The sequence below is a fragment of the Pacificoceanicola onchidii genome (assembly GCF_004804335.1).
In the GTDB taxonomy this organism is placed as follows: Bacteria; Pseudomonadota; Alphaproteobacteria; order Rhodobacterales; family Rhodobacteraceae; genus Pacificoceanicola; species Pacificoceanicola onchidii.
On the sequence record NZ_SRXY01000006.1, the window covers coordinates 1 to 56947 of the forward strand.

53 protein-coding genes (1 of these 53 cut by a window edge) are annotated in these 56947 nt (G+C 62.8%); 18 read left to right on the forward strand and 35 right to left on the reverse strand.

The genetic code is table 11. The annotated features are described in order from the left end of the window. The first annotated feature begins 163 nt into the window (after positions 1 to 163). The 6 genes from E4662_RS15620 (at position 164) to E4662_RS15645 (ending at position 6946) form a co-directional block, all read left to right on the forward strand. A complete protein-coding gene (locus tag E4662_RS15620) occupies positions 164 to 751 on the forward strand; it encodes an adenylate kinase (protein ID WP_136442829.1) in 588 nt (195 codons plus the stop codon). 64 nt (positions 752 to 815) lie between these two features. Beyond that, positions 816 to 1100 (forward strand): DUF4212 domain-containing protein, encoded by a 285-nt coding sequence (locus E4662_RS15625; protein ID WP_136442544.1) that lies wholly within the window; start codon positions 816 to 818, stop codon positions 1098 to 1100. 5 nt (positions 1101 to 1105) lie between these two features. Next, positions 1106 to 2893: a sodium:solute symporter family protein gene (locus tag E4662_RS15630; RefSeq protein ID WP_136442545.1), complete on the forward strand. Its 1788-nt coding sequence runs from the start codon at positions 1106 to 1108 to the stop codon at positions 2891 to 2893. A gap of 273 nt (positions 2894 to 3166) precedes the next feature. Beyond that, positions 3167 to 4990 carry a DUF294 nucleotidyltransferase-like domain-containing protein gene (locus tag E4662_RS15635; protein ID WP_136442546.1) on the forward strand — a complete coding sequence of 608 codons (1824 nt, stop codon included), beginning with the start codon at positions 3167 to 3169 and terminating at the stop codon, positions 4988 to 4990. 66 nt (positions 4991 to 5056) lie between these two features. Beyond that, complete coding sequence (locus E4662_RS15640) at positions 5057 to 5548, forward strand: hypothetical protein (protein WP_136442547.1); 492 nt, start codon at positions 5057 to 5059, stop codon at positions 5546 to 5548. Positions 5549 to 5551: 3 nt separating this feature from the next. Further along, entirely contained in the window at positions 5552 to 6946 is a 1395-nt protein-coding gene (locus tag E4662_RS15645; protein WP_136442548.1) for a 3'-5' exonuclease, read from the forward strand. Between the two features lie 99 nt (positions 6947 to 7045). Here E4662_RS15645 and E4662_RS15650 read toward each other — a convergent pair whose 3' ends face one another. The 14 genes from E4662_RS15650 to E4662_RS15715 form a co-directional block, all read right to left on the reverse strand. Continuing rightward, the gene (locus E4662_RS15650; RefSeq protein ID WP_136442549.1) at positions 7046 to 9121 is read right to left on the reverse strand and encodes an FAD-dependent oxidoreductase; all 2076 of its coding nucleotides are present in this window, start codon (positions 9119 to 9121) and stop codon (positions 7046 to 7048) included. A gap of 27 nt (positions 9122 to 9148) precedes the next feature. Continuing rightward, a complete protein-coding gene (locus E4662_RS15655) occupies positions 9149 to 10066 on the reverse strand; it encodes a helix-turn-helix transcriptional regulator (protein WP_136442550.1) in 918 nt (305 codons plus the stop codon). A gap of 74 nt (positions 10067 to 10140) precedes the next feature. After that, positions 10141 to 10572, reverse strand: coding sequence for an acyl-CoA thioesterase (locus E4662_RS15660; RefSeq protein WP_136442551.1), 432 nt, complete (start codon positions 10570 to 10572; stop codon positions 10141 to 10143). 165 nt (positions 10573 to 10737) lie between these two features. Then, entirely contained in the window at positions 10738 to 10974 is a 237-nt protein-coding gene (locus E4662_RS15665; protein WP_136442552.1) for a hypothetical protein, read from the reverse strand. A 13-nt stretch (positions 10975 to 10987) separates the two neighbouring features. Continuing rightward, complete coding sequence (locus E4662_RS15670) at positions 10988 to 11446, reverse strand: flavodoxin domain-containing protein (protein ID WP_136442553.1); 459 nt, start codon at positions 11444 to 11446, stop codon at positions 10988 to 10990. 25 nt (positions 11447 to 11471) lie between these two features. Beyond that, entirely contained in the window at positions 11472 to 12923 is a 1452-nt protein-coding gene (gene boxB / locus E4662_RS15675; protein ID WP_136442554.1) for a benzoyl-CoA 2,3-epoxidase subunit BoxB, read from the reverse strand. A 124-nt stretch (positions 12924 to 13047) separates the two neighbouring features. Next, positions 13048 to 14709: a 2,3-epoxybenzoyl-CoA dihydrolase gene (gene boxC / locus E4662_RS15680; RefSeq protein WP_136442555.1), complete on the reverse strand. Its 1662-nt coding sequence runs from the start codon at positions 14707 to 14709 to the stop codon at positions 13048 to 13050. Positions 14710 to 14882: 173 nt separating this feature from the next. Continuing rightward, positions 14883 to 15707, reverse strand: coding sequence for an alpha/beta fold hydrolase (locus E4662_RS15685; protein WP_136442556.1), 825 nt, complete (start codon positions 15705 to 15707; stop codon positions 14883 to 14885). Next, entirely contained in the window at positions 15704 to 17251 is a 1548-nt protein-coding gene (locus E4662_RS15690; RefSeq protein WP_136442557.1) for a benzoate-CoA ligase family protein, read from the reverse strand. Before E4662_RS15690 ends, E4662_RS15685 begins: the two co-directional genes overlap by 4 nt. A gap of 255 nt (positions 17252 to 17506) precedes the next feature. Next, positions 17507 to 18268 (reverse strand): SDR family NAD(P)-dependent oxidoreductase, encoded by a 762-nt coding sequence (locus E4662_RS15695; RefSeq protein ID WP_136442558.1) that lies wholly within the window; start codon positions 18266 to 18268, stop codon positions 17507 to 17509. 169 nt (positions 18269 to 18437) lie between these two features. After that, positions 18438 to 19751 carry a TRAP transporter large permease gene (locus tag E4662_RS15700; protein ID WP_136442559.1) on the reverse strand — a complete coding sequence of 438 codons (1314 nt, stop codon included), beginning with the start codon at positions 19749 to 19751 and terminating at the stop codon, positions 18438 to 18440. Continuing rightward, positions 19748 to 20341: a TRAP transporter small permease gene (locus tag E4662_RS15705; RefSeq protein WP_136442560.1), complete on the reverse strand. Its 594-nt coding sequence runs from the start codon at positions 20339 to 20341 to the stop codon at positions 19748 to 19750. The genes E4662_RS15700 and E4662_RS15705 overlap by 4 nt, the downstream gene beginning before the upstream one ends. A gap of 59 nt (positions 20342 to 20400) precedes the next feature. Then, positions 20401 to 21459, reverse strand: a complete 1059-nt coding sequence (locus E4662_RS15710) for a TRAP transporter substrate-binding protein (RefSeq protein ID WP_136442561.1) — start codon at positions 21457 to 21459, stop codon at positions 20401 to 20403. 189 nt (positions 21460 to 21648) lie between these two features. Continuing rightward, a complete protein-coding gene (locus E4662_RS15715) occupies positions 21649 to 22908 on the reverse strand; it encodes an amidohydrolase (protein ID WP_240705216.1) in 1260 nt (419 codons plus the stop codon). Positions 22909 to 23124: 216 nt separating this feature from the next. Here E4662_RS15715 and E4662_RS15720 point away from each other — a divergent pair, with 216 nt between their 5' ends. Genes E4662_RS15720 through E4662_RS15735 form a run of 4 tightly spaced genes read left to right on the forward strand, consistent with a single transcriptional unit; the run spans position 23125 to position 27065 of the window. Further along, positions 23125 to 24549: a circularly permuted type 2 ATP-grasp protein gene (locus tag E4662_RS15720; RefSeq protein WP_136442562.1), complete on the forward strand. Its 1425-nt coding sequence runs from the start codon at positions 23125 to 23127 to the stop codon at positions 24547 to 24549. Between the two features lie 5 nt (positions 24550 to 24554). After that, positions 24555 to 25496, forward strand: a complete 942-nt coding sequence (locus tag E4662_RS15725; RefSeq protein ID WP_136442563.1) for an alpha-E domain-containing protein — start codon at positions 24555 to 24557, stop codon at positions 25494 to 25496. An 11-nt stretch (positions 25497 to 25507) separates the two neighbouring features. Continuing rightward, positions 25508 to 26305, forward strand: a complete 798-nt coding sequence (locus E4662_RS15730; protein WP_136442564.1) for a transglutaminase family protein — start codon at positions 25508 to 25510, stop codon at positions 26303 to 26305. A 19-nt stretch (positions 26306 to 26324) separates the two neighbouring features. Next, positions 26325 to 27065: a proteasome-type protease gene (locus tag E4662_RS15735; RefSeq protein ID WP_206080301.1), complete on the forward strand. Its 741-nt coding sequence runs from the start codon at positions 26325 to 26327 to the stop codon at positions 27063 to 27065. Positions 27066 to 27404: 339 nt separating this feature from the next. Here E4662_RS15735 and E4662_RS15740 read toward each other — a convergent pair whose 3' ends face one another. From E4662_RS15740 to E4662_RS15765, 6 genes are all read right to left on the reverse strand, one after another. After that, entirely contained in the window at positions 27405 to 28394 is a 990-nt protein-coding gene (locus tag E4662_RS15740; protein WP_136442565.1) for an ABC transporter substrate-binding protein, read from the reverse strand. A gap of 35 nt (positions 28395 to 28429) precedes the next feature. Further along, the gene (locus E4662_RS15745; protein WP_136442566.1) at positions 28430 to 29266 is read right to left on the reverse strand and encodes an ABC transporter permease; all 837 of its coding nucleotides are present in this window, start codon (positions 29264 to 29266) and stop codon (positions 28430 to 28432) included. Next, on the reverse strand, positions 29263 to 30126 hold the full coding sequence (locus tag E4662_RS15750; RefSeq protein ID WP_136442567.1) for an ABC transporter permease: 864 nt from the start codon (positions 30124 to 30126) through the stop codon (positions 29263 to 29265). Before E4662_RS15750 ends, E4662_RS15745 begins: the two co-directional genes overlap by 4 nt. 75 nt (positions 30127 to 30201) lie before the next feature. Continuing rightward, positions 30202 to 31005: an ABC transporter ATP-binding protein gene (locus E4662_RS15755; RefSeq protein ID WP_136442568.1), complete on the reverse strand. Its 804-nt coding sequence runs from the start codon at positions 31003 to 31005 to the stop codon at positions 30202 to 30204. A gap of 65 nt (positions 31006 to 31070) precedes the next feature. Further along, positions 31071 to 32525, reverse strand: a complete 1455-nt coding sequence (hydA, locus tag E4662_RS15760; protein WP_136442569.1) for a dihydropyrimidinase — start codon at positions 32523 to 32525, stop codon at positions 31071 to 31073. Positions 32526 to 32795: 270 nt separating this feature from the next. Continuing rightward, positions 32796 to 34043 carry a Zn-dependent hydrolase gene (locus tag E4662_RS15765; RefSeq protein WP_136442570.1) on the reverse strand — a complete coding sequence of 416 codons (1248 nt, stop codon included), beginning with the start codon at positions 34041 to 34043 and terminating at the stop codon, positions 32796 to 32798. Between the two features lie 201 nt (positions 34044 to 34244). Here E4662_RS15765 and E4662_RS15770 point away from each other — a divergent pair, with 201 nt between their 5' ends. Further along, complete coding sequence (locus E4662_RS15770; RefSeq protein WP_136442571.1) at positions 34245 to 34883, forward strand: TetR family transcriptional regulator C-terminal domain-containing protein; 639 nt, start codon at positions 34245 to 34247, stop codon at positions 34881 to 34883. Positions 34884 to 35573: 690 nt separating this feature from the next. Here the strand turns inward: E4662_RS15770 and preA are convergent. The 3 genes from preA to E4662_RS15785 form a co-directional block, all read right to left on the reverse strand. After that, positions 35574 to 36878, reverse strand: a complete 1305-nt coding sequence (preA, locus tag E4662_RS15775; protein ID WP_136442572.1) for an NAD-dependent dihydropyrimidine dehydrogenase subunit PreA — start codon at positions 36876 to 36878, stop codon at positions 35574 to 35576. A 28-nt stretch (positions 36879 to 36906) separates the two neighbouring features. Continuing rightward, on the reverse strand, positions 36907 to 38241 hold the full coding sequence (locus tag E4662_RS15780; RefSeq protein WP_136442573.1) for an NAD(P)-dependent oxidoreductase: 1335 nt from the start codon (positions 38239 to 38241) through the stop codon (positions 36907 to 36909). A gap of 165 nt (positions 38242 to 38406) precedes the next feature. After that, positions 38407 to 39168, reverse strand: a complete 762-nt coding sequence (locus E4662_RS15785; protein WP_136442574.1) for a DeoR/GlpR family DNA-binding transcription regulator — start codon at positions 39166 to 39168, stop codon at positions 38407 to 38409. Between the two features lie 211 nt (positions 39169 to 39379). Between E4662_RS15785 and glpD the strand changes: the two genes are divergently transcribed. From glpD to E4662_RS15800, 3 genes are all read left to right on the forward strand, one after another. Next, the gene (gene glpD, locus E4662_RS15790; protein ID WP_420819271.1) at positions 39380 to 40984 is read left to right on the forward strand and encodes a glycerol-3-phosphate dehydrogenase; all 1605 of its coding nucleotides are present in this window, start codon (positions 39380 to 39382) and stop codon (positions 40982 to 40984) included. A gap of 67 nt (positions 40985 to 41051) precedes the next feature. Continuing rightward, the gene (glpK, locus tag E4662_RS15795) at positions 41052 to 42542 is read left to right on the forward strand and encodes a glycerol kinase GlpK (protein WP_136442576.1); all 1491 of its coding nucleotides are present in this window, start codon (positions 41052 to 41054) and stop codon (positions 42540 to 42542) included. A 361-nt stretch (positions 42543 to 42903) separates the two neighbouring features. Continuing rightward, positions 42904 to 43392, forward strand: coding sequence for a ClbS/DfsB family four-helix bundle protein (locus tag E4662_RS15800; RefSeq protein ID WP_136442577.1), 489 nt, complete (start codon positions 42904 to 42906; stop codon positions 43390 to 43392). Positions 43393 to 43395: 3 nt separating this feature from the next. Here the strand turns inward: E4662_RS15800 and E4662_RS15805 are convergent, their stop codons facing one another. The 7 genes from E4662_RS15805 to E4662_RS15835 all read right to left on the reverse strand — a co-directional run bounded on the left by E4662_RS15805 (position 43396) and on the right by E4662_RS15835 (position 50069). Beyond that, a complete protein-coding gene (locus E4662_RS15805) occupies positions 43396 to 44016 on the reverse strand; it encodes a VPLPA-CTERM sorting domain-containing protein (RefSeq protein ID WP_136442578.1) in 621 nt (206 codons plus the stop codon). A 200-nt stretch (positions 44017 to 44216) separates the two neighbouring features. After that, entirely contained in the window at positions 44217 to 45440 is a 1224-nt protein-coding gene (gene nqrF / locus E4662_RS15810; RefSeq protein WP_136442579.1) for an NADH:ubiquinone reductase (Na(+)-transporting) subunit F, read from the reverse strand. Positions 45441 to 45456: 16 nt separating this feature from the next. Beyond that, positions 45457 to 46065: an NADH:ubiquinone reductase (Na(+)-transporting) subunit E gene (gene nqrE / locus E4662_RS15815; RefSeq protein WP_136442580.1), complete on the reverse strand. Its 609-nt coding sequence runs from the start codon at positions 46063 to 46065 to the stop codon at positions 45457 to 45459. Next, positions 46065 to 46718, reverse strand: coding sequence for an NADH:ubiquinone reductase (Na(+)-transporting) subunit D (locus E4662_RS15820; RefSeq protein WP_136442581.1), 654 nt, complete (start codon positions 46716 to 46718; stop codon positions 46065 to 46067). Before E4662_RS15820 ends, nqrE begins: the two co-directional genes overlap by 1 nt. Then, positions 46718 to 47530, reverse strand: a complete 813-nt coding sequence (locus tag E4662_RS15825; RefSeq protein WP_136442582.1) for a Na(+)-translocating NADH-quinone reductase subunit C — start codon at positions 47528 to 47530, stop codon at positions 46718 to 46720. The genes E4662_RS15820 and E4662_RS15825 overlap by 1 nt, the downstream gene beginning before the upstream one ends. After that, entirely contained in the window at positions 47523 to 48722 is a 1200-nt protein-coding gene (locus E4662_RS15830) for an NADH:ubiquinone reductase (Na(+)-transporting) subunit B (RefSeq protein ID WP_136442583.1), read from the reverse strand. Before E4662_RS15830 ends, E4662_RS15825 begins: the two co-directional genes overlap by 8 nt. A 3-nt stretch (positions 48723 to 48725) precedes the next feature. Next, complete coding sequence (locus tag E4662_RS15835; protein WP_136442832.1) at positions 48726 to 50069, reverse strand: Na(+)-translocating NADH-quinone reductase subunit A; 1344 nt, start codon at positions 50067 to 50069, stop codon at positions 48726 to 48728. Positions 50070 to 50267: 198 nt separating this feature from the next. On the opposite strand from E4662_RS15835, the gene E4662_RS15840 reads away from it, so the two are divergent. Then, positions 50268 to 51302 (forward strand): FAD:protein FMN transferase, encoded by a 1035-nt coding sequence (locus E4662_RS15840; RefSeq protein ID WP_136442584.1) that lies wholly within the window; start codon positions 50268 to 50270, stop codon positions 51300 to 51302. Positions 51303 to 51319: 17 nt separating this feature from the next. Then, positions 51320 to 51559, forward strand: a complete 240-nt coding sequence (nqrM, locus tag E4662_RS15845; protein WP_136442585.1) for a (Na+)-NQR maturation NqrM — start codon at positions 51320 to 51322, stop codon at positions 51557 to 51559. Positions 51560 to 51914: 355 nt separating this feature from the next. Here the strand turns inward: nqrM and E4662_RS24115 are convergent, their stop codons facing one another. After that, positions 51915 to 52091, reverse strand: a complete 177-nt coding sequence (locus E4662_RS24115; RefSeq protein ID WP_168798000.1) for a hypothetical protein — start codon at positions 52089 to 52091, stop codon at positions 51915 to 51917. A gap of 85 nt (positions 52092 to 52176) precedes the next feature. Here E4662_RS24115 and E4662_RS15850 point away from each other — a divergent pair, with 85 nt between their 5' ends. Together E4662_RS15850 and E4662_RS15855 are read left to right on the forward strand one after the other, a co-directional pair. Further along, positions 52177 to 52698 carry a CBS domain-containing protein gene (locus tag E4662_RS15850; protein ID WP_136442586.1) on the forward strand — a complete coding sequence of 174 codons (522 nt, stop codon included), beginning with the start codon at positions 52177 to 52179 and terminating at the stop codon, positions 52696 to 52698. A gap of 174 nt (positions 52699 to 52872) precedes the next feature. After that, positions 52873 to 53691, forward strand: a complete 819-nt coding sequence (locus E4662_RS15855) for an ion transporter (protein WP_136442587.1) — start codon at positions 52873 to 52875, stop codon at positions 53689 to 53691. A 121-nt stretch (positions 53692 to 53812) separates the two neighbouring features. Here E4662_RS15855 and E4662_RS15860 read toward each other — a convergent pair whose 3' ends face one another. From E4662_RS15860 to E4662_RS15875, 4 genes are all read right to left on the reverse strand, one after another. Beyond that, positions 53813 to 54265 carry an SRPBCC family protein gene (locus tag E4662_RS15860; RefSeq protein WP_136442588.1) on the reverse strand — a complete coding sequence of 151 codons (453 nt, stop codon included), beginning with the start codon at positions 54263 to 54265 and terminating at the stop codon, positions 53813 to 53815. Positions 54266 to 54372: 107 nt separating this feature from the next. Continuing rightward, entirely contained in the window at positions 54373 to 55158 is a 786-nt protein-coding gene (locus tag E4662_RS15865) for an XdhC family protein (RefSeq protein WP_136442589.1), read from the reverse strand. Further along, a complete protein-coding gene (locus E4662_RS15870) occupies positions 55155 to 56339 on the reverse strand; it encodes a vWA domain-containing protein (protein WP_136442590.1) in 1185 nt (394 codons plus the stop codon). The genes E4662_RS15865 and E4662_RS15870 overlap by 4 nt, the downstream gene beginning before the upstream one ends. Next, positions 56336 to 56947, reverse strand: partial view of an AAA family ATPase gene (locus tag E4662_RS15875; RefSeq protein ID WP_136442591.1) — the 3' portion only. 267 nt of this gene lie beyond the right edge of the window; the window shows 612 of its 879 coding nt (coding positions 268-879); its start codon lies off the right edge, out of view; the stop codon is at positions 56336 to 56338. The genes E4662_RS15870 and E4662_RS15875 overlap by 4 nt, the downstream gene beginning before the upstream one ends.

Consider the following 56947-nt stretch of genomic DNA (forward strand, 5'->3'; position numbering starts at 1 on the left):
AGATCATGCGCCGCATCCTGCGCAAAATCGCTGAAAACGACTACGGCTCCCTGGGCGACACATCCACCCTCGCCGACCCCTCCGTCGTCGACGAACTCATCGAAAATCGCATGAATAAGGGGTGAGCAGGATGACTGAGCAAACCGAAACACTCACCCGCCCGATCAACATCATCCTGCTTGGGCCCCCGGGCGCAGGCAAGGGCACGCAGGCCGAACGCCTGGTGGAAAACCATGGCCTTGTGCAGCTTTCGACCGGCGACATGCTGCGTCAGGCCAAGGCCAGTGGCACCGAGATGGGCAAGCGCGTGGCCGAGGTGATGGAACGGGGCGAGCTGGTCACCGACGAGATCGTCGTGGGCCTGATCGAAGAGAAACTCACGACAAGCGACGCCAAGGGTTTCATCTTTGACGGCTTCCCGCGCACCCTCGCGCAGGCCGACGCGCTTGGCGCGCTTCTCGAGAAGACCGGCCAGCGTCTCGATGCAGTCATCGAGCTGAAAGTTGACGACAAGATCCTTGTCGATCGCATCGTGGGCCGTGCCGAACAGGCACGGGCTGCGGGCCAGCCGGTGCGCGCCGATGACAATGCCGAAACCCTGAACCAGCGGCTAGAAGCCTACCACGCGCAGACCGCGCCGCTGATTGACTACTACGCCCAGAAAGGCGCGCTCAACAGCGTGGATGCCATGGGCGACATCGACACCATTGCGGGCGAATTGTCCGCGATCGTGAAAACGGCCACCGCGTAATCTGCGCGGTGGCTTTCGCGTCCCTGGCAGCAGGGGCAAACGGAGGAAGAGGAGGACCCGCAAAATGGCGGATCAAACATCTCAAAACGATAGTGCGCAGGCCGAAGCCGACAAAGGCTACTGGGCTGCCAACGTTCGTATTATTCTCATCAGCCTTGTGATCTGGGCGCTGGTGAGCTTTGGCTTTGGCATTCTTCTGCGCCCTGCCCTTTCGGGCATCAGCGTTGGCGGCACCGATCTGGGCTTCTGGTTTGCCCAGCAGGGATCGATCCTGGTCTTCTTGGGCCTGATCTTTTTCTACGCCATGAAGATGAACAAGCTCGACCGTGAATACGGCGTAGAGGAATAATCCCAATGGATCAGTTTACCATCAACCTGCTGTTTGTGGGCGCCTCCTTTGCGCTTTACATCGGCATCGCGATCTGGGCCCGTGCGGGTTCCACATCCGAATTCTACGCCGCTGGTCGCGGCGTGCACCCGGTCACCAACGGTATGGCGACTGCGGCGGACTGGATGTCCGCGGCTTCGTTCATCTCGATGGCGGGCCTCATCGCCTTCACCGGCTATGACAACTCTTCCTTCCTGATGGGCTGGACTGGTGGCTACGTGCTGCTCGCCCTGCTGCTCGCGCCTTACCTGCGCAAGTTCGGCAAGTTCACCGTGTCGGAATTCATCGGTGACCGCTTCTACAGCCCGACCGCACGCGTCGTGGCCGTGATCTGCCTCATCGTTGCCTCCACCACCTACGTGATCGGTCAGATGACCGGTGTGGGCGTGGCCTTCGGCCGCTTCCTCGAAGTGGACAACACCACTGGCCTGTTCATCGGTGCCGCGGTTGTGTTCGCCTACGCGGTGTTCGGCGGCATGAAGGGTGTGACCTACACCCAGGTGGCGCAGTACTGCGTTCTCATCATGGCCTACACCATCCCGGCGATCTTCATCTCGCTGCAGCTGACTGGCAACCCGATCCCGGCCCTTGGCCTCTTCGGCGACCACGCAGCGTCCGGTGAGCCGCTTCTTGCGAAGCTGGACCAGATCGTGGCCGAGCTTGGCTTCAACGAGTACACCGCACACCACGCCGACACGCTGAACATGGTGCTCTTCACCCTGTCGCTGATGATCGGTACCGCGGGTCTGCCGCACGTGATCATGCGCTTCTTCACCGTTCCCAAGGTGTCCGACGCGCGCTGGTCCGCTGGCTGGACGCTGGTGTTCATCGCCCTGCTGTACCTCACGGCTCCGGCTGTTGGTGCCATGGCACGCCTGAACATCACCGAACAGTTCTGGCCGAACGGGTCCACCGGTGAGCCGGTTTCCGTTGAAACCATCGAGAGCGATGCCGCCTACACCTGGATGGGTACATGGCAGCAGACCGGCCTTCTGGGCTGGGAAGACAAGAACGGCGACGGCAAAATCGCGTACTTCAACGAGAAGAACGCCGAGACCGTTGCTGCGATGGAAGCGGCTGGCTGGGGCTCCGAAAACGAGCTGACCAACTTCAACCGTGACATCCTCGTTCTCGCGAACCCGGAAATCGCCAACCTGCCGGGTTGGGTGATCGGCCTGGTTGCTGCTGGTGGTCTTGCCGCCGCGCTGTCGACCGCTGCCGGCCTTCTGCTCGCAATCTCCACCGCCGTGTCGCACGACCTCATCAAAGGGTCGATCAACCCGGCGATCTCGGAGAAGAACGAACTGCTGTCCGCTCGTATCGCAATGGCCGTGGCCATCGTGGTTGCGACCTACCTCGGCCTCAACCCTCCGGGCTTCGCCGCGCAAACCGTGGCTCTGGCCTTCGGTCTGGCCGCTGCGTCGATCTTCCCGGCACTGATGATGGGCATCTTCACCAAGGTGAACAACAAAGGCGCCGTGGCCGGTATGCTTGCAGGTCTGATCGTGACCCTGATCTACATCTTCCTGCACAAGGGCTGGCTGTTCATCCCGGGCACCAACAGCTTCACCGATGCTGATCCGCTGCTTGGCACCATCAAGTCCACCTCCTTCGGGGCCATCGGCGCCATGGTGAACTTCGCGGTTGCCTACTTCGTGTCCAAGTCCACCGACCCGATCCCGACAGAGATCGAAGAGCTTGTCGAAAGCGTGCGTATCCCGCGCGGTGCCGGCGCAGCCGTGGACGGTCACTAAGTGATCCGCAGGGCCGGAACTCCCCCGGCCCTGCCTCTGTGCTTTTGTCCCGCTCCGGTGTATCCGGGGCGGGATTTTCTTTGACCCGACAGGGAAGCGACACCGATCCCATGACCAAGACCCGGCATTGCACAGAAATTGGTCTTTCCCGCGTGGCCTGCTGCCCATTCTGGGCGAAAGGAAAGGATATTGATCCGCATCTGATCAATGTCAAAGCCCGGCCCATAGGGCTTGGTACCAAGCCTTATCTCTTTTCGTCCTGAAGGAATCCTGATGTCCCTCGACACCCCTGCCCTGTTGCGTTTTCTGACCAGCGTCCACCCCTATGACACGCTGCCCCGGCCGGCTCTCGAAGCGCTTTTGCCCGCCTTCCGGTCCCGGCACATGGCCGCCGGAGAGGATATCTACAGGCTAGGCGATGCGCTCGAAGGGCTGTACCTGATCCACACCGGCGCGGTCGCTGTCAGCGATCAGAACAACGTTCAGATTTCCCAGCTGGGCCCGCGCAATTCCTTTGGCGAGCGCGGCCTGGGCCGCGACGGCTATGCCGTGACCTCCGCCAGGACAACCGAAGACACGCTGCTGCTCATTCTGCCGAAGTCCGATTTCCTGCGGCTCGTCGAAACCGAAGAGGCCGCGAAGAAGTTCTTTGACCGCTCGCGCACGCCGAAACCGAAGCGCCCCGATCTTGCCACCAGCCCGGTCGAGACGCTGATGGCCAAGACCCCGCTGACCTGCAGCACCTCCGAAACCGTGCAGACCGCAGCGCAGGCCATGGCCACAGCCCGCGTTTCGTCCGTTTGCATCACCGAAGACGGTGCGCTCAAAGGCATTGCCACGGTGCGCGACCTTTCCGGCAAGGTGGTCGGCGGCGGCCTGCCCTTCGACACACCGATCACCGATGTCATGACCCCGGATCCCCTGAGCCTGCCGCCGTCGGCCATCGGCTCGGACGTGCTGCACATGATGATGGAACGCCGCATCGGCCACGTGCCGATCTGTAATGGCAAAACGCTTGTTGGGATTGTCACGCAAACCGATCTTACGCGCTTTCAGGCCACCAGCTCCGCCGAACTGGTCTCCGAGATCGCCCATGCCCGGGACGCGCAGGAAATGGCCAAGACCACCGCGCGCATCCCGCAGCTTCTGGTGCAGCTAGTCGGCACCGGCAACCGCCACGAGGTTGTCACCCGTCTGATCACCGACATCGCCGACACCGCAACCCGCCGCCTTTTGGCGCTGGCCGAAGAGAAATTCGGCCCCCCGCCCGTGCCCTACCTCTGGCTCGCCTGCGGATCGCAGGGCCGTCAGGAGCAGACCGGCGTATCCGATCAGGACAACTGCCTGATGCTCGACGACAGCTACTCCGAAGAACACGAAACCTACTTCAAGGATTTCGCCGATTTCGTCTGTGACGGGCTGAACACCTGCGGCTATGTCTACTGCCCCGGCGACATGATGGCTTCCGCCTCGCGCTGGCGGCAGCCGGTGAGCGTGTGGAAGACCTATTTCAAAGGCTGGATCGCCAAGCCCACGTCCGAAGCCCAGATGCTCGCCAGCGTGATGTTCGATCTGCGCCCCATCGGCGGCACGGTTTCGCTTTTTGAGGATCTGCAGGAACAAACGCTGGATCTTGCGGCGAAGAACTCGATCTTCGTCGCCCACATGGTCTCGAACTCGCTCAAGCACCAGCCGCCGCTGGGCCTTTTGCGCGGCTTTGCCACAATCAAGTCCGGCGAGCACAAGAACACGCTCGATCTCAAGCACAACGGCGTTGTGCCGGTGGTTGATCTCGGCCGGGTCTATGCGCTCCAGGGCGGGCTGACCGCTGTCAACACCCGCGCCCGGCTCGAGGCCGCGCAGGCGGCGGGCGTGCTGAGCAGCTCCGGCGGGCGCGATCTTCTGGATGCCTATGATCTCATTGCCGAAACCCGGCTCGAGCATCAGGCCACCCAGATCAAGGCGGGGCACGCCCCGAACAACTACCTTGCCCCGGCAAATCTGTCGGATTTTGAGCGAAGTCATTTGAGGGATGCCTTCGTCGTGGTCAAATCGCTGCAATCGGCAGCCGGACATGGCAAGGGCATGCTGGGGTAACCGGCTTAGGCGCGCTCCGGCACCGGTTTTCGGAGCGCGCGCATGAGGACGATGGGGGGAGACAACATGTTCCTTGAACTGATCACCGTGTTTGTGGCGGGTTTCGCCGGCGCGGGCATGACTATGCTGCTGAACAAAACCAGCGGTGGGCGCTTGCCGAAATGGGTTATCCCCGTGGGCGCCGGGGCCGCGATGATCCTTGCGACAATCTCGCTGGAGTATTCGTGGTATGACCGCACCCGCGCGGCCCTGCCCGACGGCACAAAGGTGCTCAGCACCGATGCGGGCGGCGCGGCGTGGCGGCCATGGACCTACATGGTCCCGATGGTCGATCGCTTCTGGTCGGTCGATCCCGGCTCCATGCTGACCAATCAGGACAACCCCGAACGCCACATCGCCCGAGTGGTGCGCCATGGCCGCTGGGCCAAACCCGAAGCCCGCGTGGTTGCCGTCGATTGCGCCCAGCAGGTCTGGGCCGAAGGTCAGGGCGACGCGCCCAGCTGGCAGGAGGACAGCGACGTCTTCCCTATTGTCGCAACCGTCTGCGCGGAGGGCTGATCCATGGAAAATCTCAGCCTGCGCCTTCGCATCTTCCTGTTCTTCTGCCTTCAGGGGCTCGGCGGGGCGGCTCTCGTTCTGGCCGCCCTCTACTTCGGTCACGCTCGCGCCGAAGCCACAGGAACCACCGGCGCCTTCGTCTTCGCCGGGATCCTCTCGGCCTTCCTGCTGCTCGGGCTGACCGTCGGGATCTGGCTGCTGTTTGACGAAAACGTCGCCAAACCTATCGAAAAACTCGCCGCCAGCCTGCGTGCCAAAGCCCATGCTGATGTCTCGACGGATTTTGACGCGCGCTACCTCGGTGATCTCGCCCCCGCCGCCAGCGCCGTGAGCAACGCGCTGTCCCAGACCACGCTGAGCACCGCCGAACGCATTGCCGCCGAAACCGAACGGCTCGCAGCAGAGAAAATGCAGCTGACCGCCCTGCTGACGGAAATCCCTGTGGCAACAATCCTTGTCAGCGCCAAAGGGCAGATCGTGCTCTACGACGGCCAGGCCGCCGACGTGCTCAGCCAGATTCACACCCCGCGCCTGAACGCCCCCCTATCGGAATATTTCGACGAGGTGAGCCTCTCTGCCGCAGTCAAGAAAATGCACAAGACCGGCAAGGAGGTCAGCGCCACGCTGACCGATACCCACGCGGCCCAAAGCTATGACGCCAAGATAAAACCCACCGAAGGCGGCGGCTATATCCTGATCATCGATGCGGCCCATCTCGACGTCTCCCCGGAGGCCGCGCGGCCCATCGTCTATGACTTTGACCTGCTTGATGGCCAGGAAACAGATTTCGACACGACCCCGCTCAGCAAGCTCACCTTCACGGTCTTCGACAGCGAAACCACCGGGCTTTTGCCGCATAAGGACGAGATCGTGCAGCTTGGCGCCGTGCGCGTTTTGAACGGGCGTATCACACCGGGCGAAACCATCGATCAGCTGGTCGATCCCGGCTGCCCGATCCCGCCCGCCTCGACGGCTGTGCACCACGTCACCGATGCCATGGTCGCCGGAAAGCCGGACATCGGCGAGGCAGGCCGCGCCTTTCACCGCTTTGCCACCCGCAGCGTGATCGTCGCCCACAACGCTCCCTTCGACATGGCTTTCCTGCACCGGCACAAGGACCGCATGGGCGTCGAATGGGATCACCCGATCCTCGACACCGTGCTCTTGTCGGCGGTGATCTGGGGCACCACGGAACAGCACACGCTCGACGCGCTCTGCGACAGGCTCGGCGTGACCATCCCCGAACACCTGCGCCACACCGCTCTCGGCGATGCTCAGGCAACCGCGGAAGTCCTGGTCAAAATGCTGCCGATGCTTGAAGCCAGAGGCATGAAAACCTTCGGCGACGTCATCGGCGAAACCCGCCGCCACAGCCGCCTGCTCGAAGACCTGAACTGACTGCGCCTTCCCGGTTTCTTTGGGCCCCAAATACCTCGGGGAGTCGCCGAAGGCGGCGGGGCAGCGCCCCTAGAGCCTCCGGCCCAAAAAACTGAGGCTCTAACCTCCTGCCGCAGGCGAGGCTTGCGACAAAGGCGTGCCGCTCCGGAGACACGCCATCAGGAGTGGCGACGGCGTCCAGACAAGCGCATCTTCTGCCGCGAGGGCCTGCAACCGCTCCACAATATGCGCCACGCCCAGTGTATCGGCATAATGCATCAGCCCGCCGCGCCAGCGCGGGAAGCCGTAGCCAAAGACCGTCACCAGATCGATATCCCGCGCCGAGGCCGCGATGCCTTCGTGCAGGATATCGCAGGCCTCATTGATCATCGCCAGCAGCAACCGCTCGCGCACCTCCTCTTCCGAATATTCCACCCGCGTGAGCCCGGCCAGATGCGCCTCTTCCAGCGCCAGATCGGCCACGATCGGATCCTCGACCTTGCCGTTACCGCCCGGATAGCGATACCAGCCTGCCCCGGTCTTGCGCCCCAGCTTGCCCAGTTCCACCATCCGGTCCGCAATCGGCACATAGCGCCGGTTCGGATCGCGCGTGGCGTCCTGCCTGCGCCGGTTGGCATGGGCAATATCCAGACCCGAGAGGTCCTGCGCCTCGTAAGGCCCCATGGCATAGCCGAACGTCACCATGGCCTCGTCCACCTCCCAGGGCGTCGAGCCATCCATGAACACCGTATCCGCCGCTTCGCGGTAGCGCGCCAAGATACGGTTTCCGATAAACCCGTCGCAAACCCCTGCCAGCACGGGAATTTTCCGCAAACGCTTGCCAAGCGCAAAGCCTGTGGCCAGCGCCCGGTCCGAGCTGTCCGCGCCGCGCACGATCTCCAGCAGCTTCATGATATGGGCCGGGGCAAAGAAGTGCAGCCCCACGACGCGGCTCGGGGCCGCCACCGTCCGGGCAATCTCGTCGAGATCAAGGTATGACGTGTTTGAGGCCAGCACCGCCGCCGCCGGCAAGGCCGCCTCGAGCTTGGTAAAGACCGCCCGTTTGACGTCCATGCTTTCAAACGCCGCCTCGATGGCCAGCGTACAGCCTCCCGCCGCCGCATAATTACTTGAGGCGGTAAAACGGGCGCGCCGCGCCTCCGCGCCTGCTGCGTCAATCAAACCGCGTTTCAGCGACTGGCCGATGATCTTTTCGACGTTGTCCTGTGCCCGCGCGACGCCGTCCGCGTCCATCTCCAGCAGCACCACCGACAGCCCGGCATTGAGCAGCGCATAGGCGATCCCCGCCCCCATGGTGCCGCCGCCGACCACCGCGACCTGCTCCAGCGGCGCAGGCTCTGCCGTCAGCCAATCCGGCGCTTTTGCCGCCCGTTCGGCAAAGAACATATGCCGCAAGGCGCGCGCCTGATCCTCCTGGCGCAGGGTCAAAAACGTCTGGCGCTCGTCTTTCAGACCTTCGACAAAGGTCCGCTCCGCCGCCTGTTCAATCAGATCAATCGCCCGCTGCGGCGCAACCTGGTTTTTCAGCTTCTTGTGCGCCAGAGCCCGCGCCGCCGCCGCCGCCGCCGGGTCCGCCACCGGACGCGGCAGGTCCCGCACCGGCAAGGCCAGCTCCACCGTGCCCTCATCCAGATGCAGCGCGGTCTGAACCGGATCGCCCGAAATTCCATCAATCAACCCAAGCGCTTCCGCCTGTTCGGCGCTGATGGCCTTGCCCGTGGGGATCAGCTCCAATGCAGCCTTCATCCCGATCAGGCGCGGCAGGCGCTGCGTCCCGCCGGAGCCCGGAACAATCCCGAGCCCCACCTCCGGCAATCCGATCTGAATGCCCGGCGCGGCAATGCGATAGCGGCAGGCCAAGGCCAGCTCCGCCCCGCCGCCCAGAGCCACGCCATTCAGCGCCGCAATCCACGGCACCTCGCAGGCCTCGATCTGATTGATCACATCATTGAGGTGCGGTGCCACGGCAGGCCCGTCGAACTCCCGCGCATCCCCCCCGGCCGCGAAGGCCCGCCCCTTGCCGGTCAGGATCACCCGCGACAGCCCGGTCTCTGCCTGCACCCAATCCAGCGCGGCCTGCAGCCCTTCGCGCACCGCAAGGCCAATGGCATTCACCGGCGGGTTGTCCAGTTCGACGATGGCAGCCGCGCCGTCGCGGCGATAGGTTACGCTCATTGAGATGTCCTTAGAATTCAGTTCCGTTCAGTCCAGAAAGCCCCGGTCCCGGATCAGCCCCTGCAACCCTGCAAGCGTGTCCTCGACCGATTGGCCCGATGTGTCCAGCTGCGCGTGGGCGCGCTCGTACAGCGCTTCGCGGCTGTGTAGGATCGAGCGCAACTGCGCCATGGCTTCGGGATTTCCCTGCATCGGACGGGTGTCCCCCTGGGCTCGCACCCGCGCCATATGATCTTCCGGGCTGGCCTTGAGCCAGATCGTGTGAAACCGGCTGAGCAAGGCGTGATAGGTCGCCGGTTCCGCCACGATGCCCCCGGCCACAGCCAGGATCATCCGCTCATGGGTCTGGGCGATGCGGTCCAGCGCATCCGCCTCCAGCCTACGGTATCCCTCCTGCCCATAAAGCGCCATGATCTCCTCAACCGGCATGCCCCCGGCGCTTTCGATCTCGCGGTTCAGCTCGACAAATGGCAGGTCCAGCGCCGCCCCCGCCATGCGCCCCAGCGTTGATTTGCCCGCGCCGCGCAGCCCGACAAGGCAGATGCGTTCGGCCCGCTGCCCCTGGTCCGCGCCGGCGGCAAGCGCATCCAGAACCGCCTGCTGAGTCTCCCGGTCCGCAGCGCGAAATTGCTCGGCCACGGACAGCACGTCCGAGCTTTGCGGATCATCCTGCCCGACCAGCCATTCCACGCGGTATTCCAGCGCCACCGCCACCCGCTTGAGCAGACCGATGGAGATGTTGCCCTCGCCGCTCTCCAGCTGCGCGAGATAACGCGGCGACACTCCGGACATCTCCGAAAGGACACGGCGGGCGAGGCCTTTTTGCTCTCGCGCCCGGCGCACCCGCGCGCCCACCTGCAGCATCAGGTCTGCAACCGCCGCGTCGATCAGGCTCTGCCCGTCGGCGGCGGCTGCCTTGCCGCTGAATGAGGTGATTTCCGCCATGGCTCGCATCGGTTGTGTACTATAGTGCAAGTGTAGCCCTTCAGGCCCCGGAGGCGCAACCGCGGAACGGGCGCTCAGCCCTGCGGCAGATGCGGCGTCACGATGTCCCGGATGTCCTGCGGCGGCGCAGTCTTGGTAAAGGCATCCGCCACGGTAAAGACACAGACGAACCGCCCTTCGAAACAAAGGGTGCCATCCTGCTCCGCCTCCACCCGGAAGGTGATCGACGTCGCGCCCAGAGCCTCGGGCCAGGTGTGGCAGATCAGGCGATGGCGCGGCGTGATCGGCCTGCGGAAATCGAGGCTCATGTGCACAAATGGCGTGCCAAGATTGCGGTCAATCTCGAACTGGTACCAGCCCTCGCCCACATGTGTCTCCCACCAGGCATTGATCGCATCGAGCGCAAACCACGGGATGCGCCCGGTGTAGACGATCTTGGCCGGATCACAGTCACCCCAGGTGACGCGGATCTCATGGGCAAAACACCCCTCCGGTCTGTCAGCCATGCGCGAATCCTTCCGGTTCCGCCTGTCGCAACCTCGTTCGGTCGCTGCTTTGAAGTGGCAAGGCACCGCGCCAGAACCGGCAAACCCTGTGCCTTGCAAGGACATACGAAGGGCGCGCCTGTAGGCCGGGGCTCTGCCCCGGCACCGCTGCGGGCAGGCGGCCCATCACAGACGCGCAGGGCGGCGCAGGGACAACACGATGTCCGGCACCACCATCAGCTCAAACAGATCCCGATCCCCGTCGCATTGCGCCAGCGCCGACCGCATCTGCGCCGACAGATCCTGCGCGGCGGCACCGCGCGCCTGCCGAGCCGCCCGGCGCGCCGCATTGAAACGCGCCTGCGCGGAAATCACCGTGCCTGCCTCCTGCAAAGGGCCGGGTTTTCTTGCCGAGGCGTTCATGCCTGCATGCTCCTCAGGCCGCCTTGGCCTGAAGCAGGGCGAGGATACCGTGCAGCCACGGCACACCGATGTCCTCCGGCATATCCGCCCCCGATGCGTCGAAAATCCCGCGCTCGCCCACCTGCTCCGCCTTGCAGGCCAGCAGTTGCTCCATGAGGGTTTTCGAGCCCTGCGCGAAGGTCTCCGCAAACACCATGTCGCCCAGCCCGAAGATCGCGAACCGGATGCCGGACAGGTCGGGCTTGGTCTCCGCCAAAGCGTCGGAGAAGGACACCGCTGTCGACGGCAGATCGCCGTTGCCGTAGGTCGAGGTCACCACGATGTGGAACTCCTCCGGATCGAGATCCGCCGGATCAACCGTTCCCATGTCCGAGATGCGCGATGTGACATCGGCCCCAAGTTCGTCCTGCATATCATCGCAGAGGATCTCGGAATTGCCGGTCTCCGTGCCGTACAGAAAGTGAATTTTCATGCGTTCGCTCCTGTTCGCGTGGCCGTCAGGCCATGTGCAACTTCACGTATTCAAAGTCACCCGGCTTGTTGTCGATGCCCACCTTTGGCGGCGCAATCCAGCTGGCGAATTTCCCCGGTTCATACACGGGCTTCATCAACGATTGGATAAAGTCCCCATCCGCGTGGGTCGGCAGCCAGTCATTGACCTTGGCATCATAAGCCGCCCCAGAGATCATCTCGCCGTCGGGATCAAAGGTCTTGCCCGCAAACACGCCAATCTTGCGGTGGAACGCCTCATGCGGCAGCTTCAGCGCAAAATCGATGTTCGCTTTCTCGATGATCTTGTTCCAGCGCCGGATCCCGCCCGAGGCATCGCGGGTGTAATCGTCGCGCAGGCGCATGTTGATCGCGGTCAGCGCCGGGACTTCCTTTTGTACCGCCTTGCCATCCTCGAAATCCCAGACCGTGTAGGTGTCGTCCTTGAGCTGGTGATCATCGTCGATGCGCGCCTCAAGATAGCGCCCCTTGATCCCGGCGTTGAAAGCATTGGCCGCGTTGGTCGAAACCTCCTGTCCGAACAGGTCGAGCGAGAGCGTGTAATGCAGGTTCAACTTTTTCTGGATCGTCGGAAGATCAATCACCCCCAGATCGCGGATCTTGTTCACGTCATAGGGATCGGTGATCCCTGCCTTGTTCATCGCCTCGACCGTTGCCTGAATGGTGCGCGACACGCCGGTCTCCCCCACAAACATGTGGTGCGCCTCTTCGGTCAGCATGAAGCGGCAGGTGCGGCTGAGCGGGTCAAAGCCCGACTGCGCGAGGCTTTCAAGCTGCATCTTGCCGTCGCGGTCGGTGAAATAGGTGAACATGAAGAAGGACAGCCAATCCGGCGTCTCCTCGTTGAAGGCCCCCAGCATACGCGGCGCTTCTTCGGAACCGGACGAGCGGATCAGCATCTCATCCGCCTCTTCGCGGCCATCCTTGCCGAAGTATTTCTGCAAGAGGTAGACCATCGCCCAGAGGTGCCGCCCCTCCTCCACGTTGACCTGAAACAGGTTGCGCATGTCATAGAGGCTCGGCGCGGTCAGCCCGAGAAAGCGTTGCTGCTCAACGGAGCCCGGCTCCGTATCACCCTGAATGACGATCAGGCGCTTGAGCATGTTGCGATACTCGCCCGGCACCTCCTGCCACGCCAGATCACCCTTGTGCTCGCCCATGGGAATGCGGCGATCCTCCACCGCGGGCGCCAGCAAAACGCCCCAGCGGTATTCCGGCATCTTCACATAGTCGAACTTGGCCCAGCCCTTGGGGTCCACGCTGACAGCGGTGCGCAGGTAGACCATGCTCTCCTGAAAGTTCTGCGGGATCAGCTTGTTCCACCAGTTGATGTATCCGGGGTGCCATTTCTCCAGCGCCTTGAGCACCTTGCGATCCTCGGAAAGCCCAACGTTGTTGGGAATTTGCGTGTCGTAGCTGACGTTGATCAGGTCAAGCATTCCTCTGTCCTCCTCAAAGGGATCGGGGCACAGCCCCGCCCTACTGCATCCATCACCGGGACCAACCGCTGACCTGCAGCGACCGGGGCCCGTAGGGCGGGGCTCTGCCCCGCCGCCGTGCGGGTCAGACCCGCTCCATGTCAAAGGCCCCGCGCACGCCGGTGCCGTAGCGCTGCAAAGCGCCCTCCGCGCCGACCGCATTGGGGCGGTTGAAAATCCAGTTCTGCCAGGCCGTCAGTCGGCCAAAGATACGCGTCTCCATGGTCTCCGGCCCGGCAAAGCGCAGGTTGGCCTCCATGCCGGTCATCGCATCGGGGCTGAACGAAGCCCGCTCTTCCATGAAGATGCGGATCTCGTCTTCCCAATCGATGTCATCAAGGATCTCGGTCACGAGGCCCAGCGCATCCGCCTCTTCCGCCTCCAGCGCCGCGCCCATGGCGTCTTTTGCCGCCACAACCGCCTCCGGCGTGCCGTAGAACCGGGTCTCCAGCCGGGTCAGATCGTTGCCCATGGGCACGGTGCCAAAGTTGGCTTGGGTCAGGGTGATGGCGGCGATGGGGCGGTTGTCGCCTTCGAACTCGTCTTCCATCATGTAGCTGCGGTCCACCGCAAAGAGCAGCTCGGCCAGCAGACCGGTGTAACAAGAGCCATGCTCCACCAGCGCCACGAGGCTGCGCGAAGTCACATCGACGCGCTTCAACACGCGCTTCCACAGCATCAACACCTCATTGGCCAGCCAATGATCGGCATTCTCCAGCAGGAGCGCCTCATGCGCCGCATAGGCCTCCGGATCGCCCTGGGTCTGGATCTCCCAAAGCCCCAGTTCCATTTCGTTCAGGCGCAAATGCAGGATTGCGTCATCGAACTCGCGCGCAAGCCGCAGCATATAGGCCTCAGCCCCCTGCGCCGTAAACGCGTCCATATCCGCGGGCGCGTCTTCTTTGGGCCCGTGCAGCGTGATCACCGCCTTGCGCCCGGCGCGGTCCACCGCCACCTCGACGCTGGAATAGGTTACGCTGCCGTCCTCGCCAAAACGCCGATCCAACGGTGTCAAAGCGATGCCCTGCGCCACATCCTGCTTGGACGAGTCCGCCGCCATCTGCGCCACGCGCTCGGCCACCACCGTGTCGAACTTCGCGTTTGAGATCACCTCGTCCACAAGGTTCCACTGCTGCGCCCGCTTTCCGCGCACGCCTTCTTCGGTCGAGCAGAACACATCCGCCCGGTCCCGCCGCACCTTGCGCTTGTCCGTGACCCGCGTCAGCCCGCCTGTCCCCGGCAAAACCGCCAGTAGCGGCACCTCCGGCAAAGACACCGCCGAGGCGCTGTCATCGGTCAGAAAGATGTGGTTGCAGGCCAGCGCCAACTCATAGCCGCCGCCCGCGCAGGCCCCTTTGACCGCCGCCACGTATTTCTGGCCGCTGTCGGCCTCTGCCGCTTCAAAGGTGTTGCGCGTCTCGTTGGTGAACTTGCAGAAGTTCACCTTGTGGGAATGCGCCGCGGCGCCCAGCATACGGATATTGGCCCCGGCACAGAAAATCCGATCCTTGGCGGATTTCATCACCACGACCTTCACCTCCGGGTGCTCAAAGCGCATGCGCTGCACGATGTCGGACAGTTCGATATCAACGCCAAGATCATAAGAATTCATCTTGAGCAGATAGCCATCGAACAGCCCGCCGTTCTCATCCACATCCATGACCAGCTCTGCCACGGGCCCTTCGTAGCTGACACGCCAGTGTTTGTAGGCGGCTGCGTCCACCTGAAAATCGATGCGCTTGGTCATCTGCGTCTCCTCGTGATCAGGATAATCGCATTATAATGCAAACTACCCCGCCTTGCGGTCAAATTTAGCATTATAGTTCCTGCAATCAAGCTCTCTTTGGAAAGCTCTTTCCCTGTATTTTCATTTAGTTAACGATTTACGCATTATAATGCATACAGAAAGAGACAGCAGCGTCATACCACCTCAACCTCCGCCGCCTCAATGCGTGAAAGCCGTGTGGTAAAGGTCTGGACCGCTTCCAGAACGTCATCCTCCGCATCCTGATGTGGCGCATGGCGGCAGTCCTCCAACACCACCACATCCACCGGCGCATAAGAGCGCGTCTCGATCTCTTCCACCTGCGCCAGCGTGCCATATTGGTCCTGCCGCCCCTGCATCACCAGCGCCGGAATACGCAGGTAATCAATCGCATCCGAGGTCAGCGCATCGTCGAAATCCGGGTGCAGCCAGCTGTCGTTCCAGCCCCGGAAAGCGCTGTCCACATCCGCATGATACACCGCCAGCCGCGCCCGCAGATCACCGCTGTCATAGGCCTCCCTGGCCTTGGCAATCTCAGTCAGCCCAACCGCTTCGGTGAAGAAATGCGGGGCCATCAGGATCAGCCCGCGCACGCGGAAATCCTCGACGCCTCCGGCATATTCCGTGGCAATCGTTGCCCCATCCGAATGGCCCATCAACACGCCCTTCTCAAAGCCGATGGCATCAAGCAGCGCGGGCAGGACCTCCAAGGCCTCGCGTTTCATGTAGTCAAGCGGGCGCGGCAAGGGGGCCGCCTCGGACCGCCCATACCCCTGCCGCGAATAGACGAATACGCCCCAGCCCGTCGCCTTGGCGAGCTTGGCCGGAAAATCGCGCCAGAGCGCCACACAGCCAAGCCCCTCATGCAAAAGCACAATCGTCGGCGCCTTGCCCGGTGGCGGCCCGTAAGTGGCATAGTCCAGCGATAGACCCGCCGCCTCTACCCGCCCGGCCCGAAACGCCCAGTTGAACGCGGTCATGCCTCTGCTCCCTCGCGCAGCCTGAACCGCTGGATCTTGCCCGTCGCGGTCTTGGGCAGATCGTCGACCGCCTCGATCCAGCGCGGATACTTCCACAGGCCGACCCGCTCCTTGACGAAATCCTTCAGCTCCGGCAGCACCGCGTCCCGGTCCGCCCCTTCCTTGAGCACCACGAAGGCTTTCGGCTTTTCCAGATCATCACCGTCGCGCTGCGGCACCACCGCCGCTTCCAGCACGCCGGGATGCTCGATCAGCGCCTGCTCCACCTCGAACGGCGAAAGCCAGATGCCCGAGACCTTGAACATATCGTCCGTGCGTCCGCAGTAGACATAGCGCCCCTCTTCGGTGATCTCGTATTTGTCCCCGGTGCGCGTCCATTCCCCCTCAAACGTCGCCCGCGATTTGGACCGCTTGTTCCAGTATCCTTCAGCAGCAGAAGCCCCGCGCACCAGCAACTCGCCCACCTCACCGGTCTTGATCTCCTCGCCCGCCTCGTTGACGCAGCGCAGATCATAGCCCGGCACCGGAAGCCCCGAAGTGCCGTAAACCACATCCCCCGGCGCATTGCTCAGGAAGATGTGCAGCATCTCCGTGCTGCCCACCCCATCCAGAATGTCCACACCCCAAAGCGCCGTCCAGCGCGTGCCGATCTCCGTCGGCAAAGCCTCCCCGGCACTCACGCACAACCGCATGTTGGCATCCGGCACCGATGTGTTTTCCAGATGGGCCACCGTGGCCGCATAAAGCGTCGGCACACCGAAGAAGATCGTCGGGCGCTCCTCCGCGATGACCCGGACCGCCACGTCCGGTGTGGGACGGCCATTAAACAGGATCGTTGTCGCGCCGACGGACATGGGAAAGGTCATGGCGTTGCCCAGCCCATAGGCAAAGAAGATCTTCGCCACCGAAAACACCGTGTCCTCTTCGCGAATGCCCAGAACCTGCGCGCCGTATGTGTCCGAGGTCGCCTTCAACGCGCCGTGCACATGACGCACACCCTTGGGCTCGCCGGTGGAGCCGGAAGAATAGAGCCAGAAGGCGCATTCATCTTCAGAGACATGCGCCGCCGGAACCGGCTCCGCCCCGGCCATGAAGGTGTCATAGGATAGCGTGCCCTCAGGCGCCTCTCCGCCAATCACGATGATCTTGCGCAGGTACGGCGCTTGCCGCGCGGCGGGCAAAACCACATCCAGCAACTCATGCGACACCACGAGACAGGCGGCGCGGCTGTCGTTCAGGATAAAATCGTAAACCGGTGTGGCCAGCAGCGTGTTCAGCGCTATCGGCACCACATGCGCCTTCATCGCGCCCCAGAACAGCTCCGGGTATTCGATCTGATCCAGAACGATGCAGGCCACCCGCTCTTCGGGACGGATTTCAGCCCGCACAAAAGCCCCGGCCACCTGATCGCTGCGCGCTTTCAGCTCTTGATACGTGAGGGTTCTGCGCGCGCCCGCGGCCTCTCGAAAGGCCGTATTGTCCCCGCGCCCTTCCGCCAGGTGGCGATCTACAAAATAGAGCGCCGCGTTCTGGTTATCCGTCATTGATCCTCCCCGGCGGCCCGCTCCCAGCCCGCCCCTCCTGTTCGCGTGCCCTTTGATAGGGTGGCAGACCTCCTCCAATCTGCCGCCCGGGGCGAGTCCTTTAGTGCTTTATAATGCACATGCAACAACACCCATCAAGAACTTCCCGCCCTGGTATGCATTTTTCTGCACACCCCAAAACATGAAAAAACCGGGACGCCCCGCCCCGGTCTCTTGTCTTTGGTCACATCCCGCGCACGACCCGCGCGGGTGCCCTCACCGCTGCGGAAGGCGCACCGCCGCATCCAGCCGGATGGTGGTGCCGTTCAAATACGGGTTGCCGAGGATGTCGCAGACCAGCTGGCCATACTCCGCCGGATCACCCAGACGGTGCGGGAACGGGATATTGGCCACGATCCCCGCCGTGGTCTCTTCCGGCAGACCTTCCATCATCGGCGTGTTGAACAGCCCCGGCGCAATTGCCATCACCCGCACGCCGGTTTTCGCCATCTCGCGCGCAACCGGCAGACACATGGCCGCAATCGCCCCTTTCGACGCCGCATAGGCTGACTGGCCAATCTGACCGTCCTGCCACGCGATGGAGGCGGTGTTGATCACCACACCGCGCTCGCCACTCTCCAAAGGCTCCTGCGCAACCATCTCCCGCGCGGCATGGGACATGACGAAATAGGTGCCCATCAGGTTCACCCGGATCGTCTTCTCAAACAGCTCCGTCGACAGCTTGCCCTCGCGTCCCACAACCCGCGCCGCCCCGGCGATGCCGGCGCAGGACACCGCGATACGCGGCGCACCAAGCGCGTCTTTCACCGCCGCAACCGCCGCCGCAACAGAGGCCTCGTCCCCCACATCGGTCTTGACCGCAAAGCCGCCGATCTCCTTGGCCATCGCAGCCCCGCGCGCCTCGTCAAAGTCCAGAATGCCAACGCTGGCCCCTTCTGCCGCCAACCGCCGCGCCGTTGCCGCGCCAAGCCCGCTTGCGCCGCCCGTGACAATCGCCACCTGACCGGAAATCTTCATCTCAATCCTCCTCTATGCCCCGGAGCCCCGTTTCTTTGTGCTCCAAATATCCCGGGGAGTCGCAGCCTTGGGCTGCGACGGGGCAGCGCCCCACCTCCCGCACTCTCAAGGGGCGCCCCGACGCGCGGGGCACCCACAGCCTGTAGGGCGGGGCTCTGCCCCGCCACCCTCACGGTATCAGGAACAGGGTGATCGCCGGGAACGCCACAAGGATCGCAACCCGTACCAGGTCAGACACCACGTAGTAGATCACCGCCTTGTAGGTCTCGAACATCGGGGTTTCTGGATCCATCGCGTTGATCACGAACAGGTTCATCCCCACAGGCGGCGTGATCAGCCCGACCTCCACGACGATCAGCACCAGAATGCCGAACCAGATCGCCACATGTTCCGGGCTCATGCCGAAATCCAGCGCCGAGATCACCGGAAAGAAGATCGGGATCGTCAGCAGGATCATCGACAGGCTGTCCATGAAGCAGCCGAACACGAGATAGAGCGCGAGGATCACCACCAGCACCAGCATCGGCGAAAGCCCCGCTTCCACCACCATGCGGCTCAGCTCCTGCGGCACCTGCGTGAGCGCCAGAAACCCGTTGTAGAACGCCGCGCCCAGCACGATGAAAAAGATCATCGCCGTTGAGCGCGCCGTGTCGGAAAAGGCATCAATCAGCGTTTTGCCCGTCAGGCCACCGTTGAACAGCGCAATGATGCCCGTGCCCAGCGCACCCACCGCCGCGCCTTCGGTCGGGGTGAAGATGCCGCCATAGATGCCGCCCACCACCGCGACAAACACCAGAAGCACCGGCCAGACATTCAACAGCGCGCGGAAGCGCTCGCCCATCGGCACCGCCTCGCGCACACCCGCCGAGCCGGGGTTCACCCGCACGTAGATCGACACGGCAATCATGTAACCGACAGCCGCGAGGATGCCGGGGATGAAAGCCGCGAGGAACAGCTTGGCGATGTTCTGCTCGGTCAGGATCGCATAGATCACCAACACCACCGAGGGCGGGATCAGGATGCCCAGCGTGCCGCCCGCCGCCAGTGTCGCGGTGGAAAACCCACCCTTGTAGCCATAGGACTTGAGTTCCGGCAAAGCCACGCGCGACATGGTTGCCGCCGTCGCCAGCGAAGAGCCGCAGATCGCGCCGAAGCCCGCACAGGCGCCAATCGCCGCCATGGCGACGCCGCCCTTGCGGTGACCAAGAAAGCTCTCGGCGGCCTTGAACAGCGCCTGGGACATGCCGCCCAGCGTCGCGAAATAGCCCATCAGCAGGAACATCGGGACAATCGACAGCGAGTAGCTGGAGAAGGTTGTGTAGGCTTCGGACTTGAGACGCGCCATGGCCATGATCGCATTGCCATTGACCAGCCACAGCCCGGCAAAACCGGTGGTGAACATGGCCAGCCCGATGGGCACGCGCAGAAAGATCAGGACCAGCAGCGCCGGGAAAGACAGGATGCCGATTTCGAGGTTGCTCAATGGTTCGCTCCCACGGCGTTTGCCACCACGAGGCGGCCGGTCAGAAGTTCATAGGCCCGGATCAGGGCCATGTAGACACCCGCAGCCGCCGCCGCGACGGCGCCGGTCAGACTGGCGGCATAGGCCCACCAGACCGGGAATTGCAGCAGAAGCGTGGTCTCGCCGGAGCGCATCTTGCGCGCCATGCCCGCCTCGAGCTGCATCGCGATGATGACAAGCGCCACCGCAAACAGCGCCTCGCCCAGGAAGATCAGCGTGCGGTTGGCCCAGCGCGGCAGCGCATTGGCCAGCATGTCGACGGTCGCATGTCCGGCGGTGACCTGACAGAATGGCAGGAAGGCAAAGATGCAGAAGGCCATGCCCGCCTCCACCAGCTCGAAGTCTCCGCGGATCGCACCGATCCCGAGATCGAGCAGCCCTTCGGCAAACCCGGGGGCAATCCCCATGATAAGATCAGAGTGCAGGGCAGAGTTGGTCGCCCGTCCGATGATAGAAAGACAAACGATCAAAATCAGTACGGTCAGTACCGTACCGCCCAGCACCGCCACCAATTTGGCCAGCGCCAGCACACTGCGATGAACGCGTTGCATGGGGGATATCCTCTTGGTGTGATCCGGGGCCATTTGGTCCGGCCCCGGATCCTACTGTCTTACTTGGCCGCGTAAGTGTCCATATCCGAGGAATACTCGGACATCAGGGCGCGGGCCTCGTCGATCAGAGCCTGACCGTCTTTGCCACGGCCTTTCATGTCCTCGATCCAGGTCGCATAGATCGGGTTGACCAGCGCATCCCATTCCTTGGTCTGCTCTTCGGTCACGGTCACGATGTTGTTGCCGCGATCCACCGCCAGCTTGCGTGCCGGACCATCGGAATCCGCCTGTGTGCCACCGGCAAAGATCGAGAAGGCAAGACCGGAGTTGTCGTCGATCACCTTCTTCAGATCATCGGGCAGGCTCTCGTAGCGGTCGATGTTCATCGCCAGAACAAAGGTCAGCGTGTAGAGCGCATTGCCGTCAAACTCGGTGTGGTTGCCCACCAGCTCCGGCACTTTCAGCGCTGCGGTCACTTCCCACGGAATGGTGGTGCCATCCAGAACGCCCTTGGAGAGCGCCTCGGGCACGGCCGGCACCGGCATGCCGATCGGCTCTGCGCCAACGCGGGTCAGCAGATCGTTCACGAGGCGCGAGCCGCCACGAATTTTCATGCCTTCCAGATCCCCCGGCACGGCAACCGGCTTGTTGGTGTGGAACATGCCCGGCCCGTGCACCCAGGTGCCAAGGATCTGCACATCGGCAAACTCGCCGGACTTCATGTGGGTCTCGAACATCTTCCAATAGGCATAAGACGCGGCGCGGGCATCGGAGACCATGAACGGCAGTTCAAACACCTCGGTGGTGGGGAAGCGGCCCGGCGTGTAGCCGACCACCGTCCAGACCACATCGGCAATGCCGTCCATCGCCTGATCCATCAGCTCCGGCGGACGACCGCCAAGCTGCATCGAAGGGAAACGGTCCACCTTGATGCGCCCACCGCTGTCCTTTTCGACATTGTCGGCCCAGACGTCCAGAATGAGCTTCGGCACATTTGCCTGCGCCGGCAGGAACTGGTGAAGCTTGAGTGTCACGTCCTGTGCGAAAGCCGCCGTCGACATGAACGAAGCCGCCAGCGCCGCACCTGCGAAGCCAAGAATGTTTCTACGCGTGGTCATGTAATTCCTCCCTACTGACCTGATGCCCCGCGAACGGGGCTTTTGGTTGCCTTTTTTACTACTGTTGCATCCGGTGCCGCGCCCTTCAATCGCGTTGACGCACCTGATGCACTTTATCCCGCTCAAGCATTTGAACGGGGATGAACCGAAGGAACCTCTCCTGCGGCGCCTCTCCGACAAGCCTTTGGCTCACGGACGGGCGGCCGATTGCTCCTTTGTGATTTCCTCTCCTTGCCCCGCACCCTGCACCGCAATCCTTGCCAGAATTTTGCAAAGAATATCGGCACCGCGCCCGATCAGCGCATCGGGGAAGTCATAGTTGGGGGCATGCAGCGGCGGCTGCGCCTCACCTGCCCCAAGCAGGAAAAACCCGAGCGGCGCGACGTCGCCAAAGCACCCCACGTCTTCGGAGGCGCGCCAGGGCAAGGCCCCCTCGATCTGCTCAAGACCCAGCGCCTGCGCTGCCTCGGTGACGATTCGCGCCGCCTCCGGGTCATTCTCTGTCGCGCCAAAGACATCCTCATAGGTCACCGTCACAACCAGCCCGGCATCCGCAGCCTCGGACCGGACCTGCGCTTCGGCCTCGGACTGCAGCCGCGCCATGCGGGCGTCGGTCAGGCTGCGCAGGGTGACAAGCAATTCCGCCGCGCCCGGCGTAATGCCAAAGGCGCGCGCGCCCATGCTGGCGTGGGTGACCGTGACAAGCGCGTAGTCAGGATCACCCGGCGCGCCTTCGGCCAGATCCGGCAGGGCGAGCATCAGCCGCGCCAGCGCCGCGCGCGGGCTTCGGGCCTTCTCCGGTTCCGCCGCGTGGGACGTTTTGCCGTGAAAGGCGATGCGCATTCCGCGCGACGCGCAGGTCACAGGCCCGCTTTTGACCGCCACCGCCCCGAGCGGCAAGCCCGGCATGTTGTGAATGGCAAAGACATGGGTCGGGGCCAGCGCCGCAAAAGCCGGATCGGCCAGCACCGCCCGCGCGCCCTGCCCGGTTTCCTCGGCGGGTTGGAACATCAGAATGACAGCGCCGCGTTCTGGCCGGGCGCGCGCAAGGCGCGCAGCCACCGCCGCGAGAATCGCCATATGACCATCGTGCCCACACAGATGCGCCTTGCCCGGCACCGTCGAGACATGCGGCACTTGCGAGGTTTCCTCGATTGGCAGCGCGTCCAGCTCGCAGCGCAGCATCACGCGCGGCCCCGGCGCGCCGCTGTCGAACACACCGGCCACGCCATAGCCGCCAAGGCGCTCAAGCACCTTGTCCGCACCTGCCGCCTGCAACATGCGCGCGACCTCGGCTGCCGTCTCCCGCTCCTCGCCAGAGACTTCGGGCCTTTGATGAAGACCCCGGCGCCAGGCCGTCAGTTCCGCCAATTGTGTGTTGCCGACCATACTCCCCCCGTCCGCAGCGCCGACCACGATGCCCCAGCTTTGTTGCAGTTGCAATGACATTTCCACACCACCCCGCCCCCGAAGCCAGATTCCGATGCTTTGCTATGCTTTTGCGGGATCCAGCCGCAAACATACATTTTCCGCTTGTTTTTTACGCAATTCGCCTGAGTATTGATCACTCCGGCCGCGCTCCATAATTGTTTCCGGCCCCGCAAGCCTGACGCATGGTAGGCCGCAGATAGATGTCGCGAAACTGGACGCAAATGAGGGGAAGGCATGAGCGAAAATCAGTATTTCGACGAAATGTGGGGACATAACGAGGCCCTTCGGGAGCCCTATCGCGGCTTTCACACGTGGTTCGACGAGGAAAACCCGGCCCGATTACGCGCCAAGCAGCGCGAGGCCGAAGAGATTTTTCGCCTCACCGGCATCACCTTCAACGTCTATGGCCGCGCCGAGGCCGAAGAGCGGCTGATCCCGTTTGACATCATCCCCCGGATCATCTCCGGCCCGGAATGGGCCAAGCTCTGCCGGGGCATCGAGCAGCGCGTGCGCGCGATCAACGCCTTTCTCTACGACATCTATCACAAGCAGGAGATTGTGAAGGCGGGCCGCATCCCTGCCGACATGATCAACCAAAACGAGGCCTTCCTGCCCCAGATGATCGGGGTCGAACCGCCCGGCGGGGTCTATACCCATATCGTCGGCATCGACCTGGTGCGCACCGGCCCCGGCGAGTTCTTCGTGCTCGAAGACAACGCCCGCACCCCCTCCGGCGTGAGCTACATGCTGGAGAACCGCGAAACCATGTTGCAGATGTTCCCGGAACTCTTTTCCAAGAACCGCGTGCAGCCGGTGCAGGACTACCCGACCCACCTGCACACATCGCTTGCCAAATGCGCGCCCGCCGGGATCGGGCGCAAACCGGTGGTCGCCGTGCTGACCCCCGGCATCTACAACTCCGCCTACTTCGAGCACGCCTTCCTCGCCGATCAGATGGGCGTGGAGCTGGTCGAAGGCAACGATCTGCAGATCGTCGATGGCCGCGTCGCCATGCGCACCACGCGCGGCTACAAACCGATTGACGTGATCTACCGCCGCATCGACGACGACTTCATTGATCCGCTGAACTTCAACCCCGAAAGCGCCCTTGGCGTGCCGGGGATCATGGATGTCTACCGTGCGGGCAATGTGACCATCGCCAATGCGCCCGGCACCGGGATTGCCGACGACAAGGCGATCTACAGCTACATGCCGGACATCGTCGAGTTCTACACCGGCGAGCGGCCCCTGCTGAAAAACGTGCCGACCTGGCGCTGTTCGGAGCCGCAGGATCTGGCCTATGTGCTGGACAACCTCGCCGATCTGGTCGTCAAGGAAGTGCACGGTTCCGGCGGCTACGGCATGCTGATCGGCCCCACCGCCTCCAAGAAGGAAATCGCCACCTTCCGCAAGAAGCTGCAGGCGCGGCCCGGCAATTACATCGCCCAGCCCACGCTGAGCCTGTCGACCGTGCCGATTTTTGCCAAGTCCGGCCTCACGCCCCGCCACGTGGACCTGCGCCCCTTCGTGCTGGTCAGTCCCGAGGGGATCAAGATCACCCCCGGCGGGCTGACGCGCGTGGCGCTGAAGAAAGGCTCGCTCGTGGTGAACTCGTCGCAGGGCGGCGGGACCAAGGACACATGGGTTCTGGAGGACTGACGAACATGCTTGGCAAGACTGCAAACGGCCTGTTCTGGATGTACCGCTATCTCGAACGCGCCGAAAACACCGCCCGGATGATTGACGCAGGCCAGCGCCTCGGCCTCACCCGGCTCGACGACCGCGATGAAGAATGGGCCTCCGTGCTGCAATCGGCGGGCTCGCTCGCCGGTTACCGCGAGGCCCATGACACGCTGACCAAGGACGCCGCCATCGACTGGATGCTGCGCTCCAAGGACAACCCCTCCTCGGTGCTCTCTTCCATCGCCGCCGCCCGGCACAACGCCCGGCTGGTGCGCACCGCGATCACCGGCGAAGTCTGGGAGGCGATCAACGCCGCCTACATGTCCGCCAAGGAGGTGCTCGCCCGCAAGGTCTCCGAACGCGACCTGCCCGCAACCCTGCGCAAGCTGCGCCACCACACCTCGCTGGTGCGTGGCATGACCCACGGCACGATGCTGCGCAACGACGCCTATGATTTCGCCCGGCTTGGCACGTTTCTCGAACGGGCCGACAACACGGCGCGGATTCTCGACGTGAAGTATTACGTTCTGCTGCCTTCCGCGCGCTCCGTCGGCTCGACGCTCGACAATGTGCAGTGGGAGAACATCCTGCGCTCGGTCTCCGCCTTGGGCGGCTTTCGCATGGAATACGGCAATGCCAGCGGGCCGATGGAGATTGCCGAGTTCCTCGTGCTCGACAAACGTATGCCCCGAAGCCTCGCCTTCTGTGCTGCCAAGCTGCGCGACAACCTGCGCTATCTCAACGGCGGCGGGCTGACGCTCATGCCGACTTTGCAGAAGGTCGACCACCTGCAGCGCACCTATCTCAGCCACGACATCCATGCGGTCATGGATTACGGGCTGCATGAATTCATCCAGAAGATCCTCTCGATCCTGTCCGATATCGCACAGCAGATCGAAGTCGACTTCCGTTTCTACAAGTGAGGCCGCCAACCATGCGCCTTAAGATCGAACACAGCACGCATTACCGGTTTGAAAGCCCCGTGGACTACGGGCTTCAGCAAATCCGCAAAACCCCGAAAACCACCACGCAGCAGCACATCGTGCGTTGGGAGACGGTCGTGGAACACGGGACCAAGGAGGTCTCCTTTCACGATCACCACAACAACCTGACCGAGACGATCAGCTACGGCAGTGGTGCGACGGAGCTCAAGGTCACCTGCGCCGGAGAGGTGGAACTGACCGACACGCAAGGCATCGTTGGCCTGCATCGCGGCCCTGCCCCGCTCTGGCTCTACCAGCGCGAAACGCCGCAAACCCGCGCCCGCGCGGGCGTCAAGGCGCTGACCCGCAGCATCGATGGCGAGGCCAGCCTTGACGGCATGCACCGTCTGATGGCGGGCATCAGCGAGGCGATTTCCTATGAAATCGGCGCCTCTGCGCCCGACTGGACCGCAGAAGACGCCATCGAGGCGGGCAAAGGCGTCTGTCAGGATCACACCCATGTCTTCATCGCCTGCGCCCGCCATCTGGGCATGCCCGCGCGCTATGTCTCGGGCTACCTGATGCTGGATGACCGCACCGTGCAGGAGGCCATGCACGCCTGGGCGGAGGCTCATATCGACGGGCTTGGCTGGGTCGGCTTCGACGTCTCGAACGGCATTTCGCCGGATGCGCGCTATGTGCGCGTGGCGACGGGGCTGGACTATGCAGAGGCTTCTCCGGTATCGGGAAGACAGAGCGGCGGCACCGGCGAGAGCCTGGAAATCCAGATCGACGTCGCGCAGCAATAGAACGAACAAGGGCAAACGCATGACGTACTGCGTTGGGATGGTCCTCGAAAAGGGGCTGGTTTTCATGTCGGACACCCGCACCAACGCGGGGCTCGACAACATTTCCACCTTCCGCAAGATGACGGTCTGGGAAGAACCCGGCGAGCGCGTCATCACCCTGATGGCCGCCGGGAACCTGGCCACCACGCAAGCGGTGGTCAGCCTTCTCGACGAGCGCAGCAAATCCCCCGAAGAGCGCACGCCCTCGCTGCTTGGCGCGCCATCCATGTTCCAGGCCGCGCGCATGGTGGCGGACACGTTGCGTGAAGTGATTGACCGGCAGGCGGACGCGGGCCAGCGCGCCGACAGCGCCTTCAACGCCACGCTGATCCTTGGCGGTCAGATCGCCGGCAGCGAGCCGCGCCTCTTCCTGATCTACCCCGAAGGCAACTTCATCGAAGCCGGGGAAGACACGCCGTTTTTCCAGATCGGCGAGATGAAATACGGCCGCCCCATCCTGGTGCGCGCCTATGACCGGCACATGAGCTTTGAGGCCGCAATGAAGCTGCTTCTGGTCAGCTTCGACTCGACCTTGAAGGCGAACCTGACCGTCGGCGCGCCCATGGATTTCCACCTCTATGAGGTGGACAGCCTGCGCAAGGGCCCCTCCGGACGCATCGAACAGGATGATCCCTACTTCCAGCACATCTCCCAAGGTTGGGGTGACATGCTCAAGGACGCGCTCGACAGCCTGCCGGAGTTCGAGGTGCCGAAGGGGTAGATCTGGCCTGAAGCAGTCATTGAGTTCACCCCGTCCCGGACATGATCCGGGACCTCAATGTTAGAGCACAAGCCGCGCCTATCGACGGGCCGTGGTGCGGCGAACCGACTGTTGATCCCCTCGATTTATCCCAGCCACTGGTGCGCTAGGCCGGTGTAACGCCCAGCAACAACCCAATCGCCGTGCCGTGTGGACGGCCCGTCGATAGGCGCGGCGGCCTGCGGCCTTGATTCCGCGCCTGTGGTGAGATGAAGAGCCGCTTCAGGCCAAAGCGCGCCCACCGACAAAACAAAACGGGCGCCCCAAAAGAGCGCCCGCCTGCATTCATCCACCAATAACTCAGTTCAGAGCGGCATCGGTGATTTCCATCGTGTAGGCCCCTTCCGGTGCCGCCGTGATCACCGGATCAGAGCCGCCTTCCAGCAGCGTCTGCACCGTGCGCTCATAATCGGCCACGTCCAGCGCACCATTCGAGCCCGCCGTCAGCTTGGCGATCTCGCCCATCATGCGCTTCTGATGCTCTTCGGTCTGCGCACCGGTCGCGTCGTTGTCGAGCACAATCTCCGCCGCCTCATCCGGGTTCTCCTCGGCGTACTTCCAGCCTTTCATCGAGGCGCGCACAAAGCGGACCATCTTGTCCTTGAAGGCCGGGTCGGCAAGGTTGTCTTCGAGCACATACATGCCGTCTTCCAGCGTCGCCACGCCCATATCCTCATACTTGAAGGTCACCAGATCATCGGCGGTCAGACCCGCGTCAATCACCTGCCAGTACTCGTTGTAGGTCATGGTCGAAATACACGCCGCCTGCCCCTGCAGGATCGGATCCACGTTGAAGCCCTGCTTGAGCACCGTCACGCCGCCTTCGGAGCCATCCGTCGGTATGCCCAGTTTGCTCATCCAGCTCAGGAACGGATACTCGTTGCCAAAGAACCAGACCCCCAGCGTCTTGCCCTTGAAGTCTTCCGGCGCGGTGATGCCGGTGTCCTTGCGGCAGGTCAGCATCATGCCCGAGGACTTGAACGGCTGCGCAATGTTCACCAGCGGCAGGCCCTTCTCGCGCGAGGCCAGCGCCGAGGGCATCCAGTCCAGCACGACATCCGCGCCGCCGCCCGCGATCACCTGCGCCGGAGCAATGTCCGGGCCGCCCGGCTTGATCGTCACGTCAAGGCCCTCTTCCTCGTAGAACCCTTTGTCGGCGGCCACGTAGTAGCCCGCAAATTGCGCCTGCGTGACCCACTTGAGCTGCAGCGTCACCTCGTCAGCGGCCTGCGCCATGCCCGCGCCAAAGGCGAGAACACCGGCCAGCGCGGTATTGAGAATGGTTTTCATTGTTTTGCTCCCTGTTAGGTTGGCTATTATGAACTTTAATGTCTTTGGCTCGGATGCCAGAAGGTCATCCTCTTCTCGAAAAGGGCGACCGTCCCGTAAAAGGCAGAGCCGAGCAGTGCCGCCACTGTAATCTCCGCCCAGACCATATCCAGCGCAAGTTTGCCCACTTCCGTCGAGATGCGAAAGCCCATGCCCTTGATCGGAGAGCCGAAAAATTCGGCAACGATCGCGCCGATAAGCGCCAGGGTTGTGGCGATCTTGAGCCCGTTGAAGATGAACGGCATGGCAGCCGGCAGCCGCAAATTGACCAAAGTCTGCCAGTAGCTGGCCGCATAGGTCCGCATCAGATCGCGCTGCATGGCTTCCGTCGCCTGCAAGCCCTGCACTGTGTTCACCAGCATCGGGAAGAAGACCATGGCCACAACCACCGCCGCCTTCGACTGCCAGTCAAAGCCGAACCACATCACCATGATCGGCGCGAGCCCGACGATGGGCAGCGCCGCGATGAAGTTGCCCACCGGCAAAAGCCCCCGTTGCAGGAAAGGCGAGCGGTCAATCAGCAGCGCGATGACAAAAGCAGAGCCGCAGCCGATGATGTAACCGGACAAGGCCCCTTTGAAGAAGGTCTGCACAAGGTCTTCCCAGAGGATATGCGTCTTCGAGACCAGCGCCGCGCCAATCGCGCTTGGCGGCGGCAGCAGCACCGGCGAGATGCCAAAGCCGCGCACAAACCCTTCCCAGACAAACAGCAGGGTCAGGCCAAAGATCACTGGCACGAGATAGCCCACCCCCGGCGCTTTGTTGCGCACGAGAAAGACGTTCAGCGCAAAGGCCGCGGCCCAGACAATCAGGGCAAGGGCAATCCACATCATGCCGCCATCCCCATCCGTTTGAGCGTGGCTTTTTCAAGCGCCCCAAGGCTCATCACCATCAGCGCCGCCAGCGTCGCCGCCGACAAGAGCGCCGACCAGATCTGGATCGTCTGCCCGTAATAACTCCCGGCCAGCAATCGCGCGCCGAGCCCGCCGTTCTGGCTCAAAGACAGCTCCGCCACGACCGCCCCCACCAGCGAGGCCGCCGCCCCCACCTTCAGCGAGGTGAAGAGATAGGGCACGGAGTTCGGCAGCCGCAGCTTCCAGAAGGTCTGGGACGCGGAGGCGCTGTAGGTCTTCATCTGATCCATCAGCATCCCGTCCGGGCTGCGCAGCCCTTTGACCATGCCAACAACCACCGGGAAGAAGGACAAATACATGGAAATCACACCTTTGGCGACGATGTCATCCACCTGAAGCGCGGCCAGAACCACCACGATCATCGGCGCAATGGCGAGGATCGGCACGGTCTGGCTCGCGATGATCCAGGGCATGACGGACATGTCCACCACCCGGAAATACACAATCGCCACCGCCAGCCCGATGCCCAAAGCGATGCCAAAGGCAAAGCCCAGAAGCGTGGCCTGCAAGGTGATCCAGCCGTGATAGATCAAGGAACGCTTGGAGGTGATCTTCTTCTCCGCCGTGGTCTCCCAGATCTCCACCGCCACCTGATGCGGCGCGGGCAGGCGCGGTTTCTTCTGCGCCATCGTGTCGGAGACCATTTCGGAGAAGCTGAGCGTCTGCTCCGCCCGCTCGGCCTTGGAGTAGGCCCAGGGCGCGTTCAGAACGACCGCCAGCGCGTACCACAGCGCCACAATCACGGCCACCACCGTGAGGATCGGCAGGATGTTACGCATGACCTGCGCCTCCCGCACCAAAAGCCGTCCACGGCTTTTGCAATTTCCATCGATGGAAATTGCCGCGCAAACCCCTCATGCGTGCCCCTCCCGCAGCCCTTCGCGCACGCGGTGGGCGATCTCGATGAACTCCGGCGTGTCGCGGATCTCCAAGGGGCGTTCGCGTGGAAGCGTGCTTTCGATCACATCCGTAATCCGCCCCGGACGCGGCGACATCACAACGATCTTCGTCGACAGGTAGACCGCTTCGGGGATCGAATGCGTGACAAAACCAATGGTCTTGCCGGTCGTCCCCCAAAGCTCCAGAAGCTGCTCATTCAGGTGATCGCGGACAATCTCATCGAGCGCCCCAAAGGGCTCATCCATCAAGAGAATATCCGCATCAAAGGACAGCGCCCGCGCGATCGACGCCCGCTGCTGCATGCCCCCCGAAAGCTGCCACGGGAACTTCTTCTCGAACTGATCGAGATGCACCAGCTCCAGCACGCGGCGAACCCGGTCCGCCTGCTCGGCTTTCGAATAGCCCATGATCTCCAAAGGCACGCGGATGTTGCCGCCAATCGTCCGCCACGGCAGCAACCCCGCCGCCTGAAAGACATAGCCATAAGCCCTTGCCTTGCGGGCCTCTTCGGGGCTGACGCCATTGACCGTCACTTGCCCGCCCGTGGGCTGCTCAAGGTCCGCCACAACCCGCAGAAAAGTCGTCTTGCCACAGCCCGACGGGCCGATGAAGCTGACGAAATCACCTTTGTTGATGGTCAGGTTCACGTCCTTGAGCGCGTGCACCGGCCCGTCATTGGTCTGGAACGTCAGGTTCAGATCGCTGGCCGTGATCACCGCGTCGGCGGTCTCGGGCTGGCTTGGGATAGGGTCAGTCATGGAAGATGTGTTCAGTCTTTTCAGGGTCTGTGTTGCTGGCTCAGGGCATGGGGGGCAAGCGCCCCTTACACCCCCGTCGCCGGAATACCGGTCCGCTCCACAGGACGCGGGGCGGTCAACTCTTTCCATGTGGAAAGCGCCTTGTTCGTGGCCGTGTTCGGCTGGCGCTTCACAAATTCGCCATGGCCTTCCTGCGAGCGCAATTCGCCATCATGCACCGCCACATGCCCTCGGGTGAGCGTAAAGCGCGGCAGGCCTTTGACCTCTTTGCCCTCGAACACGTTGTAGTCAATCGCCGAGACCTGCGCGCCCGCCGAAATCACTTTGGTCTTTTCCGGGTCCCAAACCACGATATCCGCATCTGCTCCCGGCAGGATCGCACCCTTTTTCGGGTAGCAATTCAGGATCTTGGCGATGTTTGTTGATGTAACCGCCACGAACTCTTCCGGCGTCAGACGCCCGGTGCCAACCCCATAGGTCCAGAGCATCGGCATCCGGTCCTCAAGGCCGCCCGTGCCGTTCGGGATCTTGGTGAAATCGCCCACCCCATAGCGCTTCTGCTCGGTGGTGAAGGCGCAGTGGTCCGTCGCCACAACGCTCAGGGAACCTGCTTGCAAGCCCGCCCAGAGGCTGTCCTGATGCTGTTTGTTGCGGAACGGCGGGGACATGACGCGGCGCGCCGCGTGATCCCAGTCGGGATTGAAATACTCGCTTTCATCCAGCGTCAAATGCTGGATCAGCGGCTCACCCCAGACCCGTTTGCCAAGCTGGCGTGCCCGGCGAATGGCCTCGTGGCTTTCCTCGCAGGAGGTGTGCACCACGTACAACGGCACCCCGGCCATATCCGCAATCATGATCGCCCGGTTGGTTGCCTCACCCTCCACCTGCGGCGGACGGGAATAGGCGTGGGCCTCGGGGCCTGTGTTGCCCTCCGCCAGCAGCTTGGCGCTGAGTTCGGCCACCACATCGCCGTTCTCGGCATGGACCATGGCGATGCCGCCCAGTTCCGCCAGACGCTGGAACGAGGCATACATCTCGTCATCATTCACCATCAGCGCGCCTTTGTAGGCCATGAAATGCTTGAAGGTGTTGATGCCGCGCTCGTTCACCACGGTCTGCATCTCGTCAAAGACCTGCTCACCCCACCATGTCACCGCCATGTGGAAGGAGTAATCGCAATGGGCGCGGGTGGATTTGTTGTCCCACATCTTGAGCGCATCCAGCAGCCCCTGCCCGGGGCTCGGCAGAGCAAAATCGACAACCATCGTCGTCCCGCCCGAGAGCGCCGCGCGGGTGCCGCTGTCAAAATCATCGGTGGAGTACGTGCCCATGAAGGGCATCTCAAGATGCGTATGCGGATCAATCCCGCCCGGCATGACATAACAACCAGTGGCGTCGAGCGTCTCATCACCCTTGAGGTCCGCGCCAATCTCGATGATCTGTCCACCTTCGATCAGCACGTCCGCCTTGTAGGTGCGGTCATGGGTGACGATGGTTCCGTTTTTGATGACTGTGGTCATTTTAGTCGTCCCTTGTTTCTTGGCAAACCCACAAACTCAAATCGGATTGCGGTTCCCTGCACTTGTATCCGCATTCAAAAGCACCAGATTGCTTTCTTCCAAAAGCATCAAGGACTTTGATGGCAACAGCTCTGCACTTCTCATAAGTAGAGTAATTGCCCAGTTCCGCATGCACCGTTAGATCGTTTTCCGAGGGGTAAACAAATCCGGTCCAATCTTTGGAGCAAGCAGGCGAGCTAGCAAATGTGAGTATGGCGGCTATGACCAACCTCACTCCACAACCCCCGCCGTCTCCACAACCGCGTGGAAGAGCACGTCCGTCCCGGCCGCTGCCCAGTCCTTGGAAATCTCCTCGGCCTCGTTGTGCGACAGACCGTCCACGCAAGGGCACATGATCATCGCCGTAGGGGCCACATCGTTGATCCAGCAGGCATCATGCCCTGCGCCGGAGACGATATCCATATGGGAATAGCACAGCCGCTCCGCCGCCGAGCGCACCGCTGCCACGCAGCCTTCGTCAAAGGCCGGCGGGTTGAACTGGCCGACGATTTCCGTCTCCAACGTCACCCCCAAAGCCTCGCACAATCCCGGCGCGCGGTCATGGAATTCTTCCAGCATCGCGTCGATCACCTCCTGCAGGTGCGAGCGGAAATCGATGGTGAAGACCGCCTTGCCCGGGATGATGTTGCGCGAGTTGGGGTAGATGTCGATATGACCAATCGCCCCGACTGCATTGGGCTGATGCTTCATGGCGATCTCATGCACCAGTTCGGTGATCTGGGCGAGCCCGCGTCCCGCATTGATCCGCATGTGCATCGGCGTCGAGCCGGTGTGGCTCTCCTTGCCCGTCACCGTGCATTCGATCCAGCGCAGCCCTTGTCCGTGGGTGACCACGCCAATGTCCTTGCCCTCGGCTTCCAAAATCGGCCCCTGCTCGATGTGCAACTCGAACATGGCGTGCATCTTACGGTCCCCGACCTTTTCATCGCCCTTCCAGCCGATCCGCTCCAGCTCATCGCCAAAGCGCAGCCCCTTGGCATCGACCCGGTCATAGGCCCAGTCCTGCGTGTGCTTGCCCGCAAAAACGCCGGAGGCGAGCATTGCCGGAGCAAACCGCGTGCCCTCTTCGTTGGTCCAGTTCACCACCACAATCGGGTGTTTGGTCTTGATGCCGTGCTCATGCAGGCTGCGCAGCACTTCCAGACCACCAAGCACGCCCAACACGCCATCGTATTTGCCACCCGTGGGCTGCGTGTCCAGATGCGAGCCCACATAGACCGGCAGCGCGTCCGGGTCCGTGCCTTCGTAGCGGGCGAACATATTGCCCATCTCGTCGAGCCCCATGGTGCAGCCCACCGCCTCGCACCACGACTGGAACAAGGCCCGGCCTTCGCCGTCTTCGTCCGTCAGGGTCTGGCGGTTGTTGCCCCCTGCGACGCCGGGGCCTATCTTGGCCATCTCCATGAGACTGTCCCAAAGACGATCTCCGTTGATGCGAATGTTGCTGAGTGGCGCCATGTTTTTCCCCGTTCTTTCCTTTGGCTGGCCGCGGATACCCGTCCCGGCTTGCTTCAGGAGAATCCTGACCATATGGTCAAATATCAAGGCGGGGTCCCCACCCGGTCAAGGATTTAATTGAACCCTTGCACCATCACGGGCAAACCGCCCATAAAACAGGCGTTTGAACGAACGCCACACAGCGCGAAAGGTCGAAATACGGTGAACAGCCCAAGCAGACCCCGGCTCGACTCGGGCGGAAAGACCCGAATCCAACGCGAAAAGCGCGCCGAGATTTTCGAAGCCGCGCTGGATGTTTTTGCCGAAGCGGGGCTGCGCGGGGCCACGCTCGACCGCATCGCCTCGCAGGCCGGGCTGTCGAAGCCGAACGTGGTTTACTATTTCGACAGCAAGGAAGCGATCTACCGCGACCTGCTCGAAGCGCTGCTGGACATCTGGATTGACCCGCTGCGGCAGATCTCGGCCGATGGCGATCCGGTTTCGGAGATCCTCGCCTATGTGCACCGCAAGCTCGCCATGTCGCGCGAGATGCCGCGCGAAAGCCGCCTGTTTGCCACCGAGATGATCCAGAACGCACCGCGCATCTCGGACGTGCTGAGCGGCGATCTCAAAGCTCTGGTCGATGAGAAAGCCGCCGTGATCGAAGGCTGGGCCGCCGAAGGGCGCATCGCCCCGGTGGACGCGCGGCACCTGATGTTCTCGATCTGGGCCACCACACAGCACTACGCCGACTTCGACGTGCAGGTGCGCGGGGTCCTGGGCCCGGACCGCGAAGCCAGGCGCTTCGACGAGGCGGATGAGTTCCTGACGGCGATGTACACGCGGCTTTTGACGGTCTGAGGGGGTTGGGGACGGTGCGTTGAGCGTCTGACAGGCCGCCCGCCGGAATGAAGCCCCCCTTTGCAAGCTCTTTGCTCCCTGAAACCCGAGAACGACAGTCGAAATAGTAGGTTCGCGGACGAAGCGGTCGCTGACCGTTAGAAGTCCCGAAGTCGAGAATTTGGCCTGAAGCGGCCGTTCATCTCACCCCAGGCGCGGAATCAAGGCCGCAGGCCGCCGCGCCTATCGACGGGCCGTCCCCGCGGCACGGCGATTGGGTTTTCGGATCGAGCCTCATTGGCCTAGCACACCAGTGGCTGGGATAAATCGAGGAGATCAACAGTTGGATCGCCGCACCACGGCCCGTCGACAGGCGCGGCTTGTGCTCTAACCTTGAAGCCCCGGATCAAGTCCGGGACGAGGTGAACTCTATGACTGCTCAAGGCTCTTTGAGCCGGATCCTCCCGAACCCAAACTTTATACTCTTTGGCCTCATTGCGGACTTCCACCGGTCTGCCTAAAGACGGTCGCAGCCGCTCACTGCCCCCCTCCCAACCTTAAAACATCAACAGCCGCTCAATCCAGCCACCCCGCCCCTCTCCCAAAATCAAAAAACGGCGCGCGAGGGAGATCGCGCGCCGCTCAATGCTCCACAGGCCGCATCCCGCGCCGTGGAACGATCCGCCGTGAGGAGACTGGCGGGCTTTTGTCTTATTCCGCCGCCGATGCCATCGGGTTGTTCGGATGGGTTGTCCAGTTGGCGTAGTCTTCCTCGACGACCTTCCCGGTGCGCTCATCCACCATGCCCGGCGCCAGCGTCTCCATGGTGATGCAATCCTCCACCGGGCAGACGTTCACACACAGGTTGCAGGCCACGCATTCGTCATCCTGCACCTCGAACACCCGCTCCGGCGACATGGTGATCGCCTGGTGCGAGGTGTCTTCGCAGGCCGCATAACAGCGCCCGCATTTGATGCAGGCATCCTGATCAATCCGCGCCTTGGTGATGTGGTTGAGGTTGAGATACTGCCAGTCGGTCACGTTCGGCACGGCCATGCCGACAAAATCGGAGGTCGAGGTATAGCCTTTCTCATCCATCCACTGGCTGAGGCCCGAAATCATCTCCTGCACGATCTTGAAGCCATAGGTCATCGCCGCCGTGCAGACCTGCACATTGCCGCAGCCAAGCGCCATGAACTCGGCCGCGTCGCGCCATGTGGTCACCCCGCCAATGCCGCTGATCGGCAGACCGTGCGTCGCCTGCGCGCGGGCAATCTCGCTGACCATGCTCAAGGCAATCGGCTTGACCGCCGGTCCGCAATAGCCGCCGTGGCTGCCCTTTCCGTCAATTGTCGGCTGCGGGCACATCTGGTCAAGGTCGACCGCTGTAATCGAGTTGATCGTGTTGATCAGGCTGACCGCGTCCGCCCCGCCATTTCGCGCCGCCGCCGCAGGCTTGCGGATGTCGGTGATGTTCGGCGTCAGCTTCACGATGACCGGCTTGTCGTAATATTGCTTGCACCAGCGCGTCACCATCTCGATGTACTCGGGCACCTGCCCCACCGCGCTGCCCATGCCGCGCTCGCTCATGCCATGCGGGCAACCGAAGTTCAGCTCAATCCCATCCGCGCCGGTCTCCGCCACACGCGGCAGGATCGCCTTCCACGCGGCCTCTTCGCAGGGCACCATGATCGAGGCAATCAGCGCGCGGTCCGGGTAGTCCGCCTTCACCCGTGCCATCTCTTCGAGGTTCACCTCCAAAGGCCGGTCGGTGATCAGCTCAATGTTGTTAAGACCCAGAAGCCGCCGGTCCGCCCCCCAGATCGCGCCATAACGCGGCCCGTTGACGTTCACCACCGGCGGGCCTTCCATGCCGAGGGTCTTCCAGACCACCCCGCCCCAGCCCGCCTCAAAGGCGCGACGCACGTTGTATTCCTTGTCCGTCGGCGGCGCAGAGGCCAGCCAGAACGGGTTCGGGCTCTTGATACCGAGAAAGTCGCTCGTCAGATCAGCCATATCTATATACCTCTCGTAGGGCGGGGTTTTACCCCGCCGCCCCTGTCAGACGGGCGTGAATATCCATCGCCGCATCGCGGCCTTCTGCAACGGCGGTCACCGTCAGATCGTCGCCGCCGCTCGCGCAATCGCCCCCGGCCCAGACGCCCGCTTTCGAGGTGGCGCCGGTCGCGCTGACCGTAATCTTGCCGCCTTCAACCGACAGATCGTCCGGCACCCCGTCGATCTTCTGACCAATCGCCTGAAACAGCTGATCCGCCGCCAGCGTGAAGCCTTCGTCCAGTGTGACCAGCTTGCCGTCCTGGGTCTCGGTATAGGCAAAACGCACGCCGCTCAGGCTGCCGTTGCCTTCCACGCCCACGGGGGTCGCGTTGTGAATGATCCGCACGCCTTTTTGCGCCGCGAGATCCTGCTCGAACTCGGAGGCCGCCATGGCCTCCTTGCCGCGCCGGTAGACAATCGTCACCTCTTCCGCTCCCAGAAGCTTCGCCTGCACGCCAGCGTCGACCGCCGTCATGCCGCCGCCGACAACCACCACGCGCCGCCCGACGGGCAGTGCGGCCAGATCCTCGGCCTGCCGAAGTTCCGCAATGAAATCGACCGCCGCGGACACGCCGTCTTTCTCGTCCAGCCCCAGCGCGTTCACACCCGCCAGACCCATGCCTAGGAACACTGCATCAAAATCCTCGCCCAGCCCTTGCAGGCTGATCTCGGACCCAAGCCGCTGGCCATGACGGATCTCGATCCCGCCGATCTTCAGGAGCCAGTCCACCTCTGCCTGCGCGAAATCGTCGGTGCTCTTGTAGGCCGCGATGCCAAACTCGTTGAGACCGCCGGACTTCGCCCGCGCCTCGAAGATCACCACGTCATGGCCCAGCATGGCCAGACGGTGTGCACAGGACAGACCCGCAGGCCCCGCCCCGACCACGGCAACCGATTTGCCGGTCGTCTCGGCGCGCTCAAACGGATGCACACCCGCAGCCATCAGACTGTCCGTGGCAAAGCGCTGCAAGCGGCCAATCTCCACCGGCTTGCCCTCGGCAACCTCGCGCACGCAGACCTCTTCGCAGAGCGTCTCTGTGGGGCAAACCCGCGCGCACATGCCGCCCAGGATGTTCTGTTCGAGAATGGTTTTCGCCGCCGCCTCTTCGGTGCCCGTGGCGATCTGCCGGATGAACAACGGTATGTCGATGCTCGTCGGGCACGCCGTCATGCAGGGCGCGTCATGGCAAAAATAACAGCGATCCGCCGCCACCAGCGCCTCATGCGCATCATAGGCGGGGTGCAGGTCCGCAAAGTTGGCGCCAATCACCTCACCCGGCAAGCGCCCGGCGGTGATGCCGTCAGTTAGCTTGGAAGTCATCCTGGCTCTCCGATCTGTGCTCTTGAGGAAAGGCTGGCACGAATCGAATTTTTTATCAAATGGTAAAATTTCTGAAGGTGGCAGAAAAAGACTATCCCCCTGCCCGCGCGCTCAATTTTTGTGCGCGGCGATCGGGCGTTTGAAATGCAAAGCGGGCAAAGCCGGTCAGTGACAGACCTGAACCTCGGTCGCCCAGCCCCGGCAGGCCTCTGCCAGAACCTCCGCCGGGGCGGCGTCCGTATAGAAGGTGTCCACATCCCGAAGCGAGGCGATCTTGGCCGGGGCGTGGCGGGTGAACTTGCTGTGATCGGCCACCAGCGCCGTGCGCCGCGACTGCTGCACAATCGCCTGGCTCACGCTGATTTCCTGGATGTCATAGTCAAGCATGTCGCCATCCGCATCCAGCGCCGAGCACCCGATCACCGCCAGATCGAACTTGAACCGGCGGATCGTCTCCACCGCGAGCGCGCCGACCAGCCCGCCATCGGAGCGCCGCAACTGCCCGCCGGTGACGATCACCTCGCAATCATGATTGGCCGCGAGAATGCTCGCGACGTTCATGTTGTTCGTCACCACCATCAGGTCCTTGTGATGCACCAGCGCGCGCGCCACCGCCTCCGTGCTGGTGCCGATGCCCAGAAAAAGCGCCGAATTCTCCGGGATCTGCGCGGCACAGGCGCGGGCAATCGCCGTCTTTCCTTCGGGGTTGATCGACCGGCGCGCCTCGTAGCCGATGTTTGTCGTGCCCGAGGCCAGCACCGCGCCGCCATGCACCCGCTCAAGCTGTCCCGCTTCGGCCAGATCGGTCAGATCGCGCCGGATGGTCTGCAACGTCACGCCAAAATGCTGCGCCAGCCCTTCGACGCTGACCTTCCCCTCCTGCCGCGCGATGTCGAGGATTTCGGGATGCCTGAAGGATTGGGACATGGGGAACCGTCTCTTGTTATCCGCGCGAAACCGCACATTTCCGCGCATTTCCGGGGTCTTGCCTAAGGGAAACAGGGGCAGGAAGGCAAGAATCTTCGGGAATTCTGGCGAATATGTCGCCCTCGCCCCCAATTTTCGAACATAAACGAACATTTCGAACTTGCGATTTTATGCCTTTTGCCACTAATGTCCGCCGCATCCAGCAAGGGGGATTCCCGTGACCCATTCCAGCACGTCCGCTATCAGCGATCTGTTCATCATCGGCGGCGGCATCAACGGCTGCGGCATCGCGCGTGATGCGGCGGGGCGCGGTATGACCGTCACGTTGGCGGAGATGAACGATCTCGCCTCTGCCACCTCCTCGGCCTCGACCAAGCTGTTTCACGGTGGTCTGCGCTATCTGGAATACTTCGAGTTCCGCCTCGTGCGCGAGGCGCTGATCGAGCGCGAAACCCTCCTGCGCGCCATGCCCCATATCAGTTGGCCCATGCGCTTTGTCTTGCCTTATCATAAGGATATGCGTTTCGAGAGCGACACGCCCACCTCGAAACTGCTCAGCTTTGTCATGCCCTGGATGAAGGGCCGCCGCCCCGCGTGGCTGATCCGGCTCGGCCTGTTCCTCTACGACCATCTGGGCGGGCGCAAAATCCTGCCCGGCACATCAACCCTGTCACTCAAGGGCACCGCCGAAGGTGCGCCGCTCGATCAGCGTTTTGAAAAGGCCTATGAATACTCCGATTGCTGGGTCGAAGATTCGCGCCTTGTGGTGCTCAACGCCCGCGACGCCGAAGCGCGCGGCGCGCAGATCCTGACCCGGACAAAGGTGCTCTCGGCCCGCCAGACAGACGGCCTGTGGGAGATCGAAACGCGCAATAGCGAAAATGGCGAAACCCGCCTGCACCGCGCCCGCATGCTGGTCAACGCGGGCGGGCCGTGGGTTGGCGACATCATCCAGAACACCGCGCGGCTCAACTCCCGCGAAGGCGTGCGCCTTGTGCGCGGCTCGCACATTGTGACCCGCCGCCTCTTCGATCATGACAAATGCTACTTCTTTCAGGGCACCGACGGGCGCATCATCTTTGCCATCCCCTACGAGACCGATTTCACCCTGATCGGCACCACTGATGCCGAACACGCAAACCCTGACGACAAACCACAGATCACCGACACCGAACGCGACTACCTGATCGCCTTTGTCAATCAATACCTGACGCAAGGCATCAGCGCCGACGACATCGTCTGGACCTACTCCGGCGTGCGCCCGCTCTATGACGACGGCGCAAGCAGCGCTACGGCGGCCACGCGCGATTACACGCTCAAGGTCGACACCTCCGCCGGTGCGCCGGTGCTGAACATCTTTGGCGGCAAGATCACCACCTACCGCCGTCTCGCGGAAAGCGCCTTGGAGCAGATCGCGTCGCATATCCCTTCGGACAAAGGCCCATGGACCGCTGGCATCCCCCTGCCCGGCGGCGATTTTCCGGTGGACGGGGTGCAAAACCTTGTGGACGATCTCAAGGCCCGCCACCCGTTTCTGAAAAACCGCCAGGCGCTCCGCCTGATCCGCGCCTATGGCACCGACGCCCGCGACATCCTGCACGGCGCAAGGGCCGCCGACGATCTGGGCATTGATTTCGGCGCGGGGCTCACGGAGAGCGAAGTGCGCTGGCTCATGTCCCATGAATACGCGCGCACGGCCCATGACGTGGTCTGGCGGCGCTCCAAACTGGGCCTGCGCCTAACCGCCGAGCAGATCACGGCGCTCGACGACTGGATGGCCCAAAGCCGCGCGACCCCGGCCACGGCCGCCGAATAAGAGCGCTTTTCATCCCGGCGCAGATCGCTGACACTCGACCAAACGGACCCATGAGGGAGGAGACCGCATGACCCATATTCTCGCCATCGACCAGGGCACCACGTCCAGCCGCGCGATCCTCTTTGACACGGATCTGAAGATCCTCGCCACCGCGCAGGAGGAGTTCGAACAGCATTACCCCGCCTCGGGCTGGGTCGAGCATGACTGTTCCGATCTGTGGACCACCACCGCCGCCACCTGCCGCGCGGTCATGGAAAAGGCCGGGATCAAGGCCGAGGCCATCGCGGGCATCGGCATCACCAACCAGCGCGAAACCACGCTGATCTGGGACCGTATCAGCGGCGAGCCGATCCACAACGCCATCGTCTGGCAGGACCGCCGCACCTCTGCGCTCTGTCAGGAGCTCAAGGCGGCGGGCCATGAACAGACCGTCACGGACCGCACCGGCCTGCTGCTCGATCCCTATTTCTCCGGCACCAAGGTCGCCTGGCTGCTCGATAACGTCGAGGGCGCACGCGCCCGGGCCGAACGCGGCGAGCTGCTCTTCGGCACCGTCGACACATGGTTGATCTGGAAGCTCACGGGCGGAGCAGAGCACGTCACGGACGCCACCAACGCCGCCCGTACCATGCTCTATGACATCCGCAAGGGCCGCTGGTCCAAGACCATGTGCGACATGCTGGGCATCCCGATGACCATGCTGCCCGAGGTCAAGGACTGCGCCGCCGACTTCGGCATGGCCCGCGCCGATCTCTTTGGCGCGGAAATCCCGATCCTTGGCGTGGCCGGAGATCAGCAGGCCGCCACCATCGGTCAGGCCTGTTTCGAGCCGGGGATGCTCAAGTCCACCTATGGCACTGGCTGCTTTGCGCTTCTGAACACCGGCGAGACGCCGGTCACCTCGAACAACCGCCTCTTGACCACCATCGCCTACCAGCTGGGTGGCAAACCGACCTACGCGCTCGAAGGCTCGATCTTTATCGCGGGGGCCGTGGTGCAATGGCTGCGGGACGGGCTGAAGATCATCCGCAACGCGTCCGAAACCCAGCCTCTGGCCGAGGCCGCCGATGATACGCAGGACGTAATCTGCGTGCCCGCCTTCACCGGGCTTGGCGCGCCCTACTGGAACGCGGAATGCCGCGGGGCGATGTTTGGACTGACGCGCGGCTCCGGACCGGAAGAATTCGCGCGCGCCGCGCTGCAATCGGTCGGCTACCAGACCCGCGATCTGCTCGAGGCGATGACCGCCGACTGGCCGGGGGCCACGCAGAGCACGCTGCGCGTGGACGGCGGCATGAGCGCATCAAGCTATGCGATGCAGTTCCTTTCGGACGTGATCGGCGCGCCGGTGGAGCGCCCCGAAGTGCTGGAGACCACCGCCATGGGCGCGGCCTGGCTCGCCGGGCACCAGGCCGGGATCCTGCCGCCCATGGGTGATTTTGCCAAGGGCTGGAGCGCCGAGGCGCGCTTTGACCCGGCCATGGACGCCAGCCAGCGCGAGACGAAATACGCTGCCTGGAAACGGGCGGTTGCGGCAACAATTGATTTTACGGGCTAGGGCTGTTTGCGCTTAGGGTCAGGACCCATTGATTTGCGATACGCAGCAAGGAAAAATGCGCGTTATCAGACGTTTGGATTTCGCAGGCAAGGCTGGTTGCCTTGGCAAGGAAGCCACGGTCCGAAGGACGAGAGCGTGCATTTCTCCTTGCCCTTTGGGTTTGACGGATTTTGCCCCAGCCTGCGTTATAGAGCCTTGAAATAGATAACTATTCCTGCAGCTCTATGCCTTGCCTGAAACAAAATCTGTCAAACTGCGCGTCGTAAATCAATGGGTCCTGACCCTAGGGCTCTGACCCTGATCAAGGCAAACAACCACAAGTTGGGCGTATACTTGGGCCATCCACAACGGAGGGTCCACAATGCCTGCAAAAACCAAAGACGAACTTCTGACAGTGACGGTCAAGGAGTACGCCAAGCTTGCACGCGTGCTCGCGCCGATCCCTGCGGAGAAGGCGCTGGAAAAGGACGTGGATGACACCTCGATCAAGGACATCATCGGCCACCGCGCCCATTGGATTGACCTGTTTCTTGGCTGGTATCGGGATGGCATGGCCGGGCTGGAGGTCGCCCTGCCCGCCCCCGGTTACAAGTGGAACGAGTTAAAACGCTACAACGCCGATCTGCGTGCCAGACAGATGGATCTGGGCTGGGATGCGGCGCGCGAGATGCTGGCGGAGCGCCACGCGGCGCTTCTGGCCTTTATCGAAGGGCTCAGCGACGCCGACCTTTACGGCGCGCCCATGAAAGGCGGCAACAACCACTGGACGCCGGGCCGCTGGGCCGAGGCGGCAGGGCCGAGCCACTACCGCTCTGCGGCGAAGTACCTGCGCGCGCGGCTTCGGGGATAAGGTCTAGACGCGCCGCCGGGCTGCCGCCAGTCCGGCGAGCCCGCTCAGCAGCAGCAGAAGTGAGGCAGGCAACGGCACCGCCGCCGGGGCCGCCTCCACCGTTCCAATCGCAAAGCTGCTGCCGAAACTGCCGCCCGTGGGCTGATAAAACAACCAACCTGTCGACGCCGCAGGGGCGATGGAGAACAGAGTGCTCAGGTCTTCAAAGTCCGCGGCAAAAGGGCCGCCGTCTACGAAGATCGAAAAACTGGCACTCGAGTACCCGCCGCCGAAAAACGGATCGCTGGGGTCAAAAAACAGCGAGAACGACAGGCCCGAAGAATTCACCACCACCCGGCTGTCGAGCAGACCCGGTGTTGGTGTCAGGAAACCGATCTCGGTGCCCCCGATCGAAAAGCTCAAGCTTGCCAGATCCGCCGGTTCAAATTCGAACGTCCCGCCCGGAAGCGCACCAAAGGCATCCGTCAGACCATCCGAGAAACTGCCCGAAAACTCCCATATCTCCGGCGTGGTGTTGAACGGGCTCGATGGCAGAAGACCGCTGGCATTGACGTTGATCGTGCCCGCCTGCGCCAGGGACGCCGCGCAGGACAAGACCAATCCGGACAAAAACGCTTTCAGCATAGAAGACCTTCCAACTCTCAAATCTCTGCCCGCAATACTGAACACTTTTAACCATTTGGGCAAGCTCCGTGCCCGAGGCCGCCCCGAACAACGAAAAAAGGGGGCCGCTGTGGCCCCCTTGGTATTGTCATCGGCCGGGGCTTCGCCCGTTCGATCCTCAAACGCTCCCCCGGAGCGTTTGCCGCTACGCGGACCAGATCTCACCCACCAAAGTCATCCAGCATGATGTCTTCGCGGTCGACGCCCAGCTCAAGCAGCATGTTGATGACCGAGCTGTTCATGATCGGCGGGCCACACATGTAGAACTCGCAGTCTTCTGGTGCCGGGTGGTTCTTCAGGTACTCTTCGTAAAGAACGTTGTGAATGAACCCGGTGTAGCCGCTCCAGTCGTCCTCCGGCATGGCGTCGGACAGGGCCACGTGCCATTCGAAGTTGTCGAACTCTTCGGCCAGCTGGTCGAAGTCCTCGACAAAGAACATCTCTTTCTTCGAACGCGCACCGTACCAGAAGGTGATCTTGCGATCGCGGTTTTCCAGACGCTTGAGCTGGTCGAAGATGTGGCTGCGCATCGGGGCCATGCCTGCACCGCCGCCGATGAAGACCATTTCCTTTTGCGTGTCGCGGGCAAAGAACTCGCCGAACGGGCCGGAAATGGTGACCTTGTCACCGGGCTTGAGGTTAAAGATGAACGACGACATCTGACCCGGCGGGATGCCCTGCGAGCCCGGAGGCGGCGAGGCGACACGCACGTTGAGCATGATCAGACCCTTTTCATCAGGGTAGTTCGCCATGGAATAGGCGCGCTCGATCGGCTCGTCGACGGTCGATTGATACTGCCACAGGTCAAAGCGATCCCAGTCCTCGTGATATTCGTCCTGAATATCGAACTCCTTGTAGGACAGCTTGTGCGCCGGCGCTTCGATCTGGATGTAGCCACCGGCGCGGAAGTTCACGTCTTCGCCTTCGGGCAGTTCCAGAACAAGGTTCTTGATGAAGGTCGCGACGTTTTCGTTGGAGCGCACGGTGCACTCCCACTTCTTCACGCCGAAGACCTCTTCGGGCACTTCGATCTTCATGTCCTGCTTCACGGCCACCTGACAGGACAGGCGGTCGCCGCAGGCGGCCTCGCGCTTGGTGATGTGCGATTCCTCGGTCGGCAGGATCGACCCGCCGCCTTCATGAATGCGCACGCGGCACTGCGCGCAGGTGCCGCCGCCGCCACAGGCGGAAGGCACGAAGAGTTTCTGCTCAGCCAATGTCTGCAGCAGCTTGCCACCGGCGGGGACGGAAATCGTCTTCTCGCCGTTGATCTCGATGTTGACGTTCCCGGTGCTGACCAGCTTGGAACGGGCGGCCATGATGATGGCCACCAGCGCCAGAACGATCAGGGTAAAGAGGAAAATTCCAAGTCCAAACGTTGCCATGGTTCCTGCCCTCCCCTTACAGCTTCACGCCGCTGAAAGACATGAAGGCCAGCGCCATCAGTCCCGCGGTGATGAAGGTGATGCCAAGGCCCTGCAGCCCGTCCGGAATGTCCGAATACTTCAGCTTCTCGCGCACACCCGCCATGGCGGTGATCGCCAGCGCCCAGCCAAAGCCGGAAGAGACGCCGTAGGTCGCGGCCTCTGCGAAGTCGTAGGAGCGTTCCACCATGAACAGCGAACCACCCAGAATGGCGCAGTTAACCGTGATCAGCGGCAGGAAGACCCCGAGCGCGTTGTAGAGCGGCGGGAAGTACTTATCGAGCACCATCTCGAGGATCTGCACCAGCGCTGCGATGACGCCGATGTAGGAGATCAGACCAAGGAAGGTCAGGTCCACGTCGCCGAACCCTGCCCAGGCCAGCGCGCCCGGCGCCAGCAGGTAGTTCAGGATCAGGTTGTTGGCGGGCACGGTGATGGCCTGCACCACCATGACCGAGATACCAAGGCCCATGGCCGTGGAGATCTTCTTGGACACGGCAAGGAAGGTACACATGCCCAGGAAGAAGGAGAGGGCCAGGTTCTCAACAAAGATCGCCTTGACCGCGAGGGAAATCAGACCTTCCATCAGTGTGCCTCTACCGATTGGATCTTGTATTCACGCTCTTCCACCTGTGCCGGTTTCCAGGTGCGCACGCCCCAGATGATCAGACCGATGACAAAGAACGCAGACGGGGGAAGCAGCATCATGCCGTTGGGCACGTACCAGCCGCCGTTGTTGACCGTCTCGAAAATGGTGATGCCGAAAAGCGAGCCCGCGCCCAGCAGTTCGCGGAAAAACGCCACGACCATCAGCAGCAGGCCATAACCAAGCCCGTTGCCAACCCCGTCGATAAAGCTGTCGATCGGCGGGTTCTTCATGGCGAAAGCTTCGGCGCGGCCCATCACGATACAGTTGGTGATGATCAGGCCGACAAAGACCGAAAGCGTCTTCGAGATCTCGTAGGCATAGGCCTTGAGGATCTGGTCCACGAGGATCACGAGGCTCGCGATCACGACCATCTGCACGATGATCCGGATCGAGCTGGGGATCTGGTTGCGCAGCATCGAGATGAACATGGACGAAAAGCCCGTCACCGCCGTCACCGCGATGGTCATGACCAGCGCCACCTGCATCGAGGAGGTCACCGCCAGAGCCGAGCAGATGCCCAGAACCTGCAGCGTGATCGGGTTGTTGTCGACCAACGGGTCGATCAGTTGCTTGCGATAGGTCTGTGCCATTACTGCACCTCCCCTGCTGTCAGGCGTTCGAGGAAAGAGCCGTAACCGGTCTCCCCCATCCAGAAACGCACGAGGTTATGAACACCCACCGAAGTCAGCGTCGCCCCGGCAAGCGCGTCCACGTGGTGATCCGCGCCATCGGGACCGGCGGCCTTGGCCACCTGGATCGCCAGATCACCGCCGTCGTTGAACAGCTGCTTGCCGCTCCACAGAGCTTTCCAGCGGGGGTTGTCAACCTCCGCCCCAAGGCCCGGTGTCTCGCCGTGCTGATAGAACTGCAGGCCGAAGATGTCGTTGCCGTTCTCTTCGAGCGCGATGAAGCCATAAAGCGTGGACCACAGGCCGTAGCCTTCGATCGGCAGGATCACCTTGTCGATGGCACCGGCGTCGTCGCGCAGCAGGTAGACCATGCGGAAGGCTTCCATGCTGCCGCCGAGACCCGCCGGGTCTTCGTCCAGATCACGGATGATCGCCGGATCGTCTGCCGCGGCCAGCGCGTCAAAGGTCTCCACGTCGAACTGATCGGTGAACTCGCCGGTCGAGAGGTCCAGCACGTTCGGCTCGAACTGGGCGAACACCTCGTTCACTTCTACGCCGTCCTCATAGACACCCGCCACCTGCAGGATGTTCACCCGCTTGTCGCGCAGCTGGTTTTCCGCCTGCGTCGGACGCAGCGCCACGGAGGCGGCGGAGACAACCATGGAGGCGACAAGGCACAGCGTGCCCGCGACGATCACGGTCTTGGCCACGCCATCGGGCGGTGCCGCGAGGAAGCGCGCCAGCGGGCCCTTGGGCTCGTGAGTATCAGACATAACGCTTGGCCCTCCGTTTGATGTTGGCCTGCACGACGAAGTAGTCGATCAGCGGTGCAAAGACGTTGCCGAAGAGGATCGCCAGCATCATGCCTTCCGGGAAGGCCGGGTTCACGACACGGATCATCACAACCATGAAACCGATCAGCGCGCCGTAGATGTAGCGGCCCATGTTGGTGTGCGAGGCGGAGACCGGCTCGGTGACCATGAAGGCCAGACCAAAGGCATAGCCACCCAGCACAAGGTGCCAGTACCACGGCATGGCGAACATCGGGTTGGTGTCAGAGCCGATCAGGTTCAGCAGGGTCGAGAAGGCAATCATGCCGCCCAGACAGCCGACGATCAGACGCCAGTTGGCGATGCGCACCACCAGGAGGAAGGCCAGACCGATCATCGCCGCCAGCGTCGAGGTCTCGCCGAACGAGCCCTGAATGGTGCCGATGAAGGCGTCCATCCAGTCGATGCCGCGCTCGGGCAGCGCCTGGTAGCCGTCGGATGCACCGATGGACAGGGCAGTTGCGCCGGAGAAGCCGTCAACCGGGGTCCAGATGCTGTCCCCGGACATTTGCGCCGGATAAGCGAAGTAGAGGAAGGCACGGCCGACAAGCGCCGGGTTGAGGAAGTTTTTCCCTGTGCCGCCAAAGACTTCCTTGCCGATCACCACGCCGAAGATGATGCCCAGAGCCACCTGCCAGAGCGGCGTGGAAGCGGGCACGATCAAAGTGTAAAGCATGGAGGTCACGAGGAAGCCTTCGTTCACCTCGTGCTTGCGCACGGTGGCGAAGACCACCTCGAAAATCCCGCCCGCGACCAGCGTCACGATATAGATCGGCAGGAAATACATGAGGCCATGCAACATGTTGGCGAGCGGGTTGTTTGCATTGAAGCCAATGCCAAGCCCCTCGATGATCGCCGCGCGCCAGCCGGAGGCGCCATGTTCGGCAATCGCCATGTTGGTCTGAAGACCGGTGTTATACATCCCGAACAGAATGCAGGGGATCGTCGCGATGACCACATAGGTCATGATCCGCTTCATATCGATGTAGGAGCGCGCGTGCGGCGCGACCGTGGTCACCGTCTTGGGGGTGTAGATGAAGCTTTCGACCATTTCGTAGATCGGGAAGTACTTCTCGTACTTTCCGCCTTTGACGAAATGCGGCTCGATGCTGTCGAAGAAACTGCGCAGACCCAAAGCCTAGCCCTCCTTCTCGATCTTGGTCAGGCTGTCGCGAAGCGCGAGGCCATATTCATACTTGGCGGGGCAGGAGAAGCCGCAAAGCGCGAGGTCTTCCTCGTCCAGCTCCAGCGCACCCAGCGCCTGCGCGCTGTCGGTGTCCATCACCAGAAGCGCCCGCAGGAGCTGCGTCGGCAGGAAATCCTGCGGCATCAGCTGTTCGAAGGTGCCGATCGGCACCATGGCGCGACGGCCGCCGTTGAGGTTCGAGGTCAGCTTGTAGAGCTTCTTCGAGAAGGCGGAGCCGAGCACCGGCTGGAAGGCATATTTCGACGGCATCGGACGGATCCAGCCCATCGGGATCTGCTTGTGATCCTCTTCGATGAGCGTGACCTGGCGGGCATAGCGCCCGAGATAGGCCGTCTCGCCCTCCCCTGCCCGACCGCTGAGGATCGAACCGGAGATCATGCGCACCGGAATTTTTGTGGTCAGGTCTTCGGCCAGCAGCTCGGTCAACGACGCGCCCGCAACCGTGTGCACCAGACGCGGATGGCGCACCATCGGGCCGGTCAGCGCAACCACGCGGCGGCTGTCGAGCTTGCCGGTGTCAAACAGACGGCCAATGGCGATCACGTCCTGATAGCCGATGCTCCAGACCGTCTTGGCGGCAGAGGGCGGCTCGAGGAAATGCATGTGCGTGCCCGCGAGACCCGAGGGGTGCGGCCCGTCAAAGGCGGCAACCTCGACACCCTGCACTTCGCGGCCCGCCACGTGGTGGCCGGTCTCGTGGCAGAGGTAGGTCTTGCCTTCCGACAGCTTCGCGACGGCGGCCAGACCTTCGGTGAAGGCCTGCTCGTCCAGCGCGATGATCTGCGCCGCATCGGCAGAGAGCGGCTCGCTGTCCATGGCGGTCACGTAGATCGCGGCGGGACGCTCGTCGCTGCCCGGCACCTTGGAATAGGGCCGCGTGCGGAAAGAGGTCCACAGACCGGCCGCGCAGAGCTTTTCCGCCACGCCAGCCGCGCTGTCCGCACCACCAATGGCAGAGAAGTCCACCGGTTCGGCGGCGCTGTCGTCGATTTCGATCTCGACACTCACAAGCACGCGGCGCGCGCCCCGGTTGATCGCCTTGATGCGCCCGGAAACCGGCGCGGTGATCTTGACCTCTGGAGTGTCTTTATGTGCGAGGATCGGCGCACCGGCGGCAATCACATCACCTTCCTGCACGGCAAGACGGGGTTTGAGCCCGATGTAATCCTGCCCCAGAATTGCGACGGTCCTGACGGTGGCTGTGTCGATGGTCGTGGATTCGGGTGCCCCAAGCACCGGAACGTCCAGACCTTTCTTCAACGTATATTGCGTCACGTCTTGAGTCCTGTCCTTCATCTGCGCGCCTTATGGTACAGGGACGCCGGGTTTTAAAGGCAGATTCGGTCACTTTTTGCGATTTCGCCGAGTGTTTTCGCTCACATCTTTCGATTCAGTGTTGAACCCCGTCTCATTCTGCCTCAGAAGCGGGCGAACACCAGAAATGGACCTTTCAACAGCTTCCGGAGTACGCCCGTGTCGAACTCTCTTCTCCTTTCCCGCCGCAGCTTCATGATCATGCCGCTCGCGCTGGCCGCCTGCAAAACCGGCTGGTCCGTGCTGGAGCTTTCCGGGCTGACCATGGGCACCGGTTACAATATCGTCGCGGTTGATCACTCCAAGGCTGTGAACAAGGCCGAGCTTCAGGCCGCCGTTGATGCGGCGCTGGCGGATGTGAACACGCAGATGTCCAACTGGGACGCGTCTTCCGAGATTTCGCGCTTCAACGCGCTGGCCAAGGGCGAAAGCCTGACCGTCTCCGCCGAGCTGGCCGAAGTCATGGCCGCCGCCGCGGACGTCAACCGCGCCTCTCAGGGCCGCTTTGACGTCACCGTGGGCGCTCTGATCGACCTCTGGGGCTTTGGCGCGGGCCAGTCCCCGAAGACAGCCGCTCCGTCCGAGACCGCCATTCTCGACGCCATGGGTTGCTGCGGTCAGGCACAGTCCATCGCACAGGCCGGCACCACGCTGACCAAGACGCAGGACGGCGCAGAGGTGTACCTCTCGGCCATCGGCAAAGGCTTTGGCGTCGATCACGTCGCCCGTGCCCTCGCCTCCTTCGGCATCACCGATTACATGGTTGAGATCGGCGGCGATCTGGTTACCGCAGGCCGCAACCCCGAAGGTCTGCCCTGGCAGATCGGCATCGAGACCCCGAGCAGCTTTGATCGCGGCGTGATGCAGGTCGTGGGTCTGTCCGATCTCGGCATGGCCACCTCCGGCGACTACCGCAACTACTTCGAAGCAGACGGGGAGCGGTTCTCCCACATCATCGACGCCACCACGGGCCGTCCGGTGACGCACAACACCGCGTCCGTGACTGTTCTGACCGACAACGCGATGCTGGCGGACGCATGGGCCACGGCGCTGCTGGTTCTGGGCACCGAAAAGGGCCTCGAGATCGCAAATTCCCGTGACATGGCGGTTTTGTTTGTTGATCGCACGGGCGCAGAGGCCACATCTGATGTGACAACCACCGCATCGCGCAAGTTCCTTGAACTGACCGCCTAAGACAAAAGAGCCCGCCCATGTCCACGTTCCTGCTCACCTTCGGCCTGTTTGCCCTTGTCATGATCGGCATGGCGGTTGGGGTGATGTTCAGCGGACGCACGATCAAGGGCAGCTGCGGCGGGCTCAACGCCATCTCCGACGCGGACAAATGCCTTGTCTGCAAGAAAGACATCGACCCGGACAGCCCCTTGCGCGAACGCCTCGGCGCCTGCCCCCGGGCCAAGAAGATGCTCGACGAGATGGAGCAGCAGGGCTGAACGGGGTTTGATGGGACATTGAGCGCCCACCCGTCCCGGACCTGATCCGGGACCTCATCGCAGACCTTTGAGCCAGAGAACAAGCCGCGCCTATCGACGGGCCGTGGTACGGCGATCCCCCTCTGGTCCCCTCGATTTATCCCAGCCACTGGCGCGCTAGTCAGGTCTAGCTCGACACGATTGCCCAATCGCCGTGCCGTCACGCCAAAGGCGTGCCGAGCCCTTGTCGGCGCACCTCCGGTGCGACGGGACGGCCCGTCATGTCGGAGACATGCTTCCAGCATGATGGCGCGGCGGCCTGCGGCCTTGATTCCGCGCCTGTGGTGAGGGGAATGGCCTCTCAAGGCCGAAACCCCTACCCCTCCATCGGCACAAACCCCAGAACCAGCAAACAGCCCGCCGCAATCACACCGTAAATCCAGAGCTGCCAGCGCGGCCCTTCGGTTTTCCACACACGGCGATAGCTGTAGCCCGCGAGGCAGGCGATGACGAAGATAACCGTCGCCAAAACAGGTGTCAGAACAAAATCCATCACCGCACGCGCCCTCTTTTGCTCAAAACTGTTGTCGCTGCCGCGTTTTGCAGTACGCTGAAGCAAAGAACAAGCGGAGGAAAGCATGCCAACATCTTATCAGCCCCCAACCCGCGGCGACGACGAGCAGAAAAGCACGCAGAGCCAATCGCTGCAGACCAACCTGTCTGCCGCCGAGGCCACCGTGGGGCATGTGCTCGACAGCAAGGGCGGCGATATCATCTGGATCAGCCCGACCGATACGATCCAGCACGCGGTTGAAGTGCTGCGCGACAACCGGATCGGCGCGCTGCTGGTCAAGAACGATGACGGCTCCGTCGCCGGGATCCTGTCCGAACGCGACATCGTGCGCCGCCTTGCGGACACGCCCGGCACCACCCTGCCGCAGTCGATCAATGAAATCATGGTGACCGAGGTGCAGACCGCCACGCGCTCCGAATCGCTGGTCACGGTGCTGCGCCGCATGAGCGACGGCCGTTTCCGCCACATGCCGGTGATGGATGGCGACTATGCGGTTGGCATGATCACCATCGGGGACGTGGTGAATTTCCGCCTCGCCGCGCTGGAATATGAAGCGCTGAAGCTCAAACAGCTGATCGTCGGCTGACCAATCACCAAGGCGCCGTCCTCCGACCGGGGCGGTGCCAAAAGTCATCCATGACTTTTGCAAATTCCTTCGAAGGAATTTGCCCCTCCCTCCTGCCTGCGCGCTGTTGAAGCCGCTCCGGACAGGCGTTATCTCCGCTGCTGACGCATACCGCCACTCTGGAGCAGCCCCCCGATGACGATCCGCGAGCGCCTTGGCGCGATTCTCGACAAACCTGCCACGCGCAACACCATCACCGCCGTGATCCTGTTCAATGCCGTGATCCTCGGGCTGGAAACCTCCAAAACCCTGATGGATGCGGCGGGCGGGCTGATCGTCACGCTCGACCGGCTCTGCCTTGCGATCTTTGTCGTGGAACTGGCCGCCAAGCTCATCGCGCGCGGCCCGGCGTTTTTCCGCAACGGCTGGAATGTCTTTGACTTCGTCATCGTCGGCGTCGCCCTGATCCCCGCCGCGCAGGGGCTTGCGGTACTGCGGGCCTTGCGGATTTTGCGCCTTCTGCGTCTCGTCTCTGTCGCGCCCACCCTGCGCCGGGTGGTCGAAGGCTTCGTGACCGCCCTGCCCGGCATGGCCTCGGTCTTCCTGCTGATGGCGCTGATCTTCTACATCGCCTCGGTGATGGCCACCAAACTCTTCGGCGCCAGCTTCCCGGACTGGTTCGGCACCATTTTCCTGTCGGCCTATTCGCTGTTCCAGATCATGACGCTGGAAAGCTGGTCCATGGGCATCGTGCGCCCGGTGATGGAGGTCTATCCCTACGCCTGGGCTTTCTTTGTGCCGTTCATCCTGATGACCACCTTTGCCGTGGTAAACCTGATCGTCGGCCTCATCGTGAACTCCATGCAGGAGGCCCACGCCGAGGAAGAGGTCGCTGCCACGGAAAGCTACCGCGACGCGGTGCTGGCCCGGCTTGATGCCATCGAACGGCATATGTCTCAGCAACCCGAGACCGAGCGAAAAAGGGACGTGCAAAAAGGGGACGGGCAGAAGTAACCCTTCAAGCCCGCCCCAACGACGCCAGTTCGCACATTTTTTGACCGTCAGACATCCCGTGGGGATACAGATCTGGAATGCCCGCCCAAAGACGCGGCGCGATCCGGCGTTTAAGAATCCCTCAGGCCACCGCCTCTTCCTCGACCACCTCGGCAAAGCTCTTGAAGAACTTGCTCGCCAGTTTCTGCGCCGTGCCCTGAATGAGGCGGCTGCCAAGCTGCGCCAGCTTGCCGCCGATCTCGGCCTTGGCGTCATAGCGCAGCACCGTCACGCCCTCGTCCGCCGTCAAAGTCACATCCGCGCCCCCCTTGGCATGGCCCGCCGCGCCGCCATTGCCTTGCCCGGAGAGGGAAAACGCATCCGGCGCGCCGCTCTGGTCCAGCGTCACCGTGCCGGAGAACTTCGCTTTCACCGGCCCGACCTTCAGCACCACCTTAGCCTCCAGTTCCGTATCGGAGTGCTTGATCAACTCCTCACAGCCCGGAATGCACTGTTGCAGCACCTCAGGATCGTTCAGCGCCGCATAAACCACGTCTTTCGGCGCGTTGATGGTAATCTCGTCACTCAGTTGCATGGATCTTCCTTTTCTTCAGCAACAGGGAAATTTGATCCGGGCGAGGATCTCTGCCTGCGCCCGATTGGGACGCAGCCGCGCCCTTAACATATTGAAAAACCGTCGCATCATGGCCGATCCTCCCCACGCGGCACCGGCGCACGGCGGATCTGTACCAGTGACGCAAGGATCGACAGGGCGATCTCTTCCGGCGTGACCGCCCCGATGTTCAGCCCTGCCGGCGCATGAACCGCAGCAACCCGGCCCTCCTCCTGCCCCGCCGCCACGAGCTTGGCCGACAAAGCCGCGTATTTCTTCGCGCTGCCGACAAAGAACACATGCTCCGTCCCGGCCTGCAATGCCGCCGTCAGCGCATCCATGTCCCCCTGTCCCTGCGTCGCCACCACGATCACGCGCAGCCGCGCAGGCACCGCAGACGAGATCTCCCCGGCAACCGACCAGTGAAACTGCGGCGCAAGCTGGCACAGCGCTTCGGCCACGGGCGAGCCGCCCAGAACCACCAGTTCCGGCATCGGCAGGCATGGCTCGATGAAGATATCAACCGTGCCCCGCGAGGGGCAGCCATTGCGCGCGTAAAGCACCCCGGCCTCTTCCTCGCCCGCCGCTTTGCCCTGCTCCGCCAGATGCTCTTCGGGAGCCACGGAAATCAGCTTCGGCCCGCCGCTTTCAATCGCCGCGAGCGCCGCACGTCTGACCGCCCCGCGCGTGCAGCCGCCGCCCAGAAACCCGTGCAGGATCGCCCCGTCCGCACCGATGATCGCCTTTGCGCCGGGTTTGGCAGCGGTGGTGCCGTTGGTGCGCACGATCGTGGCAAAGGCAAAGGGTTCCTGCCGGTCGCGCAAATCCTGCGCGGTCTCGGCAATCGGATCAGAGAGGAATTCTGCAGGGGTCATAGCCGGGTCAACTCCGTCTCAAGCGCGGCCAGATCGGCCAGGGTGTTGGCCGCCGCGAACAAATCCAGATGCGGCAGCGCCGCCGCCATACCGCCCGCCACGGGGGCGTAATCCTTCCACCCTTTCAAAGGGTTGAGCCAGATGATCCGACAGCCCCGCTTGCGCAATCGCGCCAGCGCGTGGTCCATTTCTTCTGGCGGCGCCGTGTCGTAGCCATCGCTCAGGATGATCACCACCGACCGCCCATCGACAAACCGCCGCGCATAGGTTTCGGCAAAGAGCTGCAGGCTCGCGCCAATCTTCGAGCCGCCGCCAAATCCATCGGCCATCAGCGACATGCGCCCAATCGCCCGCATGGCATCGCGGTCGCGCAGCGCCTCGGTGATCCGCACCAGCCGCGTGTGAAAGAGGTACGCATCCGCCGTGTCATCCCCGCGCATCAGCCCCGCCAGAAAGGCCAGAAACACCTGCGCATACACGCCCATGGAACCTGACACATCACACAGCGCCACGATCTTCGGCGCGCGGTCCGGGCGTTTGCGCCGGTAGAGCCGCAGCGGCTCGCCCCCGGTCGAAAGGCTGCGCCGAATGGTCTTGCGAAAATGCAAGCGGTCGCCTTTGCGCGCCGCGATCCGCCGACGCGAGCGCCGGTCCTTCAGCGCCTGCCCCAGACGCCGTGCCACGGCCTCGGCCTCGGCAATCTCTTCGGGCCGCACCAGATCACGCAGGTCTCGCCGCGACAGGTTGCGCCGCTCGGTGGCAATCAGCTTGCCCTCGCCGTCACGCTCCGCCTCGCCGTCGCCGCCATCAGGCGCGGTGCTTTGCCCTGAGCCGCCCATGTCCTCACCTTTGGCATTGCGCGAAGAGTGTACCGCGTCATCGCCCTTCTGCGGCGCGGCGCTCGGCACCACCTTCGTGCGCACCCGCCCCATGTCCATCCAATAGGCTTCGAACAACGCGTCAAACCGCTGCGCCTCTTCCTTGCATCCCGTGCAGACCGCACGCAGCGCCGCCCGTGCCAGCATCGGCCGCGCCGCCTCCACATGCGTAAGCGCGCTGAGTGCTGCCTCACTTTCCTGCACACCAAGCCGCAGGCCATTCTCCCGCAGATGCGCCACAAACCCGGCCATGCGCGCCGCAGACCCCGGATCGCGGGCGGCAAAGCGTGTGACCCGGCTCATGCCGCCTTCCCCGCAAGCCGTTGCGCCACTTCCGTCGTCACCGCCGCCCGGTCCGCTTGCGTCTTCAGCAAAGTCGTCAGTGTGTTCTGCAAGACCGCCGGATCATCCGTCAGATCCGCAATCCCCAGCCCCATGAGCGCGGCGGCAAAGTCCAGCATCTCCGCCACGCCGGGAACCTTCTCCAAATCCTCGCTCCGCAAAGCCTGCACAAACCCGATGATCTGCTCGCCCAAACGCCGCTCAATCCCGGCACAGCGCGCCTGCAAAATCGCCAGTTCCGTCGCCGGGTCCGGGTATTCGACATAGGAAAACAGACAGCGCCGCCGCAAAGCATCCGACAAATCGCGCGTGCCATTCGACGTCAGGATCACCACGGGCTTTGTCACCGCCTCAATCGTCCCAAGCTCCGGCACGGTGATCTGGTAGTCCGCCAGCATCTCCAAAAGAAACGCCTCGAACTCCTCATCCGCCCGGTCGATTTCATCAATCAGCAACACAGGCGCGGCATCCTGCGTGATCGCCTGCAACAATGGCCGCTCCAGCAAGTATTCCCGAGAGAATATCCGATCTTCAACGGCCCGACCGGTCTCGCCGCTTTCCGCCGCCGC

What these genes read in the sequence shown, in the direction of transcription:
- E4662_RS15635 (WP_136442546.1), top strand. Translation starts at nt 3,167, where the DNA reads ATGTCCCTCGACACCCCTGCCCTGTTGCGTTTTCTGACCAGCGTCCAC.
- preA (WP_136442572.1), bottom strand. Translation starts at nt 36,878, where the DNA reads ATGGCTGATCTGACGAGCGACTTTCTCGGTATCAAGAGCCCGAACCCG.
- E4662_RS24115 (WP_168798000.1), bottom strand. Translation starts at nt 52,091, where the DNA reads ATGGATTTTGTTCTGACACCTGTTTTGGCGACGGTTATCTTCGTCATC.
- E4662_RS15805 (WP_136442578.1), bottom strand. Translation starts at nt 44,016, where the DNA reads ATGCTGAAAGCGTTTTTGTCCGGATTGGTCTTGTCCTGCGCGGCGTCC.
- E4662_RS15640 (WP_136442547.1), top strand. Translation starts at nt 5,057, where the DNA reads ATGTTCCTTGAACTGATCACCGTGTTTGTGGCGGGTTTCGCCGGCGCG.
- E4662_RS15685 (WP_136442556.1), bottom strand. Translation starts at nt 15,707, where the DNA reads ATGACCGCGTTCAACTGGGCGTTTCGGGCCGGGCGGGTAGAGGCGGCG.
- E4662_RS15870 (WP_136442590.1), bottom strand. Translation starts at nt 56,339, where the DNA reads ATGAGCCGGGTCACACGCTTTGCCGCCCGCGATCCGGGGTCTGCGGCG.
- E4662_RS15730 (WP_136442564.1), top strand. Translation starts at nt 25,508, where the DNA reads ATGCGCCTTAAGATCGAACACAGCACGCATTACCGGTTTGAAAGCCCC.
- E4662_RS15820 (WP_136442581.1), bottom strand. Translation starts at nt 46,718, where the DNA reads ATGGCACAGACCTATCGCAAGCAACTGATCGACCCGTTGGTCGACAAC.
- E4662_RS15825 (WP_136442582.1), bottom strand. Translation starts at nt 47,530, where the DNA reads ATGTCTGATACTCACGAGCCCAAGGGCCCGCTGGCGCGCTTCCTCGCG.
- E4662_RS15765 (WP_136442570.1), bottom strand. Translation starts at nt 34,043, where the DNA reads ATGGCGCCACTCAGCAACATTCGCATCAACGGAGATCGTCTTTGGGAC.
- E4662_RS15850 (WP_136442586.1), top strand. Translation starts at nt 52,177, where the DNA reads ATGCCAACATCTTATCAGCCCCCAACCCGCGGCGACGACGAGCAGAAA.
- E4662_RS15655 (WP_136442550.1), bottom strand. Translation starts at nt 10,066, where the DNA reads ATGGCGGAAATCACCTCATTCAGCGGCAAGGCAGCCGCCGCCGACGGG.
- glpK (WP_136442576.1), top strand. Translation starts at nt 41,052, where the DNA reads ATGACCCATATTCTCGCCATCGACCAGGGCACCACGTCCAGCCGCGCG.
- E4662_RS15860 (WP_136442588.1), bottom strand. Translation starts at nt 54,265, where the DNA reads ATGCAACTGAGTGACGAGATTACCATCAACGCGCCGAAAGACGTGGTT.
- E4662_RS15670 (WP_136442553.1), bottom strand. Translation starts at nt 11,446, where the DNA reads ATGAAAATTCACTTTCTGTACGGCACGGAGACCGGCAATTCCGAGATC.
- E4662_RS15715 (WP_240705216.1), bottom strand. Translation starts at nt 22,908, where the DNA reads ATGTCATTGCAACTGCAACAAAGCTGGGGCATCGTGGTCGGCGCTGCG.
- nqrE (WP_136442580.1), bottom strand. Translation starts at nt 46,065, where the DNA reads ATGGAAGGTCTGATTTCCCTCGCGGTCAAGGCGATCTTTGTTGAGAAC.
- E4662_RS15785 (WP_136442574.1), bottom strand. Translation starts at nt 39,168, where the DNA reads ATGTCCCAATCCTTCAGGCATCCCGAAATCCTCGACATCGCGCGGCAG.
- E4662_RS15755 (WP_136442568.1), bottom strand. Translation starts at nt 31,005, where the DNA reads ATGACTGACCCTATCCCAAGCCAGCCCGAGACCGCCGACGCGGTGATC.
- E4662_RS15705 (WP_136442560.1), bottom strand. Translation starts at nt 20,341, where the DNA reads ATGCAACGCGTTCATCGCAGTGTGCTGGCGCTGGCCAAATTGGTGGCG.
- E4662_RS15690 (WP_136442557.1), bottom strand. Translation starts at nt 17,251, where the DNA reads ATGACGGATAACCAGAACGCGGCGCTCTATTTTGTAGATCGCCACCTG.
- E4662_RS15750 (WP_136442567.1), bottom strand. Translation starts at nt 30,126, where the DNA reads ATGCGTAACATCCTGCCGATCCTCACGGTGGTGGCCGTGATTGTGGCG.
- nqrF (WP_136442579.1), bottom strand. Translation starts at nt 45,440, where the DNA reads ATGGCAACGTTTGGACTTGGAATTTTCCTCTTTACCCTGATCGTTCTG.
- E4662_RS15665 (WP_136442552.1), bottom strand. Translation starts at nt 10,974, where the DNA reads ATGAACGCCTCGGCAAGAAAACCCGGCCCTTTGCAGGAGGCAGGCACG.
- E4662_RS15660 (WP_136442551.1), bottom strand. Translation starts at nt 10,572, where the DNA reads ATGGCTGACAGACCGGAGGGGTGTTTTGCCCATGAGATCCGCGTCACC.
- E4662_RS15865 (WP_136442589.1), bottom strand. Translation starts at nt 55,158, where the DNA reads ATGACCCCTGCAGAATTCCTCTCTGATCCGATTGCCGAGACCGCGCAG.
- E4662_RS15720 (WP_136442562.1), top strand. Translation starts at nt 23,125, where the DNA reads ATGAGCGAAAATCAGTATTTCGACGAAATGTGGGGACATAACGAGGCC.
- hydA (WP_136442569.1), bottom strand. Translation starts at nt 32,525, where the DNA reads ATGACCACAGTCATCAAAAACGGAACCATCGTCACCCATGACCGCACC.
- E4662_RS15745 (WP_136442566.1), bottom strand. Translation starts at nt 29,266, where the DNA reads ATGATGTGGATTGCCCTTGCCCTGATTGTCTGGGCCGCGGCCTTTGCG.
- E4662_RS15645 (WP_136442548.1), top strand. Translation starts at nt 5,552, where the DNA reads ATGGAAAATCTCAGCCTGCGCCTTCGCATCTTCCTGTTCTTCTGCCTT.
- E4662_RS15710 (WP_136442561.1), bottom strand. Translation starts at nt 21,459, where the DNA reads ATGACCACGCGTAGAAACATTCTTGGCTTCGCAGGTGCGGCGCTGGCG.
- E4662_RS15630 (WP_136442545.1), top strand. Translation starts at nt 1,106, where the DNA reads ATGGATCAGTTTACCATCAACCTGCTGTTTGTGGGCGCCTCCTTTGCG.
- E4662_RS15625 (WP_136442544.1), top strand. Translation starts at nt 816, where the DNA reads ATGGCGGATCAAACATCTCAAAACGATAGTGCGCAGGCCGAAGCCGAC.
- E4662_RS15735 (WP_206080301.1), top strand. Translation starts at nt 26,325, where the DNA reads ATGACGTACTGCGTTGGGATGGTCCTCGAAAAGGGGCTGGTTTTCATG.
- boxC (WP_136442555.1), bottom strand. Translation starts at nt 14,709, where the DNA reads ATGACCAAGCGCATCGATTTTCAGGTGGACGCAGCCGCCTACAAACAC.
- E4662_RS15740 (WP_136442565.1), bottom strand. Translation starts at nt 28,394, where the DNA reads ATGAAAACCATTCTCAATACCGCGCTGGCCGGTGTTCTCGCCTTTGGC.
- E4662_RS15695 (WP_136442558.1), bottom strand. Translation starts at nt 18,268, where the DNA reads ATGAAGATTTCCGGTCAGGTGGCGATTGTCACGGGCGGCGCAAGCGGG.
- E4662_RS15650 (WP_136442549.1), bottom strand. Translation starts at nt 9,121, where the DNA reads ATGAGCGTAACCTATCGCCGCGACGGCGCGGCTGCCATCGTCGAACTG.
- nqrM (WP_136442585.1), top strand. Translation starts at nt 51,320, where the DNA reads ATGTCCACGTTCCTGCTCACCTTCGGCCTGTTTGCCCTTGTCATGATC.
- E4662_RS15780 (WP_136442573.1), bottom strand. Translation starts at nt 38,241, where the DNA reads ATGACTTCCAAGCTAACTGACGGCATCACCGCCGGGCGCTTGCCGGGT.
- E4662_RS15725 (WP_136442563.1), top strand. Translation starts at nt 24,555, where the DNA reads ATGCTTGGCAAGACTGCAAACGGCCTGTTCTGGATGTACCGCTATCTC.
- E4662_RS15800 (WP_136442577.1), top strand. Translation starts at nt 42,904, where the DNA reads ATGCCTGCAAAAACCAAAGACGAACTTCTGACAGTGACGGTCAAGGAG.
- boxB (WP_136442554.1), bottom strand. Translation starts at nt 12,923, where the DNA reads ATGCTTGACCTGATCAACGTCAGCTACGACACGCAAATTCCCAACAAC.
- E4662_RS15855 (WP_136442587.1), top strand. Translation starts at nt 52,873, where the DNA reads ATGACGATCCGCGAGCGCCTTGGCGCGATTCTCGACAAACCTGCCACG.